The 54,515-nt window shown below is 37.8% G+C and carries 47 protein-coding genes and 3 tRNA genes; 39 read left to right on the forward strand and 11 right to left on the reverse strand.

Translation table 11 applies throughout. From position 1 onward, the window contains the following. Positions 1 to 373 precede the first annotated feature (373 nt). The 10 genes from LHV68_12410 (at position 374) to LHV68_12455 (ending at position 9,499) form a co-directional block, all read left to right on the forward strand. Positions 374 to 446 (forward strand) — tRNA-Ala (locus tag LHV68_12410). A gap of 130 nt (positions 447 to 576) precedes the next feature. Beyond that, complete coding sequence (locus LHV68_12415) at positions 577 to 1,017, forward strand: secondary thiamine-phosphate synthase enzyme YjbQ (protein MCB4792672.1); 441 nt, start codon at positions 577 to 579, stop codon at positions 1,015 to 1,017. Next, positions 1,014 to 1,589: a 16S rRNA (guanine(966)-N(2))-methyltransferase RsmD gene (gene rsmD / locus LHV68_12420; GenBank protein MCB4792673.1), complete on the forward strand. Its 576-nt coding sequence runs from the start codon at positions 1,014 to 1,016 to the stop codon at positions 1,587 to 1,589. The genes LHV68_12415 and rsmD overlap by 4 nt, the downstream gene beginning before the upstream one ends. A 4-nt stretch (positions 1,590 to 1,593) precedes the next feature. Further along, positions 1,594 to 2,346 (forward strand): acetylglutamate kinase, encoded by a 753-nt coding sequence (gene argB / locus LHV68_12425; GenBank protein ID MCB4792674.1) that lies wholly within the window; start codon positions 1,594 to 1,596, stop codon positions 2,344 to 2,346. Positions 2,347 to 2,357: 11 nt separating this feature from the next. Next, complete coding sequence (locus LHV68_12430) at positions 2,358 to 3,536, forward strand: aspartate aminotransferase family protein (protein ID MCB4792675.1); 1,179 nt, start codon at positions 2,358 to 2,360, stop codon at positions 3,534 to 3,536. 11 nt (positions 3,537 to 3,547) lie between these two features. Then, positions 3,548 to 4,756: an argininosuccinate synthase gene (locus LHV68_12435; protein MCB4792676.1), complete on the forward strand. Its 1,209-nt coding sequence runs from the start codon at positions 3,548 to 3,550 to the stop codon at positions 4,754 to 4,756. Beyond that, a complete protein-coding gene (argH, locus tag LHV68_12440; protein ID MCB4792677.1) occupies positions 4,756 to 6,102 on the forward strand; it encodes an argininosuccinate lyase in 1,347 nt (448 codons plus the stop codon). The genes LHV68_12435 and argH overlap by 1 nt, the downstream gene beginning before the upstream one ends. Further along, positions 6,099 to 7,316 (forward strand): TolC family protein, encoded by a 1,218-nt coding sequence (locus LHV68_12445; GenBank protein MCB4792678.1) that lies wholly within the window; start codon positions 6,099 to 6,101, stop codon positions 7,314 to 7,316. The genes argH and LHV68_12445 overlap by 4 nt, the downstream gene beginning before the upstream one ends. A 229-nt stretch (positions 7,317 to 7,545) precedes the next feature. Then, positions 7,546 to 8,496, forward strand: coding sequence for a patatin-like phospholipase family protein (locus tag LHV68_12450; protein ID MCB4792679.1), 951 nt, complete (start codon positions 7,546 to 7,548; stop codon positions 8,494 to 8,496). Positions 8,497 to 8,500: 4 nt separating this feature from the next. Further along, positions 8,501 to 9,499 carry a tetratricopeptide repeat protein gene (locus tag LHV68_12455; GenBank protein MCB4792680.1) on the forward strand — a complete coding sequence of 333 codons (999 nt, stop codon included), beginning with the start codon at positions 8,501 to 8,503 and terminating at the stop codon, positions 9,497 to 9,499. 39 nt (positions 9,500 to 9,538) lie between these two features. Here the strand turns inward: LHV68_12455 and LHV68_12460 are convergent, their stop codons facing one another. From LHV68_12460 to LHV68_12495, 8 genes are all read right to left on the reverse strand, one after another. Continuing rightward, positions 9,539 to 10,255 carry an OmpA family protein gene (locus tag LHV68_12460; protein MCB4792681.1) on the reverse strand — a complete coding sequence of 239 codons (717 nt, stop codon included), beginning with the start codon at positions 10,253 to 10,255 and terminating at the stop codon, positions 9,539 to 9,541. Between the two features lie 24 nt (positions 10,256 to 10,279). Then, positions 10,280 to 11,089: a MotA/TolQ/ExbB proton channel family protein gene (locus LHV68_12465; protein MCB4792682.1), complete on the reverse strand. Its 810-nt coding sequence runs from the start codon at positions 11,087 to 11,089 to the stop codon at positions 10,280 to 10,282. 27 nt (positions 11,090 to 11,116) lie between these two features. Next, a complete protein-coding gene (locus LHV68_12470) occupies positions 11,117 to 12,508 on the reverse strand; it encodes a hypothetical protein (protein ID MCB4792683.1) in 1,392 nt (463 codons plus the stop codon). Beyond that, the gene (locus LHV68_12475) at positions 12,471 to 13,556 is read right to left on the reverse strand and encodes a hypothetical protein (protein ID MCB4792684.1); all 1,086 of its coding nucleotides are present in this window, start codon (positions 13,554 to 13,556) and stop codon (positions 12,471 to 12,473) included. Before LHV68_12475 ends, LHV68_12470 begins: the two co-directional genes overlap by 38 nt. A gap of 8 nt (positions 13,557 to 13,564) precedes the next feature. Beyond that, complete coding sequence (locus tag LHV68_12480; protein MCB4792685.1) at positions 13,565 to 15,457, reverse strand: hypothetical protein; 1,893 nt, start codon at positions 15,455 to 15,457, stop codon at positions 13,565 to 13,567. Between the two features lie 227 nt (positions 15,458 to 15,684). Continuing rightward, entirely contained in the window at positions 15,685 to 16,440 is a 756-nt protein-coding gene (locus tag LHV68_12485; GenBank protein ID MCB4792686.1) for an FHA domain-containing protein, read from the reverse strand. A 14-nt stretch (positions 16,441 to 16,454) separates the two neighbouring features. After that, a complete protein-coding gene (locus LHV68_12490; protein MCB4792687.1) occupies positions 16,455 to 17,234 on the reverse strand; it encodes a Stp1/IreP family PP2C-type Ser/Thr phosphatase in 780 nt (259 codons plus the stop codon). 12 nt (positions 17,235 to 17,246) lie between these two features. Continuing rightward, positions 17,247 to 19,817, reverse strand: coding sequence for a serine/threonine-protein kinase (locus LHV68_12495; GenBank protein ID MCB4792688.1), 2,571 nt, complete (start codon positions 19,815 to 19,817; stop codon positions 17,247 to 17,249). A gap of 337 nt (positions 19,818 to 20,154) precedes the next feature. On the opposite strand from LHV68_12495, the gene LHV68_12500 reads away from it, so the two are divergent. The 4 genes from LHV68_12500 to LHV68_12515 all read left to right on the forward strand — a co-directional run bounded on the left by LHV68_12500 (position 20,155) and on the right by LHV68_12515 (position 24,416). Beyond that, entirely contained in the window at positions 20,155 to 22,896 is a 2,742-nt protein-coding gene (locus LHV68_12500; protein ID MCB4792689.1) for a valine--tRNA ligase, read from the forward strand. 111 nt (positions 22,897 to 23,007) lie between these two features. Then, positions 23,008 to 23,706, forward strand: coding sequence for a ribonuclease PH (gene rph / locus LHV68_12505; protein MCB4792690.1), 699 nt, complete (start codon positions 23,008 to 23,010; stop codon positions 23,704 to 23,706). A 1-nt stretch (position 23,707) separates the two neighbouring features. Next, positions 23,708 to 24,307, forward strand: coding sequence for an XTP/dITP diphosphatase (locus LHV68_12510; GenBank protein MCB4792691.1), 600 nt, complete (start codon positions 23,708 to 23,710; stop codon positions 24,305 to 24,307). 36 nt (positions 24,308 to 24,343) lie between these two features. After that, positions 24,344 to 24,416 (forward strand) — tRNA-Pro (locus LHV68_12515). 40 nt (positions 24,417 to 24,456) lie between these two features. Here the strand turns inward: LHV68_12515 and rfaD are convergent. Both rfaD and LHV68_12525 read right to left on the reverse strand, forming a co-directional pair. After that, the gene (rfaD, locus tag LHV68_12520; GenBank protein ID MCB4792692.1) at positions 24,457 to 25,422 is read right to left on the reverse strand and encodes an ADP-glyceromanno-heptose 6-epimerase; all 966 of its coding nucleotides are present in this window, start codon (positions 25,420 to 25,422) and stop codon (positions 24,457 to 24,459) included. A gap of 38 nt (positions 25,423 to 25,460) precedes the next feature. Beyond that, positions 25,461 to 26,564, reverse strand: coding sequence for a glycosyltransferase (locus LHV68_12525; GenBank protein MCB4792693.1), 1,104 nt, complete (start codon positions 26,562 to 26,564; stop codon positions 25,461 to 25,463). Positions 26,565 to 26,567: 3 nt separating this feature from the next. Between LHV68_12525 and LHV68_12530 the strand changes: the two genes are divergently transcribed. Further along, complete coding sequence (locus LHV68_12530) at positions 26,568 to 27,623, forward strand: radical SAM protein (protein MCB4792694.1); 1,056 nt, start codon at positions 26,568 to 26,570, stop codon at positions 27,621 to 27,623. On the opposite strand, the gene LHV68_12535 is transcribed toward LHV68_12530, so the two are convergent. Next, positions 27,546 to 28,382 (reverse strand): class I SAM-dependent methyltransferase, encoded by an 837-nt coding sequence (locus LHV68_12535; GenBank protein ID MCB4792695.1) that lies wholly within the window; start codon positions 28,380 to 28,382, stop codon positions 27,546 to 27,548. The two genes, LHV68_12530 and LHV68_12535, sit on opposite strands and share 78 nt — an antisense overlap. A 180-nt stretch (positions 28,383 to 28,562) precedes the next feature. Between LHV68_12535 and LHV68_12540 the strand changes: the two genes are divergently transcribed. From LHV68_12540 to LHV68_12655, 24 genes are all read left to right on the forward strand, one after another. Beyond that, complete coding sequence (locus LHV68_12540) at positions 28,563 to 28,706, forward strand: hypothetical protein (GenBank protein ID MCB4792696.1); 144 nt, start codon at positions 28,563 to 28,565, stop codon at positions 28,704 to 28,706. 56 nt (positions 28,707 to 28,762) lie between these two features. Beyond that, positions 28,763 to 28,987, forward strand: coding sequence for a hypothetical protein (locus LHV68_12545; protein MCB4792697.1), 225 nt, complete (start codon positions 28,763 to 28,765; stop codon positions 28,985 to 28,987). Positions 28,988 to 29,312: 325 nt separating this feature from the next. Continuing rightward, positions 29,313 to 31,025 (forward strand): toll/interleukin-1 receptor domain-containing protein, encoded by a 1,713-nt coding sequence (locus LHV68_12550; GenBank protein ID MCB4792698.1) that lies wholly within the window; start codon positions 29,313 to 29,315, stop codon positions 31,023 to 31,025. Positions 31,026 to 31,368: 343 nt separating this feature from the next. Further along, a complete protein-coding gene (locus LHV68_12555) occupies positions 31,369 to 31,653 on the forward strand; it encodes a hypothetical protein (GenBank protein MCB4792699.1) in 285 nt (94 codons plus the stop codon). Positions 31,654 to 31,863: 210 nt separating this feature from the next. Next, entirely contained in the window at positions 31,864 to 32,553 is a 690-nt protein-coding gene (locus LHV68_12560; protein ID MCB4792700.1) for a glycerophosphodiester phosphodiesterase, read from the forward strand. A gap of 269 nt (positions 32,554 to 32,822) precedes the next feature. After that, positions 32,823 to 32,894: transfer RNA gene (locus LHV68_12565), tRNA-Thr, on the forward strand. Positions 32,895 to 32,919: 25 nt separating this feature from the next. Continuing rightward, entirely contained in the window at positions 32,920 to 34,296 is a 1,377-nt protein-coding gene (locus LHV68_12570; GenBank protein ID MCB4792701.1) for a DUF2380 domain-containing protein, read from the forward strand. 16 nt (positions 34,297 to 34,312) lie between these two features. Next, a complete protein-coding gene (locus tag LHV68_12575) occupies positions 34,313 to 36,559 on the forward strand; it encodes an O-antigen ligase family protein (GenBank protein ID MCB4792702.1) in 2,247 nt (748 codons plus the stop codon). A gap of 11 nt (positions 36,560 to 36,570) precedes the next feature. After that, positions 36,571 to 38,949: a tetratricopeptide repeat protein gene (locus LHV68_12580; protein ID MCB4792703.1), complete on the forward strand. Its 2,379-nt coding sequence runs from the start codon at positions 36,571 to 36,573 to the stop codon at positions 38,947 to 38,949. Between the two features lie 774 nt (positions 38,950 to 39,723). Further along, positions 39,724 to 39,942, forward strand: coding sequence for an excisionase family DNA-binding protein (locus LHV68_12585; GenBank protein ID MCB4792704.1), 219 nt, complete (start codon positions 39,724 to 39,726; stop codon positions 39,940 to 39,942). A 193-nt stretch (positions 39,943 to 40,135) separates the two neighbouring features. Next, the gene (locus LHV68_12590) at positions 40,136 to 42,649 is read left to right on the forward strand and encodes a tetratricopeptide repeat protein (protein ID MCB4792705.1); all 2,514 of its coding nucleotides are present in this window, start codon (positions 40,136 to 40,138) and stop codon (positions 42,647 to 42,649) included. Positions 42,650 to 42,896: 247 nt separating this feature from the next. Continuing rightward, positions 42,897 to 43,655: a YebC/PmpR family DNA-binding transcriptional regulator gene (locus LHV68_12595; protein MCB4792706.1), complete on the forward strand. Its 759-nt coding sequence runs from the start codon at positions 42,897 to 42,899 to the stop codon at positions 43,653 to 43,655. Between the two features lie 78 nt (positions 43,656 to 43,733). Continuing rightward, the gene (gene ruvC, locus LHV68_12600) at positions 43,734 to 44,255 is read left to right on the forward strand and encodes a crossover junction endodeoxyribonuclease RuvC (GenBank protein MCB4792707.1); all 522 of its coding nucleotides are present in this window, start codon (positions 43,734 to 43,736) and stop codon (positions 44,253 to 44,255) included. Positions 44,256 to 44,387: 132 nt separating this feature from the next. After that, the gene (locus tag LHV68_12605) at positions 44,388 to 44,996 is read left to right on the forward strand and encodes a Holliday junction branch migration protein RuvA (GenBank protein MCB4792708.1); all 609 of its coding nucleotides are present in this window, start codon (positions 44,388 to 44,390) and stop codon (positions 44,994 to 44,996) included. Positions 44,997 to 45,135: 139 nt separating this feature from the next. Further along, positions 45,136 to 46,167: a Holliday junction branch migration DNA helicase RuvB gene (gene ruvB, locus LHV68_12610; GenBank protein ID MCB4792709.1), complete on the forward strand. Its 1,032-nt coding sequence runs from the start codon at positions 45,136 to 45,138 to the stop codon at positions 46,165 to 46,167. A gap of 64 nt (positions 46,168 to 46,231) precedes the next feature. After that, on the forward strand, positions 46,232 to 47,098 hold the full coding sequence (locus LHV68_12615) for a hypothetical protein (protein ID MCB4792710.1): 867 nt from the start codon (positions 46,232 to 46,234) through the stop codon (positions 47,096 to 47,098). Beyond that, on the forward strand, positions 47,095 to 47,682 hold the full coding sequence (locus tag LHV68_12620) for an epoxyqueuosine reductase QueH (GenBank protein MCB4792711.1): 588 nt from the start codon (positions 47,095 to 47,097) through the stop codon (positions 47,680 to 47,682). The genes LHV68_12615 and LHV68_12620 overlap by 4 nt, the downstream gene beginning before the upstream one ends. A gap of 94 nt (positions 47,683 to 47,776) precedes the next feature. After that, the gene (locus tag LHV68_12625; GenBank protein MCB4792712.1) at positions 47,777 to 47,995 is read left to right on the forward strand and encodes a DUF2905 domain-containing protein; all 219 of its coding nucleotides are present in this window, start codon (positions 47,777 to 47,779) and stop codon (positions 47,993 to 47,995) included. Between the two features lie 362 nt (positions 47,996 to 48,357). Further along, positions 48,358 to 49,500: a SpoIID/LytB domain-containing protein gene (locus LHV68_12630; protein ID MCB4792713.1), complete on the forward strand. Its 1,143-nt coding sequence runs from the start codon at positions 48,358 to 48,360 to the stop codon at positions 49,498 to 49,500. A 119-nt stretch (positions 49,501 to 49,619) separates the two neighbouring features. Further along, positions 49,620 to 50,678, forward strand: a complete 1,059-nt coding sequence (gene queA / locus LHV68_12635) for a tRNA preQ1(34) S-adenosylmethionine ribosyltransferase-isomerase QueA (protein ID MCB4792714.1) — start codon at positions 49,620 to 49,622, stop codon at positions 50,676 to 50,678. A gap of 53 nt (positions 50,679 to 50,731) precedes the next feature. Beyond that, positions 50,732 to 51,853: a tRNA guanosine(34) transglycosylase Tgt gene (tgt, locus tag LHV68_12640; GenBank protein MCB4792715.1), complete on the forward strand. Its 1,122-nt coding sequence runs from the start codon at positions 50,732 to 50,734 to the stop codon at positions 51,851 to 51,853. Beyond that, positions 51,843 to 52,928, forward strand: a complete 1,086-nt coding sequence (locus LHV68_12645) for a HEAT repeat domain-containing protein (GenBank protein MCB4792716.1) — start codon at positions 51,843 to 51,845, stop codon at positions 52,926 to 52,928. The genes tgt and LHV68_12645 overlap by 11 nt, the downstream gene beginning before the upstream one ends. A gap of 97 nt (positions 52,929 to 53,025) precedes the next feature. After that, positions 53,026 to 53,400 (forward strand): preprotein translocase subunit YajC, encoded by a 375-nt coding sequence (yajC, locus tag LHV68_12650; GenBank protein ID MCB4792717.1) that lies wholly within the window; start codon positions 53,026 to 53,028, stop codon positions 53,398 to 53,400. Between the two features lie 36 nt (positions 53,401 to 53,436). Continuing rightward, on the forward strand, positions 53,437 to 54,480 hold the full coding sequence (locus tag LHV68_12655; GenBank protein ID MCB4792718.1) for a glycosyltransferase family 39 protein: 1,044 nt from the start codon (positions 53,437 to 53,439) through the stop codon (positions 54,478 to 54,480). Positions 54,481 to 54,515 lie beyond the last annotated feature (35 nt).

The raw sequence follows: 54,515 nt of genomic DNA on the forward strand, positions 1-54,515 counted from the left end.
AACACCTTGTCAGCATTTGACTAACTGAGTGTCCATACGTAAGGGTACACCCCAAGTTCCGGAATACAAATTGGGACAAAAGGTAACTTTTTAATAAATAAATTGTACCACCAAAGAGTTAAAATTTGTTTTTTAAAGGTATTTTTGATATAATTCTTTAAATAAACGTGAAATAAACTTGAGCTTTTGGCATAGCTCTAAGGATAAAGTCATAAAAAGCCATCTGTAAAAAAATCTGATAAAAATCTGACATTAGGGCAAAAACGGGCCGTTTTTTAAGGTTTCAGGAGTTTGCAGGAATTGTCATGTATTTTGGTTTTGAAGTGAAATTGCCGTCGATAAATGTTAAACGAACATTATTGAGTCGTAACATGGGGCTGTAGCTCAGCTGGGAGAGCGCTTCCTCGGCAAGGAAGAGGCCGACGGTTCAAGCCCGTTCAGCTCCACTTTTTATAGAGAGATAAAGATAGAGAAAGAACTAAGAACAGAGTTAAAATAAAAGAGTAGAAAGTAAATAGAAAGTGTATATGGTTTGGTAATTTACTTTCTATTTTACTGGCTGCTCTTGAATTTTTTATGCGTGCTGGAGGAGTTCCGCTGGATATATTTACTGATGAAATAACGCTTTCTACCAAGGGAAACGGGGATGTATTGAACATAACTGAAGCGGTGGAAAGCGTTATAAAAGACAGCAAAATTGCAGAAGGGCTTGTAAATGTGTCCGTGGTGGGCTCTACGGCTGCTATCACGACTATAGAGTTTGAGCCGGCGCTTGTAAAGGACTTGCAGGAAGTTTTAGAGAAACTCGTTCCTTCAGGTAAAGAATATCACCACGACAAGACATGGGGCGATGCGAACGGATTTTCTCATATTAGATCGGCTTTAATAGGTACAAGTAGAGCATTTTCCTTAAAAGGCGGGGAACTGATGCTTGGCACATGGCAGCAGATTATATTGGCTGATTTTGATAACAGAAAGCGTACGAGAAAAGTTATAGTCCAGGTAGTGGGAAAATGAGCGAACTAAGGATAATAGCAGGTACGGCAAGAGGAAGAAAAATAAAGACTTTCAAAGATGACTTGTCAGTAAGACCCATCCTTGCCAGGATGAAAAAGTCTGTTTTCGATATTTTAAAAACCAGGATATGCGATTCATCTTTTTTAGATCTGTATGCAGGAACAGGCGCAGTAGGCATTGAGGCCATTTCGAGAGGTGCCAGGCACGCTGTTTTTGTCGATGCAGATAACAAGTGTGTTAATCTCATTAAGGAAAATTTAAAAAATTTGAAGTTTGACGCAGTCTCGGATGTGTATCAATCTGATGTGTTAAAAGGGCTTGAATGGCTAAGGGCTAAATTCGACCTTGTCTATATGGGGCCGCCTTACAAAGATAAAGATAAAGTGCCTCTTTCGCTTGTAAACCCGACGCTTGAAGCTATTGAAAAAGCAGGTATTTTAATGCCGGGCGGGATAATCATAGCACAGCATCATAAGAAAGAGATGGTGTCTAATATTGGAGCACTTGTAGAAGTAAGGAATGAAAAATACGGAGATACAATAATATCATTTTACGAAAAAGCAGCAGGGTAATAAAATGGCAAAAAAAATAAACGTAATAAAATTCGGCGGAAGCCTGAGCAAAAATAGGAAAGCCTGGAACAGGTTCCTTGATGACATTGCAGTTTTGTCAAAAAAAAGTAAATATGTTATTATTCATGGCGGTGGGCCTGAAATAAACGCCTGGCTTGATAAACTTAATATAAAAACGAAGTTTATAAATGGTTTAAGGTACACGGATGAAAAGACCCTGGAAGTAGTTGAAATGGTTTTAAGCGGCAAGGTCAATAAAACAATAGTTTCAGAGCTTCTTAAAAGAAAAGTCAATGCCGTTGGTATATCATGCAAAGACGGTTTTACCTGCATAGCAAAAAAAAATAAAAAACTTGGGCTGGTAGGCGAGCCGTTGAAGGTAAATACAGGGCTTTTAAATATACTTCTTAAAAACGGATATTTACCTGTGATTTCATCATTGGCTATATCTGAAGAAGGTGAGACTTTAAATGTCAATGCTGATTCCATAGCGATGGCTGTTTCAAAGGCGCTGAAAGCGGAAAAACTGATCCTTCTTACTGATGTAGAGGGTATTCTAGATAGGAACAATGAAACTATCCGGTCTATCCGCTCAAAAGATATTAAAGGCCTTATAAAAAGTAACGTTGTTACAGGCGGGATGATACCCAAAGTCCAAGCTTGTTTTGATTCTATAAGGTGCGGGATAAAACAAGTATGGATCGTTTCGGGTGTTTTAGGGATAAAAAAACTTAAAGGTACATTGATAACAAAATGAGGAAAAATAAAATGAAACATATAATAAAACTTGAAAAAGAATTCGTTTTTCAAACATACAAAAGGCACGAGCTTTATCTGATAAAAGGCAAAGATAAGTATGTTTGGGATTACAACGGAAAAAAATACCTTGATTTCTTTGCAGGGATAAGCGTGTGCAATGTCGGGCATTGCCATCCAAGGGTGGTTAATGCCATAAAAAAACAGGCTGAAAAACTGATACACGTATCTAACCATTATTATGCGCAGCCGTATGTAGAACTCGCCAGGGAACTTGCAAAAAAAACATTCCCGGGCAAAGTTTTCTTTTCTAATTCAGGAGCTGAGGCTAACGAGTGTGCTATTAAACTTGCAAGAAAGTGGGGAAATCCTAGAGGGAAAAATGAGATAATAGTTTTTAGCGGGTCTTTTCATGGAAGGACGATAGCCACCCTTACGGCAACAGGCCAGGTAAAGTTCCATAAAGGTTTTGAACCGCTTGTACCCGGGTTCAAATATGCGAAATTCAATGATCTGAGTTCTGTAAGAAAGCTTATTAACTCAAAAACCGCTGCGATACTGATTGAACCTGTCCAGGGAGAAGGCGGAGTATACCCGGCTTCAAAGGAATTCCTTAAAGGGCTCAAGAAACTTTGCAAAAAGCACGGTCTTATGCTTATCTTTGACGAGATACAAACAGGAATCGGAAGAACAGGTGAATTATTTGCTTATAAACACTACGGTGTAGTCCCTGATGTTATAACTTTGGCTAAGAGCCTTGCAGGCGGGCTTCCAATCGCTGCTACTGTAGTGAACAAAAAGTATGAATCTGTATTTTCATACGGTGACCACGGTTCTACTTTCGGCGGGAACCTTGTTCCGTGCAGTGCTGCCCTTGAAGTCCTTGATATAATTACGCCAAGACTATTGTCTAATACAAGGAATATCGGAAAGTATTTCATTGAAAAGTTAATTAAATTGAAGCAGAAGTATGATTTTGTTAAAGAAATCAGGGGACTGGGGCTGATGATAGGGCTTGAACTTGCTTTTAACGGAAGAGATATAGTAAAATCTTGCCAGGATAAGGGATTAATAATAAATTGTACCAACGATAATGTTCTAAGGTTCTTGCCGCCGCTGACAATAAATAAAACTGATGTGGATAAGGCGGTTAGCATTTTAGACGATATTTTTGGTAAACTAAATGTATGAGAGGATAATATATGTCTAATGTTAAAAAGATAGTTGTAGCCTATTCCGGAGGCCTTGATACTTCGGTAATATTAAAATGGCTTCAAGAAACTTATAAGGCGGAAGTAATTGCCTGTGCCGTTGATGTAGGCCAGGGTAAGGAAATAAAGCCGTTAAAAGAAAAAGCACTGAAAACCGGTGCTTCCAAAGCTTATATAATAGATGCGAAGAAAGAGTTTGTTACTGACTATATTTACCCGGCATTAAAGGCAAATGCTGTTTATGAAGGTAAATATTTGCTCGGGACTTCGCTTGCAAGGCCTATTATTGCAGAAAAAGTAGTTGAAGTAGCAAAAAAGGAAAAAGCAGATGCGGTGTGCCACGGTGCAACCGGTAAAGGAAATGACCAGGTAAGGTTTGAACTTGCATTTAAAGCCTTGATGCCGCACGTAAAAATAATAGCTCCCTGGAGAGAGTGGAGCATAAGGTCAAGAAATGATGCTATGGATTACGCAAAAAAACACGGAATACAGGTTCCTGTCACTAAAGCAAAACCTTATTCATCAGACGCCAACCTTTGGCATATTTCTTATGAAGGCGGGATACTTGAAGACCCGAACAAGGAATATGATGAAACAATGTTCCAATTGACCGTATCTCCGCAAAAAGCGCCGAATAAACCGGCATATATTACAGTTGATTTTATAAAAGGCATACCTGTTGCGGTTAACGGCAGGAAACTCGGCGCAGTTGAACTTATCCAAACTTTAAATAGAATAGCAGGCGCCAACGGCGTTGGAAGAGTGGATATTGTCGAGAACAGGTTGGTCGGCATGAAGTCAAGAGGTGTTTATGAAGCACCTGCAGCTACAGTGCTTCTTGAAGCGCACAGGTATTTGGAATCGATCTGCCTTGACAAGGAAACATCTCATTATAAGTCTTTGATTTCAGAAAAATATGCAGAGTTAGTCTATAACGGGCAGTGGTTTACCCCTTTAAGAGAAGCTTTTGATGCATTTATCGAAAGGACGCAAAAAAAGGTTTCAGGTACGGTTAAATTAAAGCTTTACAAAGGGAATCTAACGGTTGCCGGAAGAAAATCTCAAAATTCACTTTATTGGGAAAAACTTGCAACTTTTAATAAAGATGATATTTACAATCAAAAAGATGCCGAAGGGTTCATAAACCTGTTCGGCCTGCCTATAAAAGTTGAAGCTTTACTAAACAGGGGAAACAGATAATGGATAACAAAGCCAAGACAGTGCAGGATTTTGTCTCTTCTTTTTCTTATGATCAAAGGCTCGCAGTGTTTGATGTCATAGGATCTATAGCGCACGTGAGGATGTTGGTAAAGTCAAAAATAATACCTGCCGGAGAGGGAAAAAAGATCATAAAAGGCCTAAATTCTATTCTAATTGATATAAATAAGGGTAAAAAATTACTTAAAGAAGAAGATGTCCATTATGCGGTTGAAAAAGAACTTATAAAGAGAATAGGTGTTCTCGGCGGGAAGATGCATACTGCAAGAAGCAGAAATGACCAGGTGGCCCTTGATATAAGGATGTATATAAGAAATGAAATAAGGGTTTTAATCGATATATTGTCTGACCTGGAAAAATCGATAGCCGCACAGGCAGCCAAGAATATAAAAGCTGTAATGCCTGGTTATACACATATGCAGCATGCACAACCAGTCCTTTTTTCTCATCATATATTGTCGTATGCCTGGATGTTTGAAAGGGATAAAGAAAGGCTCAAGGACTGTCTAAAAAGGGTGAACATCCTTCCTTTAGGAAGCGCTGCTTTGGCAGGGACATCTTTTAATATTGACAGGAATTATGTTGCAAGGATGCTTAGTTTCGACGGAATAAGCCTAAATTCAATAGATGCGGTAAGCGATAGGGATTTTATTATCGAGTTTATATCCGATTTAAGCATTATAGCCACTCATTTATCAAGGTTATCTGAAGAACTGATAATCTGGTCAAGTTCTGAATTCGATTTTATTAAATTACCGGACGCTTTTACTACAGGTTCATCAATTATGCCCCAGAAAAGAAATCCTGATGTAGCCGAATTAATCAGAGCAAAAACAGGAAAGGTATACGGCGACCTGATGGCGATACTGACAATTATGAAAGCCTTGCCGCTTGCATATAACAGGGATATGCAGGAAGATAAACCAATTTTGTTCAATGCCTTTGACACGGTTATGGATTGCCTTAATGTCATGATTCCTATGGTATCCGGCCTTGAAATAAAACCGGGCAATATGTCAGAGGCAGCAAAAAAAGGTTTCCTGTGTGCGACAGAACTTGCAGATTTTCTGGTAAGAAAAGGCATGCCGTTCAGGACAGCGCACGGGATAATCAAGAATTTAGTTAATTATTGCATTAAAAGAAATAAGGATTTAATAGATTTGTCCGCAAATGAACTCAAGACATTTTCGAAACTGTTTAACAATGATGTCCATTCTTTACTTAAGCCTGAAAATACTATAAACTTAAAAAAATCCATTGGTGGAACCTCCAGTTCATCAGTAAAAAATCAAATAAGCTCCTTAAGAAAAATATTAAAAAAAATATGAAATATTTATTCAAGACCTGTATGTTTTTCATGTTGATAAATACGCCTTCATTTGCACAAAATGCGGAAAGGATCCTGGATTTAAAGGAATGCCTGTCCGTAGGGCTAAACAACAGCCAAAAACTCATTGTGTTAAAAGAGCATATTGAGCTAACCAGGCAGGTAGTAAATGAGGCAAGGGCTCTTAACTTTCCGAAGATTGATTATAACTTCAGCATGTCACGGTTCAATAATACAAATCCTACGGTACTATCTCCGTCGTTTAATTCGCTTTATTTGCCTGTTAATAACAAAGACCAGTATTTTGTAACAGGATTTTCGCTATGGCAGTATCTTTACGCTGGAGGCCGTTATACGACAAGCTTAAGGGTCGCAGAAGCAAACAGGTCTCAGACTGAAAGCAGATACGAAATCGTGAAAAATGAAGTAATCAGGGATATAAAACTGGCATATTACAAAGTTTTGGTCATAAAGGAAAAGATAGGTGTTTTTAATAAAACTTTACAAGAAATCCATACTATTGAAGAAAAGAATCCAAATAAAAAAGAATATTATCAATCTTTAAAGAATAAATTAAAAATGGATATGACCCAGATAAAACATGAATACGAAATGGCAAAACTCAAGTTTTTGGATGCTCTTGGATTGGAGCTTGATACCGAAGCCGAGATTAAAGGTGAAATTATACTGCCTAAAGAAAAATATGACCTAAGCAAATGTTTGGCTTGGGGGCTTGAATATAGGCCGGAACTCAGGCAGACGCAATTCCAAGAAACAATTGACAGCCTGCATGTGAATTTATCTTTATCTGAACGTTATCCAACGATTACTTTGGGCGCAAACTATGAATGGCTGGGGTATCAGTTCCCTCTGGCCGACAAAAACTGGAGTGCGGTAATAAATTTGAATGTCCCTATTTTTGACGGCTGGGCTGCCTGGGCAAGGATAAAGCAGAGAAGGCTACAATTAAGGGAAGGAAAGATAAAACGTTCTGAATTAGAAGACCGGATCCGTTTGCAGGTAAGGCAGTCTTATCTTGACTACAATTATTGGCAGGAAAAAATGCAAAATATAGATACTCAAAAATATACCGGAATTGAACCTGAAAAGAGGCTTGAGAATACTGTATTAAGCTTTGAAACGACAAATAGTCTGATCGAAAGCCATATAAGGCTAGAATGGGCGATCGGAAAATCTTTAAATGAATTGAAATAATAAAATACCTATATCCTAATAGAAAGACCCCCGACTCCTTTCGGGGGAAATGAATATCCCGCCATAGCGGGAAGTCATACAATCAAAGGAGCCTGCGGCTCCTACCGAAGGGACTCCGCTTTCCAAAATGAACCCAGCCCTTACTAAAATGTTTAGAGTTAGAAAATACTTGGGTGTAAATGTAATTAAAAGCTCAGAAAAACTATATTTATTTAGGAGGAAGGGCTGGGTGAAAAATAAAACACTTTCCGCAGTTATTCTTATTTTCCTCCTTATTTCTCTACCTGGTTATTCTTTCGCTCTGGACAATGAAAAAATATTAACGGATCTGTTATGGAGCAGAGTTATAGCCTTAAGGCCGCCCCATAGGCCAAAAGTTGCTTTAGTCTTAGGCGGTGGCGGTGCCAGAGGATTTGCCCATATAGGTGTCTTAAAGGTCTTAGAAGAGGAAAAAGTACCTATAGATATTGTTACTGGTACTAGCGTCGGTGCTCTTATAGGAGCGTTATATGCAAGTGGCTTAGACGTTAACCAATTTGAAAAAATGTCGGAAAATGTTGGATGGAACGACCTTGTGAATGCTTCAGGGCCGGCTCTAGTGAACCTGCTTTTGACTAACCAGCTTCTTTCAAGCGAAAGAATGGAAAAATACCTAAAGAAAAACATTCGTGACCTTCGTTTTGATGAGTTAAAAATTAAATTTGCATGTGTAGCGACAGACATAATAACCGGTGAGCGCATTATCTTTAAGGAGGGGGAAATTGTACCCTGTGTCAGGGCGAGTGCTACGATGCCGGGTGTTTTCGAACCTGTAGAATACAGGCATCGTTACCTTGTGGACGGCGGGCTTGTAGACAATATACCTGTTGATGTGGCAAAGCTATTGGGCGCGGATTTTATTATTGCAGTGGCGGTATCAGGAAATTTTAGCAAAAACAGGATATCGAATGTGTTTATGGTATTAACCCAGTCAATAAACATACAAGGCAAGTTATTGGATAAGGATAATCTGGGAATGTCGGATATTGTGATACAACCGGACGTAGGGGATGTATCTGCCATTGACCTCGGCTGTTCTAACGAATGTATAGATGCAGGTATTACAGCAACACGCAAGTCCGTGGCTGTTCTAAAACAAATGTTGATCAAAAAGACTTCAGCTTATTACCTGTTTAGATGATACCATGAAGAAAACATTGGTTTTGTTAATATTGTTTTTAAGCCCTTCTATTTTAAACGCAGTTGATTCTGATACAGAGTCAAGGTTAATTTCTATCCTGGCCAATGCTAAAAATAAAAATAAAAAAATCGAGATATATTTAAAATTGGCAGATCTATATAAATCAAACAAAGACAGCAAGAAAGCTATCGAAGCTTATAAAAGCATAATTGGACTATATCCCAAAAAAAAGATAAGTTATGAAGTTTTAGTGTTGATAGGCAATACACAGTTGATGGAAAAACAATATGCAGATGCCATAGAATCATATAAGGAAGCGATTGAAATAAAACCTAAGAGAGAAGAAGGGAGGCTTTGTCTGGCAAATGTCTACAAACTAAGCGATCTAAATGATTTAGCACAAATGCAATATATTGAGATATTAAATAAGAATAGAAGGTCTTTTGACGCAAATTTTGGCCTGGCTAACCTTTACCTGGAAATGGATTTTAACACTAAAGCTATCCTATTTTACGATAAAGCGCTGAAAATAAAACCGGATATAGAAGCATTCAGACAGGTAGCTTATTGTTATGAAAAAGCCGGCGATATTGATTCTGCGGTCCTGCTGCTCTTAAGGATTGAAGAAAAGAACAGGAGTTATCAGGATTTTATTGACCTTGGCAGGTTATATGGTTTAAAAAACATGAAAACCGAATCTCATAAAAAATATATACAGGCAATCAATTTAAACCCTGAAAAAGCCGAAGCATATATTTATCTTTGTATCTCAAATTTAAATGACAATGATCTTGATAAAGCCTTGGAATTCATGAGTATTGCAAAAAATAAATATCCTAAAGAAACCTCGGTGCATTTTCTGTCAAGCTATATTTACTATTTAAAGAAAGATGTTAAAATGGCCGAGGAAGAACTTCGGCTTGCAAAAGAATACTGTAATGACAATGTCCCAGAGAAAGAATACTTAAACAAATTTAAGGGCTATATAAGCGGAAAAAAATAAATGATAAGGTTCAGAAAGGTATTTTAGGTATGAAAGGTTCTATTTCGTTTGTTGTACTGCAGCAGGATTTTTCTTCAGGTCACTAACAGAAATCTCTTTTCGCATTTCTTCAACTAAGAATGAATCAGGACTGATAACCACAACTACTCTCCGGTTTTCAGGATGACCCTTAGACTTTTCGGTTTCCTGTATTAACGGTTTGGTGTCGGCATAGCCTACGGATTCAAACCTTCTTGAATCCAGGCTGTGAGCGATGAAAAATTTCACGACTTTTGCTGCCCGGGCACTTGATAGTTCCCAGTTTGAGGGGTATACATCGCTTTTAATAGGAAGGCTGTCGGTATGTCCCTGCACGACTATTTTCCTTCTTGCGATATCCCCTGTGCTTAAAAGCGCGGATATTTTTGAAAGGACATCAAAAGCTTGTGGTTTAACATCGGCTTTCCCAACATCAAAGAGCAGCTTATCCTTGAAATTAACCTCCACCCCGTTTGCCGTAAGTTTTGCATCGATCTGGACCTGCATATTTTCATGCACAATAAAATCTTTTATTTTTAATTCTAACTGCTTTAAAGTCATCCTGTCCTTTTTAGAAAAATACTCGGTCATCATTTCAAATTTATTCTTATCAAGGGTTGACATTGACACCATAACTATAAAAAAAGCCAATAAAAGTGTTACCATGTCGGCATAGGAAATCAGCCATGGCTGGTCATCTTCTTGTTCACTGGTTTTTTTTATTTCAGGTAATTTCATATAGTTTAATTGTTAGGTAGGTGTTTATTTGGTTTCAAGTTTCTTATACAGTTGTTTTCTCTGGCTCGGAGGCATATATACAGATAGTTTATCTTTTATGTAAATCGGGTGTTGTTTCTTTAAGATGTACATCAAACCTTCAATCTGCATTCTTCCTATCCTGAAATTATATTCAGCGTGAAATAAGAGTTTGTTGGCCATCGGGTTAAATATCATATTCGCAAAAACTACACCATAAAGAGTGGCAGTCAATGCTACAGATAAAAATGGGCCCATTTTTTCTGGATTCTCGCTTAATACCCTCATCATAAATATAAGGCCCACCAAAGTCCCTACCATGCCGAATGCCGGAGCTGTTTTGCCCATGGTCCTAAATACATAAAAATCTATCATTTCACGGTCATACTTCCTTTGAATATTTGTTTCAAGGTATTCATAGACTTCTTCCGTCTTGTAGCCGTTCACAAGCATTGTCATCCCGTCTTTTAAAAGGTCGTCATTTTTATAAGTTGTTAATTTTTCTTCAAGCCCTTGAATGCTGTTTTTTGTATACCTAGCGCTGGCATCACATATCTCTTCGATAGCGTCTACAAAATTATATTCTTTCCGGATAAATACTACAAAGAACGCATAAAAACCGCGTACCAGGTGGGAAAGAGGATGTGCTATAAGCGTTGCAGCTACTGTTCCGCCCATAACGATGAGAAAAGCAGGGATGCTCAAATACATCTCCTGTACCCCCATGACTTTGGCAGCATTTTGCTGGGTAACTTCGATTATGGCAATCACCATCACCGAAAATCCTACTACAATTCCTATGAGAGTAGTTGGCATTGCTTCTGTCTCCTGTCGATTTGCAGATTATCTTTTATATTTAAAAAGTGCTTTTCTTACTTCTGACATATTGGGGTTAATTCGTAGAGCTGATTCCCAGGAACTAACTGCAAGGTCAGTATCGCCCATGGTGAAATATATAGACCCTTCAATAGCGTAAGCTAGGGCTGTTTCCTGCTTGGCAAGTGACCTTTGAACTGAATTCAGGGCGGCATTATATTTTTTTTCATAAAAAAACTTTTGTGCTTTAAGGAGATCATCTAAGGTCTGGGTATCAGCAATTATTGGATTGTCCACATTTTTTGCTTGGACATTGTCATTTTGAGTTTGAACTGTTTCAGGAGCCCCGGCATCCGATTGCGGGTTAGCCGTATTATATGTATTCGATGTAGAAGGTGTTTGTGGATTTTGAAAAGCGGATGCTGTTGTTTGCGCTTGTGAAGTAGTAGTGGATTTTTTGTCCATGAATTGAGAAAGGTACTGCATGATTTTATCTATGTTCGTATTATCTTTTTTTGAATCTGTTTGCACCGGTTTTTCGGTTTTTTTGGTTTTTGGCAAAGCAAGGTTCATGTCGACATAAGTAGGGTCCAGATATAATTCTACCTCTTGCCCGTCTTGTAACAATTTCAATTTAACATACTGTTGTCCGGAATATTCTTCAATAGAAGCCTTGGAAGGTACAAGCCCGGGTTTTTTAGTTGAAGTAGAGGCTCCTGTTGAAAAATTTTTAGTTAACTCGAACTTGTCAAAACTTCCTGATAGATCCGCTACTTTATCTCTTAATTGTTCCTGGTTCTCATTTAATTTTATCAGCATTGACATTATGTCTTCCTGTTCTTTTTTCAGGTAAGAGATCTGATTGTCATATGAGGTAGTGCTTTTTAAGTCTTCATATTGGTTTTTTATTGATTGTTTTTTGATCGAGTCAATGTCCATTAAAGCACTGTCTTGTTTTTGTTTAATTTCATTTAATTGACTAGCGAAAGTTGTACTGCTGATACTGAGTTTTATATTAATGGCATTGATCTGTTTTGATAAGTCATCTGTTATTTGTTTTAAATCATTAGGAGTTTGTTTTGAATCACTAGGAATAGGTTGTTTTAAATCGTTAGGAGCAGTTTGTTTTGTGCCGATAGGAGCAGTTTGTTTTGTCCCATTAGCAGCGGGTTGTTTTACGTCGTTATTAGCAGGTTTGCCATTAGGGGTAGTTTGTTTTAAATCATTAATAGGAACCACGGGCTCCTGCTCCGGGCTGGTGCTTTGAACAGGCATCGTATCATCTTGAGCATCTTGTACGGATGAAAAAGGGATAGGTGGAAGCAGGTTTTCATCTGATTTTTCTTGTGTGTATGCGGGGTAAGCAAAAAAAAGAAAAATACTAAGGCTTATAATTAAACCGTAAGAGGGATATTTCATATGATAATCCTCCGACTTTCACGATGCTATTAGTTTTATTAACCGTAACGTCAGTTATTGGGATATAGTTGATGCCTGCACCTACGGTGATATTTTTCGTTATATCGGACTCTATTTTAATGCCGAAAGTATTTACGCCCGAAGCTCCCATACCAAAAAGCCTGCCATAATTTATTTCAGCAGCTATATAATCTCTTCCTTGTACAGACTTCACAGGAATTATTGAAATCCTGGCCCCTATTCGGGTAAAGAATGCAATAGACCCATTTGTTACTATAGTGGGATCTAAATCATTACCCGAGATACCGTCATATAGATATAAGGCTCCGCCTGCTAAAGTATACCTTACTGAATCGCCTGTAATCGTCTTTTGTGAAATCCTTAGGTCTACTGTGTAATAATTGGCATAACTTGGGACTGTAAGGTTGCTGCTTGAACTTGTCTGGCCAACGGGGATACCTGCTGTACCTATACCATAATCTACACCGGTCAATTTTTTTTCAAGCGAAACAGTTTGAGTAACGCTGGTTAATTCCTGGCTCCAGACAATCGCCATATTATCTGTTTCAAATATCCTTAAGTTCAAATAAAGTGTCTTATGTGTAACATATAACTCGCCTTCCAGGTAACCGTCTAGTCTCAATTTAGAAGCTATATCTTTTATTTCTTCTGTGCTTTGAAACCCGGAAACGAGGGTTATACTGTCTTCGCTTGACACAACCTTGATAGGTTTTATTTCAGGAGCATATACCAGGATAGGCCTTTGCACCTTTAAAAGAGCAGCTTCAATATTCCCATACATTTGCCTGAAAAGAGGCAAGGGGATATTGCTCCTGTCGACTTTAAGAGAAAAAAAGACTATCCTTCTGACTTTTGGGTCCAGCTGTGCTATCTTGTCCGGAAGGCTTTTAAGGCATGAATCAAGCATTTCGATGAGTTTATCATCGGAAATATCACGTACACTTTTTTTTTCAGCTGCAAAGATAAAATTCGGTATTAAAAGATTTACAACAAAAATCAAAGCAAAAATGCTTCTAAATTTATTCATTTAATCACCTAAGTTTGTAGTTTTTTTAAGTCCACAAGCCCGCTTTTTGCCATTTCACGTATTTTTTGGGTTATGGCACGCCTTGCTTTCTGGACTTCATCTATAGGTATTTCACCTGATTCTTCAAAAGCCTTCACTTCGTCCGTTATCATCAATTTCATTCTTTGAGGCAGATTATTCAGGAATTTTTCTTTTAAGTCTTCGCTCGAATCTATTAAGGCCCTGGTCATAACTTCTCTTTCGAAGCTTCTTAATATTTCAGCAAGGTTTTTGTCGGGTATCTTTGATATCTCATCAAAAGTAATGTAGACTTTGCGCAATTCTTCGGCAAGTTTTATGTCGTGTAGAGCGATAGATGCCAAGATCTCCTGTTCTTTTTCGGGTGTTGTATTTTCAAGGAAATTCCCGAGAGTATCTACACCATCGGTAGCGACGTATCTTATTCTTTCCACTTCTATCGCTTTTTTGGAAAGTTTATCTGCGATATCTCTGTAGGAGGTTGCCGGTATCTTTTTCAATTTTCCTATTTCGACCGGTATTTTTGACTGGTGTTCTATGGGCAACTCCTTAAAAACAGCGTTAGCTTTTTCAGGGGAGACTTGAGCAAGAGCGATAGCCATTATGCCGACCGGCTCGTCTTTTATTACATGGTATACTTGCTCTGCAGACATATTCTTTAAAAACTCGAACATGTCTTCGCCGGAAGCTTTTTGCGATTGGATCGATTGTTCTTTCTGAAATTCTTCTCTGAATCTTTTTAATGTCTCGATAATAGATTCTTTGTCAACAGAAGTCATTTGATTCATTGCAAATTTTACTTTTGAAGAGATTTCGCTTCCTAAATATTCCTGTAATATATCAATTAGGCTCGGATCGGTCGCTTTCAAGAAACCCGTGATCTGAAATATGCCATTGTCCTGTTCGGTAGCGGCCCATTTTTTAAATATCTCACTTGCAAGTTTCGGGTTCCCGACAAGAGTGGTTACCATTAATTGCCTGAGTTCATAAAATATGTCTTTGTTCTCATCCTGCAATTGTATTGACTGTCCTTTTTGGTCAGGGGTGGATGATTCTAAAACTGGTTTGGCTGCCGGCTGTGTTATTCCAGGCGGTATTGGTTGGTTCTGCCCCAGGCCGGACATCCCGGGAACGGGTGGAAGATATCCGTACGGATACCTTTCATGCTGGCCTCTAGCGCGTATAATGCTTAACCCCAATAAAATTATTATTACGAAAACCAACACAGCTATAAAAATTCCGCCAATATATAGATAAGGGTAAACTTCTTTTGGAAAGATCTTATTTTGCTGGTCCTGTTGTGCTTGCTGCTGAGCTTTATCCTTTTCTTTTTCTTTAAAAACATCAAAAGCATTTGAAGGAGGCGGGAACGGTATTGCTTTTACATTGATCATATCGCCCCGAGATTCATCCAAGCCAATCCGTGTTTCGGTTACGGTTCTTACGAAATTTACATCATTATTAGAAAATATTTTTTCGTCTAATAGTATTGAAATTTCCATATATTTTATCTTAAATTTATCGGAGAATGTCCATTTTTCCATTGCAAGGTTATCTGTTTCCTGGTTGTTTACTGAAGAAGGGGGTATCGGAAGACCGGGTAACTCCAGTTCTTCCTTTTCGCTCTTGTTCTGGGCAGGTGCAGAAGTATCCTGAACAGGTATTCTTTCTAAAAAAGCTTTTATTCCAACAACAAAAGAGTCCTTTTTATAATAACTGCTTAATACTTGCTCAAGCTGTGTTTGCAATCTTTCAGAAATGGCTGATTCTCTGCGAGTTAATTCTAGATCACGCTCTTGGACTGGTGCAGATAGCTGAGCGTTAGAGGTTGGTGTTAAAGTTATTAATATTAGAGATAATAGAGAAATTAGATATGTTCGCATTCTTAAAATTCCGGTTATCAAAACCTCCTTGGTTCTACAAATAACTATTATATTTTAAACTATTTTATATGATTTGTCAATAAGAATTTGAAAAAATTGAGCCCCGCCCCTTCATCCATCCCGCATTAATAGGGTGGTCTTAAAAACTGCGGGATAAATCGTGCAGCAAGAAGCTTGATTGTTTATCCCGTGAATTAAAGGCAAGAGTATACGTTGGGTTCAATATACTATTTTACGTCTTTTAATTGAAACAAAAATTTGATTCCGCCCACTTCAATTAAATCGCCGTCTTTGAGTTCAGCTTGCCCTGAAAGTGTATTACTGTTTAGTTTTGGATACCCGTCTTTAACTGCGGTTATCAAATAACCTTCAGGCCTTTTGCTTATCAAGGCTGCGATATCAGGTGCAAACATCCCTTTTATTTTAATAGCCGCTGTAGAGGATTTTCCAATATAGGTCAAAAGATTTGTCAGGGAATATTCATTCTGTTCTGCTTTACCCTCAATGACTCTAAGAATGCCGGTCTTTCCGTCGGGCTTGGCAGAGGGCTTTGACGCAGCACTGGAAGCTGGCGGAGCGGCCGGAGCTGCAGGCTGTGCGGCAGCGGCTTTATTGGCTTCCTGCTGTAAGATTTTTTGCTGCAGGTCCGGCGTCATAATAACTGTAGCTTCGGAATCAACTACTCTCGGCTGTTCTTCCGGATTAATAAATACAAGCGTATGCTGCCCTATCAATATCTGGTCATTGTTCTTAAGTGCTGAGTTTAATATTTTTTTGTCATTTAGAAAAGTTCCGTTTGTGCTTTGAGTATCTTCGATAACGTACATGTTTCCCTGCATGGTTATACGCGCATGATGGCCTGAAACAGCCATATTGTCGATGACGACATCGTTGTCCGGTTTCCGGCCGATGGTCATAGGAGTTTTTTCGATCGGTATTTCTTTTATTACCGCTGCATGGAACTTTAGCAGAAATTTTGGCATGGTTATAACCTCATTTAATTGGTCTTAGCAACTGATTTTAATAACCTGTTAAAAAAATTCTCTTGTTTATTATACACAACTACTACGGTACAATTGTCTTTACCTCCATTTTCATTCGCCAGATCAACCAATTTATCGCAAATCGCCTGAGGGTCTTTTATCGTCATCACTACTTCAAGTATTTTTGCATCGCTTACCGCTCTTGTCAAGCCGTCCGTGCAAAGGATTAAATAATCGTCTTTTAATGAAGGTTTTTCTATAACGTCTGCCTCAACTTTTTCAGCTATTCCCAAAGCCCGGGTGAGTATGTTCTTATATTCGGAAAATTCGGCCTGTTCGGGTTTTATCAAACCTTTGCTTATTTGTTCCTGTACCAGAGAATGGTCTGTAGTTAACTGTTGAATGTTCTTATGCCTGACCAGATATATCCTGGAATCTCCGACCCAGCCGAGCGTATACATTTTATCATGCGATAATACCGCTACCACCGTAGTTCCCATTCCCTGATTTTGTTTATAATTTTGGCTTGCTTCATAGATGGCTTGATTGGCAAGCTGTAAACTTGAAAGCAAGTGTTTTGAGTATCCGGTTTGATCGGTTTTTTTGCGCATTAATTGGTTTAAATTATTTTTTATAAGGTCCGTAGCGATCTTGCTTGCGACTTCTCCTGAGTTATGCCCGCCCATACCGTCAGCTACAACAAAAAGGCCTATAGCAGGGTCTACAGTAAAATTATCTTCGTTATTCTTGCGAACTTTTCCAAGGTCTGTTTTGCTTCCGAATTCTAATGTCATTTTTCCTCTTTATTATGATTGTGTGCTCTTAATAGTTATCAAACATTCTCTCAAGTCAGCAGCTATTTCACCGCCTCTTTGATAGCGCACATCCGGGTTTTTTTCAAGCATTTTATCTATAACCTTCACGATACAATCCGGTAGATTGGGGTCCTTTTCTTTTGGGTTCGGATGCTTTTCATTAGCTATCTGGAAAAGCAAAGCCGCGATGCTGTCACCTTCAAAAGGTTTTGAACCGGTCAAGAGTTCATATAGTACAACCCCTAAAGAAAACAGGTCGCTTCTTCCGTCAACCTTTTTGCCTGCCAATTGTTCGGGAGACATATAACTCGGGGTCCCTAGGACCGTGCCTGTCTGGGTTTTAGATGAAGATGTTATTCTTGCTATCCCGAAATCAGCTATCCTTATGGTCCCGTCTTTTAAAAGCATTATATTGCCCGGCTTAATATCTCTGTGAATTATTCCCTGCTGGTGCGCATAATCCAGGGCGTCAGCACATTTTATTACGTAATCTATCACGGTCTGCCTGGGTAAAAGAGTGTTTTTTTCCGTATATTTTTTAAGGTCAACTCCGTCAAGAAGTTCCATTGCGATATAGGAAATCTCGTTGTCTTCGCCCGCATCAAAGATCTTAATAATATTAGGATGGTTCAGGTTTCCTGCCGACTCTGCTTCACGGAAAAATCTTTCTTTTACGGATTTCATCGCTCCTTCTTCGACATCCTCTTCAAAATGCAGTGTTTTTATAGCCACAAGCCTGTTTATCTTTGGGTCTTTGCCGAGATATACGATTCCCATAGCTCCTTTGCCAAGCTCTTTGACTATTTCATATCTTCCAAGCGTAGGGGTTGCATTTGCCGCACCTTCCATTATAACTGTGCCTTCACTGCTGGATTTTTTGCCGCCTACGCTTCCAAATACCGCGCCGTCTGCTGCGGCCTTAAGCTGTTTTATACGTTCATTTATCCCTTTATAATTTTGGTCTACAGTCATTATATGCTCATAAACTGAAGCAGCTTTGTTAAATTGGCGTTTCCGTTCAAAATCAAGAGCCAGGTTGTACAAAAGTTCTTTCATCTGCTCATCCATCGGGCATTTTCTGAATTTCTCAAAAGCCATATCGAGCATCCCCTGCCCCTGGAACGAAAGCCCAAGCATTTTGTTTGTTTCAATTGCACTGGCCTCTACAAGCTCTTTTTTCTTCTCTGTGATAAAAAATCGTTTGGATGTTATTACGATATAGCCGAAGACAAGCAGGAACGTCGGGTAAAAGACTTTGACCCAGTAACCGTATGCGACAAAATAATAGGTCCCTGCGCCTATTAAGCCAAAAAATAATATCAATGAAACAAGAGCACCAAATAATGCTTTTAAACGCGACAATAAAATAGATATGAACAAGCCTATTATTATGATACTTGCAAGCTCAGCTTTTTTTGCCCAATTCGGGCGAATTATAAAATTTTGATGCAGTATATCCTGTATGGAATTAGCTGTTAACTCAATACCCGGGAAGTTGTGGCCGAGAGGCGTAACATTCAAGTCGGCGATACCTGTAGCCATATGCCCTATAAGAACGATTTTGTTCTTAAGAGATTTCGGGTCAACCTTTTCGTTTATAATATCGTAAAAAGAAAAGTATGGGAAAGTCCCTGCGGGCCCGTAATAACTAATAAGCATCCTGCCTTCAGTGTCTATCGGAATGACCGCTTTGCCTATTGTTATTGAATCCCCTAGTTTTATTTTTATGAGTTCAATGGGTATATTTAGGAACTGCCTGACAATCTGAACGGCAAAGGAAGGATAGTATTCGCTCTGGAACTGGATGACAGGGATTTCAGCCCTTACGACCCCGTCAACATCGGGGATAGTGTTTACATGCCCGATACCGGATGATTGTTCAGTAAATATTTTTAACGGTATAACAGGTTTGTTACCTTCACTTAAGCGGTATTTTCCTGCATCGCCGGGGTTCTCTACCTGTTTGATAGTGCTTGAGCTTAGTACTTGTTCTTCTCCGCCCAAAGAAGGCCCAATAGAAAAAAACATGGGAAGTATAACATTTTTATTTGCTTTTAATGTGTCGGAAAGCTTTGAGTCATTGTCTAACCGGATTTCAGCGTCGCTGAGTTCTTTTATTGTCCTATCTTTAAGTTCCTGAAATGCTGGGGCGGTTTTTTTCAGAGTTTTATTGGATAAAATGGGTAAAGACACTTCATCAATGGATTTTGAAAGTATATCTTTGAGGTTTTTGATTTCCAATAACCCCTGGTTTCTTTCGGGTTCTGTAAAAAGAATATTTAGTCCTATGACTTTTGCCTCATCCTTTGAGATCGTTTCTATAGCTTTTGCGATTAAAGTCCTGGGCCACGGCCATCTTCCGATCTTAGCGATGGAGTCATCATCAATTGCAACTATGGCTATTTCATTTATAGGCTGGCTCGGCTGGCGGAGTTTTGACCTGAAGTCGTAAGTTTTAAGTTCTATGGATTCAAAAAAACCAATTTGAAAAAAGAATGAGATTAATACTAATATAGAAAGAATTAACCCTACGGTAATATCAGAAAGAATGATTTTTTTCAAAAAACCTCCAAGAAAACTTCGACGCTCTTAGTGAAAAAATCCCAAAATAACTTCAAGCAGAGTTGCTTAAACGAATCATTTTAGGCACAATTAGAAATCAACTTCAAAAATTATACAAAAATTATAATTTTTAAGTCAAGTTAGCTCACCACCTTTGATTACATGGATTAAAATAAAAATTACAGAAATTACATATAAGAGGTTTTGCTTTTTATCTGTGTAATCGCCGTTAAAAACAGCTGTAATCAGTTTAGAATTTTAAATTTTAAACGTTAAGTTGTTTGAAATTTATTTTTTGATTTGCTATGATAACCACGAATTAAAAAAAGGAAAAACAATGGTATCTGAAATATCAAAGGTATACGAACCCAAACAAATCGAAGACAAGTGGTATAAATACTGGATCGAGCACAGGCTGTTCAACGCCAAAAAGGAAGAAGGGAAAAAACCTTTCACTATAGTAATCCCTCCGCCAAATGTTACCGGATCGCTTCATATGGGGCATGCGCTAAATAATACTCTACAGGATATTGCAATTCGTTTTAAAAGTATGCAAGGTTTTAATACGTTGTGGGTGCCCGGGACTGACCACGGAGGGATAGCTACACAGAATGTCGTTGAAAAACAGCTTATTTCAAACGGGAAAACACGTCATGATCTGGGCAGAGAAAAATTTATTGAGAGGATGTGGCAGTGGAGAAAAGAAACGGGCGATAATATACTAAAACAGCTTGAAAAGCTGGGCTGTTCGCTTGACCTGGAACGGACCCGTTTTACTCTGGATGAGGTTTGTTCCCGGTCTGTTATGATAGCGTTCGTAGGGCTTTACAAGCGGGGCCTTATATATAGAGGAAAAAGGCTTGTTAACTGGTGCCCGAGGTGCAACACTGCTTTGGCAGACATAGAAGTCGAGCATGAAGAAGAACTCGGGAAGCTCTGGCACATACAGTATCCGTTGATAGAAGAAAAAGAAGTTAAATATATAGTTGTAGCGACCACCCGGCCGGAAACTATGCTCGGGGACACAGCCGTAGCTGTACACCCTGAAGATAAAAGGTACAAAAAACTTATCGGAAAAAAGATTAAACTGCCTTTGATAGGCCGTGAAATACCGATAATTTCCGATGAAGCTGTTGACCCGACTTTTGGAACAGGAGCGGTCAAGGTCACTCCTGCACATGACCCTACGGATTTTGATATAGGAGCAAGGCACAAACTGTCTCAGATAGTTGTAATAGACTACAAAGGAAAAATGACTGTTGATGCAGGTCCTTATGCAGGGCTTGACAGATACGCCGCAAGAAAAAAGGTTCTTGAGGACCTTGAAACAAAAAAACTTCTCCTTGAAACTACGAACCATCCTCATTCTATCGGGCATTGCTACAGGTGCAACACGGTAATCGAACCCCTTGTTTCGGAACAATGGTTTTTAAAAGTCGAAGATATTTCAAAGCGCGCTATGGAGGTTGTGGAAGAGGGGAAAATAAAATTTTATCCGAAGTCCTGGGAAAAACCTTATTTATCGTGGCTTGAAAACCTCAGGGATTGGTGTATCAGCAGGCAAATATGGTGGGGGCACAGAATACCGGTTTATTATTGCAAGAGTAATGAGCAAGAGGCAGGAGATAAAATTGAAGGTAAGGAAAACAAAAAGGCGGAGTCTTGTCCGCCGATAGTTTCTTATGAAGTACCTACCGCGTGCCCGAAATGCGGCGGGACAAAGATCGAGCAGGACCCTGACGTGCTGGATACCTGGTTTTCTTCAGCTCTCTGGCCGTTCAGCGTTTTCGGATGGCCTAAAACCGAAAATGAATTTTTTACTTCAGACCTGCATTATTTTTATCCGACATCTGTGCTTGTCACGGGCCACGAGATACTTTATCTGTGGGTGGCAAGAATGGTGCAGATGGGGCTTGAATTTATGGGAGACGTCCCTTTCAGGGAAGTTTTCATCCACGGAATAGTAAGGGACAAATTCGGTAAGAAGATGTCAAAATCCCTGGGAAATGTGATAGACCCCCTTGTCGTTATAGATAAATACGGGGCCGATGCCTTAAGGTTTTCTTTGACGCAGTCGGCTGCTCCGGGAAAGGACATGCAGTTGTCGGATGATTCGTTTGTCGGGGCGCGTAATTTTACCAACAAACTTTGGAATGCAAGCCGTTTTGTTTTTATGAACATGAAAAATATGTCCTGGGAACGTGAATTCATCATGGCGGTATGGCCGTTGGAACTCGCTGACCAGTGGATATTGTCTGAATACAGGATATTGGTAAAACAGGCGACAGATGCTTATAATGCTTACGATATGGATACTGCAGCCAGGCTTATTTATGATTTTTTCTGGTCAAAGTACTGTGATTGGTATATTGAAATATCTAAGATAAGGTTAAACGGAGAAGATGAAAATAAGAAAAGAGCCGTTTTATCCGTTCTTTCAGAGATACTGTCAGGGGTATTGAAGCTTGCTCATCCGATAATGCCGTTTATTACCGAAGAATTATGGCAAGCGCTTACGGATATTACGGGGAAAGTCGAACAAAACATCCCGAGTATATTGAAGTCCGCATGGCCGGAAGCCAACCAGGATAAAATAGACCAAAATGCTATAAAAAATATAGAGTTGATCCAGGGGATAGTTACATCCGTAAGGACCGTAAGAAGCGAGATGAATGTGCCTCCCGGAAAAGGTATTGAAGTATTAATAAGTGTAAGTTCTTGCAATAATAAGGATGTACTAACTGCGCACATTGATTATTTAAAGATACTGATGAAAGCAGAGAATATTATCATCGGAGAAGGCCTGAGCCGTCCGGAACAGTCAGCAGTTGCAGTTACCGGGGAAACCGAGATATTCATCCCTCTTAAAGACTTGATAGATCCCGAAAAAGAGAAACAAAGACTAACCAAAGAACTCGGCATAGCGGTTGCAGATGAAGAATTCTGCAAAAAAAGGATGGAAAACATGGAATTCGTAGCAAGAGCCCCGCAAAAAGAAATAGAAAAGATACAAAACCGTTTGAACGAAGACAAAGCAAAGATAGAGAAACTGAACGAGAACCTGAAAAAACTGGAATAAGCAATAGCGTTCAGCGTAGAGCGTATAGCGAATAGTAAAGTCAAAATAAATTATGTTTTGGTTTTTCTATGCGCTAAACGCTACCCGCTCTACGCTCATTAAGGAGCTAACATGGGTTTACGGCCAATAAAAGTGGTAAAGAATTATTTATCTCATGCGGAAGGGTCATGCCTGTTTTCCATGGGAGAGACAACAGTGCTGTGTGTAGCCACGATAGAAAACAAGGTTCCTCCGTTCATAGAGAATGAATCTCTAAATTCAGGTTGGGTTACAGCGGAATACTCACTGCTTCCGCGAGCAGGAAAAACCAGGACGCCCAGAAACAGAGGTTCCGGCAGCGGGCGCAGCCATGAGATATCAAGGCTTATAGGGCGCTCTTTAAGAGGAGTTGTAGACCTGGAACAGCTTGGAAAGCGGACTATTATAATCGACTGCGATGTTATTAAAGCAGACGGCGGTACCCGTACTGCTTCAGTAAACGGCGGTTATATAGCTCTGTATCTTGCAGTAAAAACTTTGTACGATAGTACGGACATAAAGAACTGGCCCATAAAAGATTCTGTCGGAGCGGTAAGCATTGGGATCGTAGACGGCAAAATAGTGCTTGACCTATGTGCGAAAGAAGACAATAATGCAGAAGTTGACCTGAACCTTGTGATGACGGGGGCCGGAGAGATCATTGAAATTCAAGGGACCGGTGAGAAAAAGACATTTTCAAGGCCTCAATTGAACAAGATGATAGACCTGGCAAGCGGCGGGATAAAAAAAATAATAGAGATAGAAAAAAAGGTCTTGGGAGATAAACGGTAAAATGAGAGAAATAGTGCTTTCAACCCGGAACAAACACAAGATAAAAGAGATATGTCAGATTTTAGAAGATACAAAAATAAAAATAGTGTCATTAAATAATTTTAAAAGGCTTCCAAGAATAATCGAGGACGGAAAGACATTAAAAGAAAACGCAGTAAAAAAGGCTGTAATTATCGCAAAACGGCTTGAAAAGTGGACCTTAGCGGACGATTCAGGGCTGGAGGTCGATCATCTGGACGGCGAACCAGGCGTTTATTCTGCCCGTTGGGCCGGCAAAGACTGTTCTTATTGTGATAATAATAGAAAACTCCTGAAGTTATTGAGAGATGTACCGAAAAACAAAAGAAAAGCCGATTTTAAATGTGTAATCGCTTTATCAAACCCAAAAGGCAAAACCTGGACGGTTGAAGGCAAGATTAAAGGATATATAGCAAAAAAAACTAAAGGGATCAACGGTTTTGGCTATGACCCTTTATTTGTGGTTCCCAGATATAAAAAAACCTTTGCAGAGCTTAGTTCTGTAATTAAGAACAGAATAAGCCATCGTGCAAAGGCTTTAAAAAAAACTGTCAAATTAGTAAATAAGTTGATAGTTAATTGACTTGTTCTCTGAAAGTTAATATAATTTTTATACGTTCGGGGATTGGCTCAGTTGGTAGAGCGTTCGGTTTGGGACCGAAAGGCCGACGGTTCGAGTCCGTCATCCCCGATATTTTGTTCAAGCCTGGTGTCCTGAAAAATCAATGAAAATTAAAGGTGCGATTTATCTTTAAGGTAAGTTGTATAGTCTTTTATTGCTTCTTTTAACGGGGTGAATTCTTTTTTATACCCTGTTTTCCTCAATTTCGATATCTCTGCTTCAGTTATGTATTGATATTTGTCTTTTAAGACCTCCGGCATTTCGATGTAATCGATTTTAAGGTGGATGTTAAGCGCGGAAAAAAGCGCATCGGCTAATTCGTTCCAAGTATGGGCTTTTCCTGTGCCTACATTAAAGATCCCGGCCTTATTTTTATTTTCTACAAAATAATAAACTGCATCGCATACGTCTTTTACATAGATAAAATCCCTTTTTTGCCCGCCGTCTTCATAATCTTTCCTGTAAGATTTAAATAAACCTATTTTTTTATCTCTTAATACATCGTCAAACCTTTTGCAGATAAGGCTCATCATCTCTTTTTTATGGTATTCATTAGGCCCATAAACATTAAAAAATTTAAACCCTACAAATTTTTTCTGAAGCCCATTTTTTAATACCCATAAATCAAAAAGCTGTTTCGAATAACCGTAAATATTCATGGGCTGAAGGGTGGGTGTTATTTTGTCGTCATCTGAAAACCCGAGGCTGCCATCGCCGTAAGTAGCTCCGGATGAAGCATATATGAACCGGGTTTTATTTTTAATAGAAAATTCAGCCAGTTTTCTGGTATATTCATAGTTATTTTTAAGGTAGTAAGCTGCGTCATCTCCAGTAGTGGACGAACACGCTCCCATGTGGATTATAAGCTTGTATTCTTTGAGTTTGTTTTTTTCAATTAACTTCAACAGTTCATCTTTGTCAATATAATCCGTATATTTTTTGCCTACGAGGTTTTTCCATTTAGGCGACTTGTCAAGCTCGTCAACCAACAGTATGTCTTCATGGGCTTCCTTATTCAATTTCCATAAGAGGCAGCTTCCGATAAATCCAGCTCCGCCGGTCAGTATTATTTTCACAAATCTCCTCCGAATTTTACTCTGATTGTAGTAATTTATCAAAAATCATTATTTTTGTCAAACTCGCGAATAATTGAAAGAAAATCTCTGGCTACATTATCCCAGTAGTAATAGGACAAATCAGTCTCAGGGTTATTCTTTTTACGGCTGGTTTCGTATACGTTGCGTATAACGTCGGACGCATGGTTTATTTCCGGCAGCGGAATCAGAGGTTTCCTTTTAAGGGATTCATACTCTTCTCCGTTTAACGGTTTCATGGAATAATTAATAAAATGCGCATTGTTATCGTTTAAAAAATCGCTTTGCCCGCTGTAGTTTATGCACGCTATTTCAAGCCCACAGGCAAGGGCTTCAAGGAAGCATAACCCGAAACTTTCTGCCTTTACCATCGAAAAATAACAGTTTGCCTTTTGGTATAAATCACTCATCTGTTGTTCACTTAAGATTTTTGAAATAACGGAGATTTTTGGTGCATTCTTTCGTTTCTTGAATGAATTTATCAAATCGTTTATATCGCGGTATTCAAATTCCTTGTAATTGGCGCCTGGTATATAGGTTAATTTCAAAATAAGCTGAACCCTATCGTTTTTAGAGAATGTCTTTGTATAGCTTTCAAGAAGTAATTCAATTCCTTCCCTTTTATGCGGTGCGGAACAGCAAAGAAAGGTAAAAACATCATTCTTTTTGCTCTTTTTTTCCGTAAAATAATAAGCCGGATTAAAACCGAACCTTAAAATTTTGACTTTGGCTGCATCTATACCTGAATTGACAAAAACATCCCTTGTAAAAACCGAAGGTACAATAACCATATCCAGGTATTTGTTTATATTTTCTATCCATATTTTAGGAAGCTCGTTAAACTCATAAACAAGAAACCCTATTTTAAGGCATTCTTCAGGCAAGTAATGATAAACCCTTGGATTTTCAAAAGTAAATACAATGCCGCCTTCAAAGTTATTGTTTATCCTTGATTTTATGGTATAATCTAACGGGAAGGAAGTGTCATACAAAAAACCTTTTCTTTCGTAGATATTTAAATCTACGCCAAGCTTTAGAAGGGATAGAATAAGCTCCCTTGAAACCTTTGACCAGCTTGTAATGCTTTTAAGCACTCCAAAATAGGTAATTTTAAGGTTTTTCATATAATGAATAGATTATTAAGCTATAAACCTGTAAGATGTATTTTAGAACTTAGTTACGCCTGCAACCTGAAATGCAAGACCTGCAATATATGGGAAAAACAGAAGTTTGCAGATAAGAAAAATTGCCGTAAAAAATTGAGTTTAGAAAGAATAAAAGAACTTAATAAAGAACTTTCTCAAGCCGGTATTAAACGGGTCACCTTCTTAGGTGGGGAACCTTTCTTAAACAAGGATCTTTTGGATATATCAGCCCATGCCAAATCGTGCGGCCTGTCAACCGCTGTTGTTACAAACGGGGCACTTATTGACACATCTGCGATACAGGATATAGTTTACGAAGCGCCTTTAGATATTATAATATTTTCACTTGACGGCCCGCAAGCTGTGCACGATGGGATACGGGGCGTTCAGGGCACATATAAAAAACTTGAAGAAACGGTATCTGCCATACAGAAACTAAAGAAAAAGAACAAGAAGAGATACCCGAAGATATACATTTACGCAACGGTTTCCGGTTTTAACTATAATTATCTTACTGATATATTCAATTTTGCCCAAAAAAACGATGTAAATGCGCTCAAATTTATAGCTGTTTCAAAAGTTACTGCAGCTGACATGGAAGAGACAAATAAAAATTTTAAACTACCTGCAATAACTTCTCACTCTTATGCAGTAACTGGCGATATAGCGTTAGATAATAAATCTTTAGCTGCTGCACAAAGTCAGCTGGCAATTATAAGTGAAAAAGCCAAAAAGATAGGTTTAAAGTTCCTGGTTGAAGAATACTTGCTAAACTCCAAAGGCACAAAAGCCTGTGTTTTTGCAGGCAAAGATTTTGTAATATCTGCCTACGGAGAAATATACCCATGTCCCATGCTTCCTGATTACTTGATAGGAAACATCAACGAAACTTCTTTAAAAGATATCCTCGAAAGCCATGTATCTCAGGAGAAATTCAAGGAATTAAACGACTTGTCTATTTCAAGAAGAATGTCCGTCTGCAGAAGCTGCTGTGTTGAAAAACTTTCCTACGACCCCGTAAATATCAGCAAGGAATAAATGCTTTATCGGCAGGATGCTATATATAGTATTTAATTTTTTTATAAATACGTCATCTTTAAAGAAATAGTAAGCGTAGTGAGGGTTTTTCTCAAGCCAGATATTGACAGAATAAAACCCGCTCTTTCTAAAAGTTTTTTTTAAAGAAAATGTTGTCTGTTCATTTACATGGAACTTGTCTTTCAAACCTTCATGCAGGGATTTTACCATATCCCAATCCAGTTTTTTCCCGTAACACCTTCCTAAAAGATAATAGATTTTTAGCCCGTATTTTATGAATATTTTGTTAGGGGAGGAATGTAAGATTATCTTTCCATCAGGTTTTAGAATCTTAGATGTCAGATTAAGCACACTTTCCAAATACCTTTGTTCTAAATGCTCAACAATATCAGATAAAAAAATAACATCAAAACTGCTTTCATTAAAATTGATTTGGTTGCAGTCAGATAAAATAAAACTGGCCTTATTTTCTATATTTGGTTTTTTCTTAAGCCAATGGCTATATAATTCTTCCGATATTTTTATAGCGTCTTGAGAGGAATCTATTCCAATTGCAACTGAACCTTTGTCCGCACAATGTAGTACAAGTTCTCCTCTGCCGCATCCAATATCCAAAACCCGCATACCTTCTTTAATTTGGGCCAGGTCAAAGACTTTTTTCAGCCTTGGTGAAAGGAACATGCTTTTTGAGGAAAGATACTGTTTAAAACCTTCGCAGTCATTAAGGAAATATTCTCTGGTATAAATTTCAGTGTTCATTACACGATTGTTATATCAAAATTGAATATGCCAAAGCAAGGAAAATATAGCTTATAATATACATTAAATATAGCTTATAAGCTATAAGTATTGACCGAACCATATGCCACCTCCGGAGTGGCAGTGGTTTTATCCTTTTTGAGTTTGCTATATTAAAATAAAATATAGCAGGCATACATTATGAAAAGAATGATTGAGAGGTTTTTAAAAATAATATGCTATAATATAAAAAAAGAATGCTATTTTTTTAGACAAAAGATACATTTAATCGCAAAAAATGCTGTCATTCCCGAAATTAGTAATCTGGAATCAATAAATAAGTAAATTAAGTAAATCCTGATCGTATACGCATTTCAATTCTATTTGGAGGTTTTTCGAGTATGAACAGTAAAATGCCGAATTTGCAAATATCTAAAAATGAGGCTAAACAGCGACTTGATGACCAGATAAAAAAAGGTCTAAAACTAAGGGGTAGATCTATTCGTTCTAAAGAAGCATATGATAATGCAATAAATGACCATCGTAAGTGGGATAGTTATAATAAAGAGTTATTAAAATTGTTTTTTGATTCTGATGAAATATTGATTAGATGCCGGATGTGCTGATATTGAAATAAAATATCCTAATAGTAAGACAATCCTTGAAAAGGGCATGAAAATAGGATCAAGGAAAGAATTTGAATATGGTAATAATGTTTACATTTTAGACTTGCTTGATACTGGATATGATGAAAAGGCGCAAAGACGTGCCGCAAAAATCTCTATTATTAAAAAAATATAAACTAAGGAAAAATGAGCCCGGCTTCACTAAGTACATAGAATTCTTGAAATCAAACTAGTGGTACTTATGCCACAGTGGCGCAATAAAGCAAAATCGGTTAGAAAAAACGAATGAGTTTTTTGGTTAAATCAATTTAGGAGGAATTGCATATTGGATATTGAAAATAGTTTAAGCAAAAAATATGTAGAAAGTATAATAAAAGATGCTATACCAAATTGTTCTTTTGATTACTATGAAAATCCAATGGAAAGAAATATTGTTTTTAGAGCTATAGTAGGAGAGCATACTTATCCTATTAGTTTTTCTAGATTAGCAATTGAGGGTTTTGAGAATAGTTTTGATAATAAAACTAGCGAACAACATATTAGGCAGAAAAACTATATAAAATATGCTATTTACTGTATTCTGGGAAAAGAAGGGATATTTAGGTCAGATTTTAGAATCTCAAAAACAATACTTGAAGAAATAGAAATATGGAAATCTAGCACTACAACAAAGAGTGTCTCCTTTGCTCCATCTTTTACAGAAAATATACTTTATGGTTTGAATGTATTAAAAGATTATTTGGATAAGAAATATAATAAAACTCAATCTGATATATTCAAAAAGGATATTAAAGAAATAGAAAATATAATTAACTATGCAGGCGAGCACAATGCTTCACTTGCTGACCCCGATGCTACTTATAACTCTTTAGGATTTTTGAAAACCGGTGCTTTTTTAAAAATAATTGAAATTGAAAAACTAAAAGAGAAAGAAACATCAAAAAGAATGAAGAATCAATATGATATTAAAATATATGAAATTGTTTCTGAGATGCAAAAGTATTTTATGGATGTTAAACTTCCCGAGTGTGCATCGGAATACTATGCTGATTTAGACAAATCTACTAATGACATTGTTGATTTGTCGTCTAGGACACAAAAACCATTAATTTTTATAAGTTATGCTACAGAAGAAATAGAATTAGCCGATTTTTTAAAAACAATCATTCAATATTGGGCAAAAGATAAAGTTAATGTGTTTATTGCTATGAGAGATATTCCAGCAGGTGCCGATCCTTTAAAAACAATGATGTTTGATAATCTTAAATTAGCAGATGCTATAATTCCTATTTGTTCTGAGACATCAAAGGGTTCTTTGTGGTTGTGGTGGGAAACATCTTCAGTATGGGGAAGGAATAAGTCAGTATTTCCTTTGTTTACTAACATCTCTGCAGGAGCTTTTGGACCACCTCTAAACCTTGTAAAGCAAGGGAAATTATATTTTAATGAAACAGAATTTAATGAGACATTATCTATACTCCTTAATGAGTTTGAAATAAAGGTAGGAAGTAACGCGTTAATAGGAGGGAATAAGACTACTTTCAATAAATTAAAAAATAAGTTTAGCAATGTTCAGTCTAAAATAAAAGTTAATTTGTCATATAACAAAATATCTGAAGAAAGCAATGGAAATATTCACAGATATTGGTTAAATTACGATATAACAAATAATAATACAAAGTCATACAATGATATTGTTGCTGAATTGATATTTCCAAAAGATTATTTGGAAAATCAACAACTGGAATATCCACATCATTTGAATAATAGCAAACTAGATAATATGAAAGATTACATTTTAATAACTTTTAATTATAACGGAATGCCAGAAGATGGTAAAAAGGTTCATTCAATAGGGAAACTTCCAGGAAAGACACTAAGAATTTTTGGAGAGCGTGGAATAGTTCCACTAAAGTATAAAATGACTACACCATTATGGGATAAAAGGCAAAATTATCGAGTATTTTGGAAAGTATTCATTGATGGTATAATTAGTGATGAGGGAAATAAATCTCTTGATGAACTTCAAGCATTTTAAATTGATTTGTAAAGAACGGTGCCAGGCTTGCCTAATAACCCTTATAGGTTTTTGTATTTTACGTCATAATCTATCACTACTTCGTTAAGTCGAATATCATACGACACTCTTTCGTCTTCGGTGTCTTTGCGAGGAGCGAAGCGACGTGGCAATCTCCAAAACGTCGAGATTGCTTCGCCTCTGGCTCGCAATGACAAACCTCACTTAACGAAGTAGTGCTATAATATGTCTTGAAAAATAAATATTATAACTCGAAATTGACAAAAGAAAAGCATTTTAGTATATTCGTGTATATTTAGATAAGTATTAACATGTGGAATTTTATAAGAAAGAAGGCACATTTGTGAAAAAGTATTCTGCGATAATCGGCTTGTTTCTGTGTTTTGTTTTTATGATCGGATGTAGCACTTTCAGGAATATGAAACAGAACTTATTCAAAAAGGGCGGCAAGGCGAAAACTGTTGAGGCTGTTAAATCAAAACCTAATGCAGTTAAAGCAAAAACTAATGTCATTGATGAAGACAAAGACGATGACGCATACGATGTAGATAAAGACTCGATGACAAAAGAAAGGCTCGGGATAGGCAATAAGAATGATCTTGAGTTTGACCTTGACGATGAAGAATAGATTATCCAACCGTTTAAATCCTCTAATTGAAAAACCACAAAATATAAATGAGCCCTTTATAAAAAGGTGTCATTCCCATGAAAATGGGAATCCAGTCCTACGAAGAACTGGATTCCTGCTGGAGTTTACCCTCGAATGCCTTTATCGGGGGCAGTAATGACAAAGCCAGGTTTTGTAGAGTGGGCCCATCATTCATAAAAAAGGAGAAACATGCTTTTAAAGATAGGGCACCGCGGCGCGTGCGGGTATGAACCTGAAAATACTCTTTTGTCATTTAAGAAAGCCCTTGCTCTTGGCGCTGATATGGTTGAACTGGACGTCCATCTCTGCAAGTCGGGAGAGCTTGTTGTTATACACGATGACAGTGTCGACAGGACAACGAACGGCAAGGGGAAAGTAATTTTAAAGAATCTTTCTGAACTTAAAACATATGATGCCGGAAAGAGTGAAAAAATACCTTCTTTAACTGAAGTTATTGAACTGATAAACAGAAAGGCAAAGATAAACATAGAGCTTAAAGAAAAAAACTCTGTTGAAAAAACTTTGGCAGTCGTAAAAGAATATGTAACTATAAAAGGTTGGTCGTATAATGATTTCTTGTTTTCATCATTTGACCTGAATATTTTGTATTCTTTAAGAGAACTCTCCGGAGAAAAAGCTCGTGTAGCCTTGTTAATTGACAAAATTGTTCCGGATATACCTAAGATAGCGGTTGACCTGGATTTATTTTCAATAAATATAGAAAAATGTATTGCTACACAAGGTTTTGTTAATGAGATGCATTTAATCAGCCTAAAAGTTATGGTTTGGACTGTCAATGATGTTAATGAAATGAAATTGTACACCGATTATGGGATCGACGGCATCTTCTCTGATTTTCCTGACAGGATACACTCCTAATATTGTATATATGTAAAAATATATATACATCCATTTGCCAAAAAAAATAGAATTTAGTAAAATTAATAAATATTTTTAGTATAGGATAACCTATACTTGATTACGGTGATTATTAAACACGATAACAATGATTAAAAGCTTAACATCCAGTAAAATCACAGTAATCTTTGTTTTAATCACTGTAATCAGTTAGCCCCGAAGGGGCTAAAGTATGCCGAGGCCATCCTTCGCATAAAGCTACGGATGACCCCGGTTAAGTTTGAAAGTATGCCGAGGTAGCTCAGCGGTAGAGCAACGGTTTCGTAAACCGTAGGTCGTGAGTTCAAATCTCATCCTCGGCTAATGCTTATTATTAACGAACATATAATGAAAAAAACTTTATTAGTTTTGATGATCGCTGTTCTCTTTTTTGCTGCTAATTCTTACTGCGCAAGCCCCGGCACAACGATATTCCCGATATTGAAAGTTAATCCGTCAGCATATTCTGCGGCTATGGGCGGTGTTAATGGGATAGTAAGTTCTCAGGTAGCTATAGATAACCCTGCTATTTTACCTTTGGTCCTGGAAGAAAAAATAGACGTAGAACATTTAGTCTATATTAATGACGTAAGTTACAGCATGATGACTTATGTTTATCCTATCAGCGAAAACAAAGCATTTTCGGGCTCTATAGGATATGTCGGGATAACCGGCCTTAATCGAACGGTTTATGACAGCACGAGCCCGGATCAATTTGTTGAAGCGGGTAATTTTAATTTTTCCGATGCTATTTTAAACCTTGGTTACGGCCAAAACCTGACCGATACTTTTTCTTACGGCGTAGGCTTAAAGGGCATAAAAGAAAACCTTGATACTAAAGATACTTATGATGCGATGATTTCCTTAAGCGGTTATTATGCCCCCAAAAACGATGTGCAGGTTAACTTCGGCGTTATCAATATGGGCCCTCAGGCTGCGGGGTTTGACGTGCCGAGAGGCGCTTATTTCGGTCTTGGGAATAAAATAAGTTATGATATGATCTGGGCAGGAGAAATTGTAGGCTACAGCGATCAGATATCTGAATTTCATACTGGTATTGATTATAAGATATCAAAAACATTGTCTTTAAGAGCAGGGTATAAGTACCCGTTCAAAGACCCTGGCCTTGGAGAATTCCCTAATATTAATTTTTCAGGAGGAGTGGGTTTTAGACTCGGAAGTTTTTCGCTTGACTATGCCTGGGTGCCGTACGGGGATTTCGGATCAACGCATAGAGTGGCATTATCTGCCAGGCTGGGAAGAAAATATTTAAAAGAGCAGGATGAACCTATTTTTTCTATAAAGAGATTTGAAAATATTGATGAAGAAAAGAAAATAACGAGCGTTGCCGTAACTAATTTTATAGCAAAAAGAGTTTCTCTGGTCAATGCTTATGCGGCTGCCAGTTACATAAGAATGAGCCTTAATAAAAGCGGAAAATTCAGCGTTATGGATTCACAGGAAATGGAATCAGCTTTAGGCGATCAGAAATATCAAGAATGCCAGGAAATTGAATGTGCATTAAGAATAGGCAGGATGCTGAAAGTCCAGAAAGTAATTATGGGCTCGGTAACAAAAATAGCGGATGTTTATTATGTGGCAGTGAATGTGTTCGACGTAGAATCCGGCAGTGTTTCCCAGTCCTTAGTACAGGATATCAGTGAAATAAGCGACCTTAACAAAGCTTGCGGGATCCTTTCAAGTAAAATAATAGGGCCGCACTAAAGTAAGGAACAGTTAAATGTCAGAATCTTCTAACTTTGTAAACAAGACAATAATTGATGTTACGGATAGAATTATCGCCTACGGGCTTCCTATCCTGTATTTTCTTATTTCCGTTGCATTTTATTTGCGCACGTATGATTCAGCCCAGATAAAGATTACCTTAATTGATATCGGTGGTGCGATAATCTTAGCTACCTGGCTGATCAAAGTAATTGAGGAAGATATTGTTACTTTTATAAAAAACAATATTGTTGTCATGGTTTCTTTGTTTGCTTTCCTGGTTTCCGGTGTAATATCGTATGCACTTTCTCCTTTTAAACTTGCTAGTGCTAATGAACTAACCCGCAGGATAATTTATATAGGGTTTGCAGTTATTGTCATAAAAGAGTTCGATAACAAAGAAAAATTAAGGACGTTATTTAATTGGCTTATTGCTGCAGCTTTTGTGGCAACGATCTATGGATTGATACAGTATTTAGATTCAGCTTTTTTCCCCGGCCCGCCTGAGCCCGGGCTTGATCCGTTTATATGGAGAAGAGCATTTGGGACCAGGGTATTCTCCACATTCGGGAACCCTAATTTTTACGGCGATTTTTTAGTTATTATGAGCCCGATAACGCTTGCTATGTTCATGTACACCAGGAAGCCGCATTTGATGGTCTTATGGTTGTTGATCGTATTGAATGTTTATTGGACCTATTCAAAAGGTGCGTGGCTTGGATTTGGCGCAGGTGTAGTTATTTTCATATTTCTGGCAGTAGGTTATTTCTTAAAAGCGAACAGGAAAAAACTGCAAAAAATATTGTTCGCTATGATGATAGGGACATTAATAGTCGTTTCATTCGGGATAGGAAAGAATTTGAAAGGCCGGACGGACAGCGCATCGTTCAGAATATTTACCTGGCTTTCGACCTGGGAAATGATAAACACCAATCCATGGCTTGGAACAGGGATAGGTACATTTTATATAACCTACCCTTCTTTCAGGCGCCCGCAGATCTTCTATATTGAAGGAAAACATAATACCGAGACCGACCATCCCGAAGATGAATATTTAGAAGTCTGGTATGATGAAGGGTATGTCGGGATAGGAATATTCCTTTGGCTTTTAATGATGTTTATATTAATGGGTTTTAATAATACGAAAACATTCCGGAAAAAAGACGAAGAAACTTCGCAAAATGATGTGCGCTCTTATTACCAGTTGGGTGTTTTAACTGCACTCCTGGCGCAGCTTGTTCACAACCTTGTATGCGTTTCTCTGAGGTTCGTCTCGTCAGGGGTTTTTTTATGGCTCCTGATAGGTATCATCGGCGCCTTGAACACACACAATCCTTTGCCAGAAACTCCTAAACCGTTCGTAAATAATACTAACTCGGTCCCGAGATTTATCAGGCAGTTTTTCCAGATCGCTATTGCCGGCATAGCTGTTTATCTTGTAATAATATTTTATGGATATTTTGATGCTGACATGAATCATAATATGGCTATATACTATTCAAAGCAGGGCGATTGGACAAATGCGCTTAAGCATTATGAAATGGTCGTAAAGGAAAACCCGTCTTTTATAATGGCGCATTATTTTATGGGGAATGTTTATAATGACCGCTGGATGCCGGATGATGTTAACCGCTCTATAGGAAAATATAAGGATGTCTGGAAACTTGCGCCAAATTACGTGCAGTCTCACCATCAGGCAGGCCTGATATACCTTAAATGGGGTGAAGATGTAGAGCGGATGGCCCAGGAAGCCCAAAAAAAAGGAGATAATGCAAAGGCTGCCGAGCTTAATAAACAAAAGGTTGAGATTTGGGACAAGGCTCTGCATGAATTTCATTTATATCAGGAGATCGACCCTGTTTTCCCTTTAAATTATTATAGAATAGCATGGATATATATGCAGCTCGGCCAAAGGGACAAAGCGGAACAGATATACCTGGAACATTTGAATTTCCCTGAAAAATTACAGCATCATCCTCACGATGCATGGGTGGCAGATTGGGGAATAAGGCGCAGGCGCGAATTATCCGAGACCTGTGTCAATTTAGGGAACCTTCATTTTATGATAAATGACGAACCTAATGCCGAGAAATATTATAAAAAAGCATTGGAGCTTTATTCGGATTCTGAGATAGCTATGAAAAACCTTGCTGCGATTTACGGCAGAAAAGGAGATATAAAAAATGCTACTGTCTTGTGGCAGAATCTGAGAAGAATAAATCCTAACGACCCTGATGTGAAAAGGGTATTTCAGCAGCGCTAAATAATGAAATAATGAAAAGAATTTTCTCCTATATACTTTATTTAACCTTATTCATACCCCCGCTGATATTTTTTACAGACCTTACACGCAACCCCTATTATTTTCAGATAGTCTTGGTAAACAGCCTGACTCTTTTATTATGGATAACCTGGCTGGTTAAAGGCATAAAAGACAGGGAGGTAACACTTTACCGGACACCTCTTGACCTTCAGCTGGGCGCTTTTCTATTGATCGCAACAGTTTCCTGGCTTGTGATACTTCTTGAGAATTTTAATACCCCTTATTTAAAATACTCTGTTTACAGCGAGGGTTCCAAACGCTGGTTCTACCTTTTAGTCAATTCCGTCCTTGTCTATTACATTCCGGTATATTTCTTAAACAAAGAAACCCGTAATAAGTTTGTTAATATAATTATTCTTGCAAGTTTTATAGCTTCGGTTTACGGTGTTCTGCAATATTTCGGTATAGAATTTATCTGGTCCAAGGTCCTAAACCCTTTCGGGGGAAGAAGCGTTTCCACATTCGGCAACCCGAATTTCCTGTCATCATACCTGGTCCTGTTATTCCCGGTAATATTTGTTTTTTATATCCAATCAAAGTCTTCTTTGGCAAGACTTTATTACTTTATAGTATTTTCAAGCAATTTTGCCGCCCTTCTGTGTACTATGACGCGTTCTTCCTGGCTCGGCGCTTTTATAGCGATGATAATGACACTGTTTTTTATCTGGGTGTACGAAAAAGAACTCTTTAAGAAAATACAGTCAATGGTAACTGTGATGTCCTTTATTCTGCTCTTTGCGATAATTTTTTGGCCTAAAAGCACTGTTTCTGGTTATAAGCCTTCAGTGATTGAGAGGTTGACAGAAGCCAAACAGATGAAGACAAATTATTACGGGCCTTTCCATCAGCGAAGGCTTATATGGTCATGCGCCTGGATCATGATAGTTGAAAAACCTGTTATCGGAAAAGGATGGGGGTGTTTTGAGTTGTTCTATCCTTTTTATCAGGGCAGGCATTTGTTCTTAAGGGCATATCACGGGCTCCGTACTCATGCCAACAATTGCCATAATGAGATCCTTGAAATATGGTCTCAAACAGGCACTTTGGGTTTCGGGATCTATTTGTGGCTCATATTCAGCGTTTTTAGTTTCGGGTATTTTATGATAAAAAACACTCAAAAGGAAGAGCGTCTTTTATCAATAGCGCTGCTGTCTTCTTTGGCAGGAATGCTTTTTGACAACCTTTTGAACGTATCTTTGCATTTTGCCATTCCCGGATTTTTATACTGGTGGAACGTGGGGCTTCTTGCAAGCCTTGAACAGAACAGGGGAAGAGAAGTTGATCTAAAACCGTTATTTAAACAAATAATGCTTTATTTTATAATAATATTTTTTGTATTTTTTATATTAAGATATGTAGGTAATTTTCTGGGCGAGGTCCATTATTTCGCGGGTTTCAAATTATCCAAGCAGAATGAAATCATGGCATCTATACCCGAGCTTGAAAAAGCCCATAATTACCAGCGTTTTGAAGTAAACAATAATTATGAACTGGCAAATTCATATGCGAGGTCTAACCAGCGGGATAAGGCAATTTATATGTATAAAGAGTCTTTAAGGGCGAATGCAGGTTATGACGAAATATATTTCAACATGGCAACGGTCCTTGTCCAGATGGGAAAGGTGAATGAAGCGCTTCCTGAATATACCCGGGCTCTTTATATAAACCCTGTTTCTATGGAAGCATATTCTGCCCTGGGCAGTATTTTTTTACAGGACCCGGACCGTTACAATGCTTCAGGGATAGCTTTGTTCAAGCAGTGTTCGACGTTATTTCCCGATAACAAAGACGTCTGGAACAACATGGGGTACCTCTATACAAAAACTAACAAATTCGACGAAGCCCTGGAAGCATATAAAAAAGCTATTGCACTCGATCCGGATTTTGACCTTGCAAAAAGAAATGCAAGGATAGTGCTTTTAAGAACGAATAAAAAGGATCCTTTCATAGACGATATAGAGAATTCTTTTAACAATATTGAAATCAACGTAAAATCAAATAACTGGGGAAAAGCGCTGAAGATCTGTCAACACCTGGTAGAGATCGCCCCGAATAGTTTTAAGGCAAGGCTCTACCTGGCAAATATTTATTTCACATTAAAAGATTTCGACAAAGCCGCAAAAGAATATAACGAGAGTTTACGTCTTAGGCCTAGCAACCCGCTTGCCATGACTAATCTAGGGCTGTTATATTTTGAGACCAAGAAGTATGACCTTGCAAAAAGAACCTTTGAAGACATCCTCAGGATAGACCCGAAAAATGATACCGCAAAACAGATCCTTCCAAGGATAAATTCAATCCTCTATACTCCTGTACAGAACAGGCAGTAAAAACCTGAGATTCTTGAAAAACCTCCAACAATCTCTGATTATGACTTCTTTAGCGTTACTTAATGAAATCCCTTTAGGGTACAAATTTTCAAAAAATGATTACACAGATTAAGTCCTGGCAGTTCATCTATGTAATCCGATTTTACAATCTGTACAATCAAGATACTCGATGAGTTTTTCAATGATCTTAAATTTCAAATACCTACTTTTAAAATCTTATCATTAGTATTCTTATTCTTCCAAACCTCTCTTAATTTCTCTAATCAAACCTTAAAAGTTCCCTGTGACTAAGCACGGGGGTGTATCAGGTTCCGCCAAAGGCGGACAGGCTTTAGTCTGCATTCAGATTTCATACTACGGGCGTAAGCCCGTAATGGTTGATTTTTGTGGTTTCTAATCACTACAATCCTATTTTTAATCTGCGTAATACCTTTTCTTAAAAGTATTTAAAAGAATAATAAAATATTATATAATCATCTTGACAAACTAAAAAGAATATATTATATTATTACCAATTATAGCTCGGTATTAAATATATTAAGTCTATTTGCGAAAATATTTATTAAAAGGGAGGTAACATGGGAATGGTAAGCAAGGCTTTATTCAGATTTCAAGTCGGCGAAATCCATCTGAAACATGAGTTTCATTTGTTCCTATTTAAGATCGGGAGAAAGATAAAAAAAGCGATAAGGTTAATAAATTTCCATTATAACATCGTAGTGAAATAATAAAGTCATGGACAATTTAATTTATTGTTAATAATTGGATATAAAAATGGCTATAAAAAAATTTTTTAATGGTGAACTAGAAATAATTGATATTGCCGCATTGGCAAAAGAACTAAATGTACATAAGGTGACGCTCTTGAGGAAAATAAGGGAAAACAAACTTGCAGCCCAAAGGATAGGAAGAAGCTATTGGGTTTCTAAGGATTCTCTTAAGACTTTTCTTGATGACGGGCTTCCAAAAATCTCCGCAAAAACTTCCAAATAAACCAAACACACGGTATAAAACCTATAAATAAAGAAGCAGCAACTTTTGGATAATAATTTGTACGGTGATTTTTGTTTAAGGGTTAAATAAAAATAGCAATATAAGAATATATTTAGTATAATAACAAAAAAACATAAAAATAAATTTAGGTAAAAAAATGTTAAAACGAAAAAAACAGGTCGGGAATTTACCAATGGGTTTTCAAGAAAACATAGAGCTTGGCAAAAGCTTGCTCAATCAAGGCAAATACGAAGAATCTGAAAAATATTTCTTACAAGCAATAAAATTGAACCCCAAAAGCGAACAAGGACATTTTGAGCTTGGGAAAGAATATTATATTCAAAATAAAATGCAGTATGCAGAAAAAGAGTTGAAAAAAGCAATAAGTATTTGTGATGAGAACAAATATGCATACCTGTTGCTGGCAAAAGTATACAAGTCACAGAGGCATAATATTCAGGCATTAAAAATACTCTTAGAGTTAATCAAATCAGGGCATGCAATGCTAGAATCTGAAATAGAGATAGACTCTATTTGTGAAAATGCAGGCCATCATACCTGTGTGATAGACGGGCATAAACAAACGATAAAAGAATGGGTAGACAAAGTAAGAAAACGGCTTTTATCAGCGCGGGTAAGTAAGATAGACAGGGAGATAAAAGGTTACAAAAAAGCGATAAATAAAACTACGAATAATGCAGATTTACACCTGGCATTAGCACAGGCATATGATCTAAAGAAAGAATACAGTAAAGCTATTGAGGAGTATAAAAAAGCTATGCTTATGGGCATGGCTAATACAGATGTACACCTAATGATAGGCGAGGCCTATTATAGAAGCGGACAATACTCTTCTGCTGCAGAAGAGTTCAGGTGTGTTCAGGAAACAGCCCCGTCGCAAGACATGCTTTTTAAACTGAACAGGATATATAAGAAGTTGAAAAAATTTGATCTATGTTTAGAAACAGGTTATAAATTCATCGAGAATGAAAATATTGAGGATAAAGAATATAATAATAAACTTGTTGATTTTTTTAAAAGAACCGGCAAGAAAAAAATAGCAGATGAAGAGTTCAAAGTTAAAATAATAAGGACTCCATATTTTGAAAATGAACTGAAAGATGACACGGATTGTTGTTTTCTTATTCCTATAGGCATGGGCCGGATAGTTTCGTACCTGAGGTCTAACAGTATAACTATCGATCAGGATGACCTATACGTAAAGATTAACCGCGATAACATGTCGGGTTGTGAAAAAGACAAGATAGATAAAAATGTGTTCTTTGATGAGAAAAGAATAATTGCATATTCAAACGGCAATAAGGACCGATATATCGATTCTCTGATGGAAAAGATGGAAGATAAAACTCAATTAAATGGCTATAAAGTCATCCTTCTTTCAATACCTGTTCTCTTCACAAACATAAGCAGTTATATGTTCGCTTTAGCTTTTACTAAATATTTAAAAAATAAACATAATCCAATAATAATAGTCGGTGGCCACAACAGTACAACTGCAAAAATACTGACTTATGACCTCGATAATATAGATTTTGTTATAGAGGGTAAAGGTGAGAAAACGCTTTTAAAGTTGTTAATGGCATTAAAGTATGGGGTATGCATCGATAATGTCCCTGATATTGAAATAAAGAAGAACGGTAAGCTGATATCTTCACATCAGCGCGTTAAACTGGAAATTATCCCTGACTATAATGGCCTTCAATTAAGTTATTACGTATATCAAAATCAGCGAAAACAAAAACTCAGTGATACTCAAAACGGTGTTAAAAGCATATTGGAAGATTTTAATAACAGTGAAATAATAGTGGCACCTTTTATTTTACTGGAAGGTTGTTCAAATGAATGTGCTTTTTGCGTTGATTCAGCCCCGAACATGTTGCTTTCTTTAAACCCTAAAAAGGTTATTGAATACTTAAAAAATTTCAAGGAAAAATATGCCGTAAAATACTTTTTCTTTTTGGACAATACGATAAATGTTTCGAAAAAATATATAAATGAACTTTGTGATGGGATAATAAATTCAGAGCTGGACATTTTGTGGTGCGATTGTGCAAGGGCAGATAATCTTGACAGAGAGACGCTTCTCAAGATGAGGAAAGCCGGGTGCATAAGGCTCGTTTATGGCCTGGAAACGGCAAGCCCCAGGTTGTTAAGATATATCAATAAGGAGATAAATCTTAAGCGGCTGGAAAAAATACTTTCCTGGACAAATGAAGCAGGGATTTGGTCCGGTATAGAGATCATATGCGGTTTCCCGCACGAAACAAGAGATGATTTAAAAATGACAATAGATTTTCTTAACAGGAATAAAAGCCTCATTAATACAACCTACTACAATATATTCCATTTACAGTTCGAGAGCCGGATGTATTCTGACCACAAATGTTACGGTATTAAGAATATTTCAAAGATAGATACTTATAAATATGTACGGAATGAATTGAAAGGGCTGAGTCAGTTTTCTTTTGATGAGACAGAAGGGCTTAAATGGAAATATAAACTGACCGATATGATAGAAGGGTATGATTATGTGCTAAAAGAGATGGGTATGAATGAAATAGAGCGTTCAAATTATGAGCTAGAACATTTTTTATTTTATTTATATTCAAAATATAGTAATAAAATTGACGTTGCTAAAGTGTATGACAAAATTAACAAGGCTTATGCGTCAATTATATATAAATAATCACAAAACACAAGAGGCTATTTAGTATTTTTTAGTCAAATATTACGCTGGTATATTGCATTTAGTAAGTATAGTTTTATTGACAATATATATAGAATTTAGTAAAAATATCTAGTTAACAAATGAAAAGTGTAAAGTGTAAAATAAAAAATGCAGTTTAAAGAACCGAATTACGTAAAAAAAATAATTACGAATGTCCTTTTAAAAGGATTTGCATTTTGCAATAATTTATTATAGGAGTCTTAATATGTCAGGTCATTCAAGGTGGGCAGGTATTAAACATAAGAAGGGCGCAATAGATGCCAAAAGAGGCAAGATATTTACGAAAATAGTGCGTGAAATAGCTGTCGCTGCAAGAGCGGGCGGTGGAAGCATTGAAAACAATGCACGGCTAAGAAAAGCCATAGAATTAGCAAAAGAGGCTAACATGCCGCAGGACAATATTAAAAAAGCAATTCAGCGCGGCACCGGTGAAATACCCGGGGTAGTTTACGAAGAATTGTCCTATGAGGGTTACGGCCCGGGCGGGGTCGCGGTCATGGTAGAAATAACCACCGACAACAAGAACCGCACATCATCGGAAATAAGAAATATTTTTTCAAAGCGCAACGGTAACCTGGGCGAAACAGGGTGCGTCTCTTGGATGTTTAAAACTAAGGGTTATATCGCGGTTGAAAAGAAAAATTACGACGAAGAAAAACTGCTCAACCTTATCCTGGAACTCGGAGCCGAGGATATGAAAACCGACGATGAAGAGGTCTATGAGATCTTTACAAAACCTGAGAATTTCGAAGAAATAAAAAAAGGGCTTGAAGCAAAGGGAGTCCCTGTCTCAGTGGCAGAGGTGGCGCCCCAGCCGCAAACCTATATACAGCTTAACGGAAAAGATGCCGAGAATATGCTTAAAATAATTGACGAGCTGGAAGCTCATGATGATGTTAAGAATGTTTATGCGAATTTTGATATTTCCAAAGAAGAAATGGAAAGGATAGGAAACCTGGAATAGCGTATAGAAAAGTAAAGATCCATCCATATTTTAGTTTTTCTCTACGCTCTACGCTAAACGCTATCCGCTGATAAGTAAATGATAGATGAATCTAAAAATAAAAGCACGATTGTTTTGGGGGTAGACCCTGGTTTGTCAATGACTGGATGGGGAGTAATAATCAGGGGGACGAATGACCGGCTGGTCTTAAAAAATTATGGCTGCATAAAAACAAAACCCTCCTCACCTTTGATCGAAAGGCTTAAAAACATATATTTTACTTTGAATAAAGTTATTGAAGAGTATTCCCCAGAAGTGATGGCGATCGAGGAATTATTTTTTTCAAAAGAAGCACGGACTATAGCTTCTGTAGGTCAGGCACGAGGGGCGATACTTATTACAGCGGGCTTGAAGAACCTGCCGGTTTATGAGTATAACCCAAGGCATGTGAAAATGGCACTTACCGGTTACGGGTCTGCGGATAAAAAACAAATACAGCAGATGGTAAAAATAATCCTGGCCATGAAAGAAATACCTCAGCCGGATGACGCCGCCGACGCCCTGGCGCTTGCGATATGCCATATTAATACAAGCAATTTCAAATTGAAAGCCAATATATGAAAATCAAAAATAAAAAATCAAAAATCAGAAATTCAGGTGTTCTCTTCCAGAGAACGAGTTTAAATTATTCGCCGAAAAGGCGAATACCTTAATTTTACATTTTGATATATAATTTTTAATTTAGGTTTAACTATGATTACGCATCTAAAAGGCAAGCTGGACAAAAAAAGTTTAAATAAAGTTGTTATCGATGCAGGCGGTGTAGGGTATGAAGTTATGACACCTCAATCTGCAGTCGAAAGACTTCCTGATATAGGCCACGAAGTAAAGCTGTATATAGTCGAGTCTTTTTCAATGTATGCAGGGGGAACGACTTTGTACGGTTTCTTATCAGAAGAAGAGCGCGAGATATACCTGCTTTTAAAAGAAGAGATACCCGGAGCAGGTGCAAAGAAAGCCCTTGATTACCTGGACAAAGTATCAAAATCTCTTCCTGATTTCCGGCAGGCAATTGTAAGAAAAGATATATCTATCTTAACAGGTGTTTTTGGTTTTACGAAAAAGACGGCAGAAAAAGTAATATCCAGCCTTAAAGATAAGATAGCAGAGATTCAAATCAGCGGCAAACAAAAATGGCCTTCTTCGATCGATTCAAGCATTGAAACAGAAGCTATTTTTGGGTTGATAGCACTGGGCTACAAAGAAGGCCAGGCAAGAGATGCTGTTGAAAGGTCCTTAGACAAAAATAAAAAAGCTGTTCCCGTAGAGGAAATAATTAAAAGAGCGTTAAAATATTTATGACCCGCCTGCACTGGACGTTCGCCTTTGAATCTTTGGCGGACAGCTTAGGCGGGTCACCTGAGATTTGATAGAATTTAACTTATATTTTGAAGTTACAATATTATTCAGCATCTAAAAGCAATTTAAGAGGTATTTTCAGGTGAAACAAGAAGATAAAAGGATCATTGACGGCGAAGTAACAATAGAAGAAGTTAAAGTTGAAAATACTTTAAGGCCGCAAAGCCTTGATGAGTTTATCGGGCAGGAAAAGCTTAAAAGTAATTTAAAAGTCTTTATAGAGGCGGCAAAGAAACGAAAAGAGCCTCTTGACCATTGTCTTTTTTATTCTCCACCCGGGCTTGGTAAAACCACGCTGTCTCATATAATATCCCGTGAAATGGGGGCAAATTTACGTTCCACATCAGGCCCTGTCTTGGAGCGTGTGGGAGACCTTGCCGCAATCCTTACAAACCTTTCCGAAGGAGATGTCCTGTTCATCGATGAGATACACAGGATGAATCATCTGGTAGAAGAATCATTGTATCCTGTTATGGAAGATTTTGAACTAGATATAATTATCGGACAAGGCCCGTCGGCAAAAACCCTCAAACTTCCTATCCCAAAATTTACATTGGTCGGCGCAACAACCCGTTCAGGCCTTCTTTCAAGCCCATTAAGAGAACGCTTCGGGATAGTCAGCCATCTTACTTTTTATGACCTTGAAGAGTTAACTAAGATAGTGGACCGCTCAAGCAGGATCCTAAATATTGAAATCGAACAAGATGCCAAGACGGAAATAGCTCAAAGGTCAAGGGGTACACCAAGGATAGTCAACAGGCTTTTACGCAGGATCAGGGATTTTGCCGATGTAAAGTCAAATGGCAGGATAGACAAAGATATCGCTTCCAGTTCTCTGAAAGCCCTTGATATTGACGAAGCAGGCCTTGATTATATGGACAGGCGGATACTTGAAACAATAATCAAGAAGTTTTCCGGCGGCCCAGTCGGGCTTGAAACTATAGCGGTGGCGGTCAGTGAAGCGGTTGATACTATAAGCGATGTTTATGAGCCATACTTGATTCAGTCAGGTTTTTTAGCGCGTACCCCCAGAGGCCGTATCGTTACTGAAAATACCTACAACCATTTAGGATTAAAAAATCCTAATGTGCCTAAAGGCGAGTTGTTTACATAGTTACCTTTAAAAAGACAGCTTATATTTTCATGTTTTTGATATAAACTGTCTTTATCATTTTATTATGGAAAAAATTGATTTTATAAAATGCGGTTCATGCCTTAATGTCCTAAAAGACATCCATTCTGTATTTAAGGTATCTGCGACATTAAACCCTTATATAAACTGTATGTATAGTTGTGTTTATTGCCCGTTTGCCAAAACGAACAGGGTGGGAGTAAAGACAGATTATTTGCATTTTCTTGAAAAGAATTTGTCGGAAGGAACGCAAAAATATCCTATAGGATTTGGATCTATGACTGAACCCTATAGTGACCTTGAGAAAAAATATAATCTAACCCACCACAGCCTTGAGATCATAATAAAGCATAAATATCCGGTCCATATTTTTACTAAATCAAATACCATCCTTCGGGATATTGAGCTGTTAAGGAGTTATTCTGGAGAAGGCCTATTGGCTGTCACCGTTTCTATTTCTACCTCTGACAATAAACTTTCTCAATTATTGGAGCCGGATATTAATATCCTTGAATTACGGTTGAACCTTTTGCAGGAATTAAAAAAGCAGGGCATTTTAGCCGGGATTACGCTTGCTCCTATAATTCCTTTTATAAATGATTCAGCATCAGCACTTGAAGAAGTTTTCGACTTTGTAAAAAGTGATGCCCGGTATATTTTACCTGGAGTTTTTAATATTGATTCAAATGTCCATAAAGAAAAAATAACTGAATTTATCAGCAACAAATATCCAAAGCACAAAGATGAATTCCTTGAGCTTTACAACGGGAAAATAATACCCGATAGCTTATACTCAAGCCGGATAAATGAGGTTTTAGACAAGCTTTCAAAGGAATATAATATACCTCTAAACATGCCGTTGGAAAATGAAGTTCCCTGTCATACCGACATAGCTCAGGAGCTTTTGAAATGAAGATACTCCTGCACCACTGCTGTGTACCTTGCTCTCCTGCAATTGTCGAAGATTTAAAAAAAGATTTTGAAATAACCAGCTTTTGGTTCAACCCGAATATCCAGCCTAAAGAAGAATACGATAAAAGAAAAATATCTTTCGAGTTGTATATTAAATCCTTGGATATCCCTGTGTATTTCGGATCCTTGGTGTCATGCGATATCTGGGATCAGGGAAGATGGAAAGACAAAGCCTCCAGATGCAGGGCTTGTTACTTAGTGAGGTTAAACGAAACTGCACTTACGGCAAAAAAAATGAATATTGATTATTTTTCAACAACGCTTCTTTCAAGCCCTTATCAAATGCACGATCTTATCCTTGAGGCAGGTACCGAAGCATCAAAAAAACACGGCTCTAACTTTGTTTACAGAGATTTAAGGAAAAGTTATTATAAAGGCAAAGACCTATCAAGGAATCAAGGTTATTATATACAAAAATATTGCGGTTGCCTCCTGTCAAAGAAGGAAAGAGAAGAACAAAGGCACAGAGATAAAGGTGGAAATCCTTCGGCAAGAGCCGTCCCGTCTCGGCGGGACTTTAAATAATGTGACATCCTGCCTCCGATGCTTCTATACGGAGTCCGACAGAATAATCGGACTTGGCGGGAGAAAGGTATAAAGGAAAAGGGTAATAAAAGTTATGCCACAGGTTATAGGTAAGGTTTTTATAATTATAGGATTAGTTACTGCCGGGATAGGGTTTGTTATAATGTTTTTTGACAAGATCCCGCTTGTTGGCAAGCTGCCCGGTGATATTCTTATAAGAAAAGGTAATTTCACGTTTTATTTTCCGCTGGTTACCTGTGTAGTATTAAGTATAATTTTGACGGTTATTTTACTGGTTTTCAAACATAAATAGCACTACTTCGTTAAGTGAGCTTTTACCATTGCGAGCCAGAGGCGAACAATCTCGACGTTTTGGAGATTGCTACGTCGCTTCGCTCCTCGCAAAGATACCGAAGAAGAAAGAGTTTCGTATGATATTCGATTTAACGAAGTAGTGATAGGGCTTACTGAAAAATGAAATTACTTATTGAATATTCAATTAATAGTTTGATAAAAATGTAGTCATAAGTGCACGGTTTTTGCATAGTTTTTGTTTAAGAGCTTGCACTTTTTCTTATCTTTAATTTTTCATTAAGCCCTGATTACACAGATTTACTGCCAAGTGTAATCAGAGTAATCTGAAGTTCAATCTCCGTAATCAGGGTTTTAAAAAATATGATATATAAATTGGTTGTATTATTTTATTTCTTCAACTTTTTAGCTGTTAATGCATACTCCAAACAATTTCCTGCAACAACAGTTAAAATAGGGATACTGCAAGATCAGAAATCATTTAATGTGAGTTGTGAAGGCGATTATTATGCTTCTGAACTTAAAAGCGGTAAAAGGGAAGATGTAAAGTCATCCGATATTTACCTGGTGCGCGGCCAAGGCGCAAAAATTAGATTTAACGGTTTTAGTTTTGAATCACCAGTAAGGCTGATGGCAAAAAATCCCAAGGACAGGGTAACCATAGACGGCAAGCATTACCGCGACAGCCTTTTGATCTTATGTAAAGACGGCAGGCTTTCTTTAGTCAATGAGCTGGGGCTTGAAGATTATATTTACGGTATACTGCCGAGGGAAGTAAGCCCGGAGTGGCCGCTTGAATCCTTAAAGGCTCAGGCTGTTATAAGCAGGACCTATGCCCTGCAGAACATAGGCAAGCACGAGAAAGATGATTTTGACCTTTGTAACACGGTCCATTGCCAGGTTTACGGCGGAGTTGAATCGGAAGATTCAAGGTCCAACAAGGCCGTTGAAGAAACAAGGGGAGAGGTCATTATTTTTAAAGATAAGCTTGCTCATGTTTTTTTTCACGCTGCCTGCGGAGGGCATACTGAAGACCCGAATGAAGTATGGAATTACGGAGAAGAAGTGCCGAAGTACCTTATGGGACATACATGCAGGTTTTGCAAGAACAGCCCTCACAATAACTGGAAAAATGAGCTTAGCGCGGAATATATAAGGAAAAAATTAAATACAGCAGGTTACGATGTAGGTGAAATAAAAAGAATAAGCGGCGCAGGCAGGACAGGTTCCGGCAGGGTTAGAAATTTAAAGGTAACAGGCGAGAAAAAAAGTGTGGCTATAAATGCTGCAAAGTTCAGGCTTTTCGTAGATACGTACCTTATAAAAAGCACTTATATAGATTCAATAAAGAAAAAGGGCACGAAATTTGTCTTTGCAGGTTCAGGCTGGGGCCATGGGGTAGGTATGTGCCAGTGGGGGACAAAAAAGATGGCTGAAAAAGGATACGATTATAAACAGATATTAAAATATTATTTCCCAAAAACTAGTATCGAGAAGTGGAAATAGGAATTAGTGTTTAGCGGATAGCGTAGAGCGTATAGAAAAACTAAAACTTAAATGGAGTTTGAAGTTTCATATAAGCTATCCGCTCTACGCTCTACGTTAAAATAGAGTATATTAACAAAATGGAAACTGAAACGGATTTATTGCTTGCATCATACGATTACACTCTTCCCAAGGAACTTATAGCTCAAAAACCTTTGGAAAAAAGAGACGAAGCAAAACTGCTGGTGTTAGGCCGTCATACCGGAGAAATAACACACAGGTCATTTAAGGATATAGCAGACTACTTAAATCCCGGAGATCTGTTAGTCATAAATAAAACAAAGGTCGTGCCTGCCCGGATTTTTGGAAAGAGGGAGACGGGCGGCAGGGTAGAGGCCTTATTCCTCAATGTAAATGAAGCCGATATGAATGATAGAAAAGCTTTAGCTCTACTAAAACCCCCGATTCCTCTTAATAAAAAAATAATATTCCCGGATAATTTAGAGGCTGTTGTATCGGGAAAAAATGAGTTAGGTGAATATGTAATAAAACTATCTGGCCCGTTTTTAAAACAGGTCCTTAGTGAATACGGACAAATGCCGTTGCCTCCTTATATAAAGCGCGATAAAGTTAATAACAGCCCTTTAAAAAACTTTGATGCTGAAAATTATCAGACCGTATATTCAAAAGAAGACGGGTCTATCGCTTCGCCTACTGCAGGGCTTCATTTTACCAAAGAACTTTTAAAGGATATCAATGAAAGGGGAATTGAGATAATTGAGGTAATTCTTCATGTAGGCTGGGGAACATTCCGGCCCGTCAAAGCGCAGGATATTACCCGGCATTTTATGCTGCCGGAACATTATTCTATCAATCAAAAAGACATAGACAAAATAAAAGAAGCAAGAAAAAAAGGTAAAAAAGTTTTTGCAACCGGAACTACCGCGGTTAGAGCGCTTGAATCCGCATTTTCAAGGGGCAGCGAAAAAAGTTTCGGTGAAACCGATCTTTTTATCCATCCAGGGTATAAATTTGGTGTTGTGGATGCCCTTATAACAAATTTCCATCTGCCGAGGTCAACACCTTTATTACTTGTTTCTTCGTTTGCGTCAAGAAAAACGATACTTGATGCGTACAAAAAGGCGATACAATTAAGTTACAGATTTTATTCTTATGGCGATGCGATGCTTATTCTTTGATAGCGTACAGCGTTTAGCGTGTAGCGTATAGGAAAGTCAAAGTCCTCTATACGCTGGTAAATATTATGTTTAAAATATCTAAACGATCATTGGAATGTTCTGCGCGTACTGGAGTTCTTAAAACTTCTCATGGTGAGATAAATACTCCTGTATTCATGCCGGTTGGGACTCAGGGCACGGTAAAAACCTTGTCTTCAAGAGAGCTGAATGAATCGGGTGCGGAGATAATACTATCCAATGCGTATCATCTATACCTGAGGCCGGGCGCTGATATTATTCAGGAGTCCGGAGGTATACATAAATTTATCGGCTGGGAAAAACCTGTACTGACCGATTCAGGCGGATTTCAGGTGTTTTCCCTTGCTACTTTACGTAAAATAGATAATGACGGCGTAGAATTTCAGTCTCATATTGACGGCTCAAAACATTATTTAAGCCCGGAAAAATCGATCGAGATCCAGCAGAAGCTGGGTGCAGACATAATCATGTGTTTTGACGAATGCCCTCCTTATCCCTGCTCGTATGAGTATGCAAAACGTTCCATGGATTTAAGCCTTGAATGGGCAAGAAGATGTAAAATCAAAATCGAACAGGATAATAAGAGCCGTCAGCTTCTATTCGGCATAGTTCAGGGTTCCGTATATAAGGATTTGCGCAGGGAAAGCGCTCTTAAGACCGTTGAAATTGATTTTCCCGGCTATGCAATAGGCGGCCTGGCTGTCGGTGAGCCCAAAGAAGAAATACTTGAAGTATTAAAAACAGTCCTTCCTATACTGCCGACACAAAAGCCGCACTATGCAATGGGTATCGGCATGCCGCAGGATCTATGGGATTGTGTAGAGCACGGGGTTGATATGTTCGATTGCGTGCTTCCAACCAGGAACGGCAGGAACGGGCAGGCATTTACTTCAAGCGGAAAAGTAAATATAAAAAACACTGAATATATAAGGGATTTCAGGCCTTTAGACCCTGAATGTGACTGTATGACATGTAAAACTTATAACAGGGCATACTTGAACCATTTATTCAGGGCCCAGGAGCTTTTAGTGCTTAGGCTTTTAACTTTACATAACATTAATTTTATGATAAAATTAACAGCCAAAATTCGAACAGCAATTATTCAGGATAGCTTTTACAAAGAAAAAAAAATATTTTTTCAGCAATATGCTCAATAAATCATCAAAAATCATTGTATTTTCAGTGTTGAATATTCTTCTTGTCTCTAATGTAATGGCAAAGAAGAATATTTATAATGATGCTGCTATAATCCTTCAATCCGGCCTTACCGACCAAAACCGTGAAGTGCGCCTCCTTTCTATAGGCATGCTTCCGAATATTGGAAAGGAATGTATCCCAACTTTAATAAAATTGCTCGATGATGAAAGTGATTTTATTAAAGTAGAAGCAGCGCGGTCTCTTTTTAAATTAGAGAACAGGTCCGGCATCCCCGTCTTAAGGGAAATTTTAGCGAACAAGCCGAAACTCTCCGAAAAAATTGATGTAGCCGCACGTATGAAGGCTATCACTCAAGGGACGGTCCGAGTTAAGGCAGCCATTGCGCTTGGTGAAATAAAAGATATAGGTTCTGTTCCTTTATTAACTAAAACTCTTGATGATGACGACGGCAGAGTAGTAGATGCCTGCCTCCTATCCCTGGCGAAACTTGGTGACCGTAAAGCAAAAGATGATTTTGCTTCAGCGTTAAAAAGCACAAAACCGCAAGTAAGAGAAGTGGCTGCGCAGGCTTTGGGTAATATAGGAGACCCGAGTTATATACCTAAAATACGCGAAAGATTAAAAGACTGGAGCAGGGATGTAAAGGCGGCATCTATAACCGCTCTTGCAAAGTTGAACGATAAAGAGAGCTTTTATGCCATAAAGGGGCTTTTAAAAGACGAGGATATTATCGTAAGGCAAAAAGCCGTGGCTGCTCTTGGAATGCTTGGCAACAAGGGAGCTGTAGATTCCTTAGAAAACATGCTTGAAGACCCGAACGGCCTGGTAAGGATATCGGCTGCTGAAGCTTTGTGTTTACTCGGTGACGGTAACGGAAAAAGTTATTTATTAAAAATCCTAAAAAGTGATAGCAAAGACGGTAAATCAGAGGTACTTGATTCCCTTGAAAAAATAATCACTATAAAAGATGTAAAAATATTGGACACCTTTCTTGATGACAGCGATAGATCTATCGCTGTCAAAGCCGCAAATTTGATAATAATAGCAGAAGAAAAAGAAAAAATAGACCGCTGATAAAATCATCAACAGTTTTGATTACGACAATTGATAACTGTTATTATGGTGATGTGGCGGCCCCGCCTTGGCGGGACAAAACATACGGGAGGAATTAATGAAAACCAGGTTTTTTTTATTGATTAGCACGATATTGAGTTTCAAGGCCAGTCTTTTTGCGCAGGCGGCTCAATCGCCCCAGAGCGCATTGGGAAGTTTCTTCCCTTTGATAGTAATTTTTATAATTTTTTATTTTTTGCTGATAAGGCCGCAGCAGAAAAAAGCTAAAGAACACCAGGCAATGTTAAATGCATTGAAAAAAGACGATAAAGTAATAACGAGCGGCGGGATGTACGGCGTAGTATCAAGCGTTAAAGGAGAGATAGTAGAATTAAAGATAGCAGAAGGCGTAAAAGTCAATATGACAAAATCGTCAATAACCACCATAATCACTCATGACCAGGAAATTGTAACCCCGGAAATAGTAAAATAGATTTATAAAAGGTAGAGGGTAGAAGGTAGACGGTAAATGGTTTTTTGTAAAAATCTTGAGGTGTTTATCAATCCGTTTACCATCTACCGTTTCCCGTCTCCCATTAAGTTGAATATTATGAATATTAATTGGGAAAATGTTGCTGGAAATAAACGGGTATTGTTTGTATTTCTTACGATAGTTTCTTTTTTTGTGATATTTCACAGGTTAAATGAAGCATATTTAGGCGGGGACGATTGCTACTATTCTGAAGTTTCAAAAGAGATGGCAAGAACCGGCGACTATCTTACGCCAAAATATAACTATGTAAAAGATTTTCATACCTCCAAGCCTCCGATGCTGTTTTGGATGAACGCCCTTTCCGGAAAGGTTTTCTCATTTAATAATTTTGCTATGCGGCTCCCGTCTGCGATACTTGGTTTTATCGGCGTAATTTCTTTGATGTTTTTTGTAAGCAAATACCTGAATTTCTATACAGCCTTTGTTTCCGGGTTGATACTTACATTTACACAGCAATATTTATACCATTCAAGGAGTGCGGTAACTGACGGGCCATTCAGCGTATTTTTTGCTCTTTCGCTGATGTCGTTCTGGGTTGCAAAATCCCGGGACAAATGGCAGTCCTATTATCTGATGGGTTTCTTTGCGGGCCTTGCCGTAATGACAAGGCAGATTCCAGGGCTATTTATATTGGCTGTTATCTTTGCATATATCTTTTTATTGAAAGAATTTAGTATTTTAAAGAATATACATTTTTACGGCGGTATAATACTTTCTTTTATAGTTTTTATGCCCTGGCATATAGCCGTGTATTTAAAGTACGGCAATGAGTTTATAAGCCAGTATTTCAATGTCGCTCTCATGACTGCTTTCAAAGGATACCCTGTTGAATATTCAGGGAACCCTTCTCTTAACCCCTGGTATGCATATTTTCAGATACTTATAAACAATTACTGGCCCTGGCTTCCATTTTTAGTTATCGGGCTGTATCAATTTGTTAAAAGATTTAAGGAAAATAAATCGGAAAATAACAACTTCATATTTTTCGTTGTTTTATGGGCACCAAGTTCAAGTTGCTAGTGCAAAATTGACATGGTTTGTAGTGGGTTTGTTAG

The organism is Candidatus Liberimonas magnetica (assembly GCA_020523885.1).
GTDB lineage: Bacteria > Elusimicrobiota > Endomicrobiia > Endomicrobiales > JAFGIL01 > Liberimonas > Liberimonas magnetica.

Excerpts from the sequence above, each read along its gene's own strand:
- LHV68_12415 (MCB4792672.1), top strand. The coding sequence starts at position 577 with ATGCGTGCTGGAGGAGTTCCGCTGGATATATTTACTGATGAAATAACG.
- rsmD (MCB4792673.1), top strand. The coding sequence starts at position 1,014 with ATGAGCGAACTAAGGATAATAGCAGGTACGGCAAGAGGAAGAAAAATA.
- argB (MCB4792674.1), top strand. The coding sequence starts at position 1,594 with ATGGCAAAAAAAATAAACGTAATAAAATTCGGCGGAAGCCTGAGCAAA.
- LHV68_12430 (MCB4792675.1), top strand. The coding sequence starts at position 2,358 with ATGAAACATATAATAAAACTTGAAAAAGAATTCGTTTTTCAAACATAC.
- LHV68_12435 (MCB4792676.1), top strand. The coding sequence starts at position 3,548 with ATGTCTAATGTTAAAAAGATAGTTGTAGCCTATTCCGGAGGCCTTGAT.
- argH (MCB4792677.1), top strand. The coding sequence starts at position 4,756 with ATGGATAACAAAGCCAAGACAGTGCAGGATTTTGTCTCTTCTTTTTCT.
- LHV68_12445 (MCB4792678.1), top strand. The coding sequence starts at position 6,099 with ATGAAATATTTATTCAAGACCTGTATGTTTTTCATGTTGATAAATACG.
- LHV68_12455 (MCB4792680.1), top strand. The coding sequence starts at position 8,501 with ATGAAGAAAACATTGGTTTTGTTAATATTGTTTTTAAGCCCTTCTATT.
- LHV68_12460 (MCB4792681.1), bottom strand. The coding sequence starts at position 10,255 with ATGAAATTACCTGAAATAAAAAAAACCAGTGAACAAGAAGATGACCAG.
- LHV68_12465 (MCB4792682.1), bottom strand. The coding sequence starts at position 11,089 with ATGCCAACTACTCTCATAGGAATTGTAGTAGGATTTTCGGTGATGGTG.
- LHV68_12470 (MCB4792683.1), bottom strand. The coding sequence starts at position 12,508 with ATGAAATATCCCTCTTACGGTTTAATTATAAGCCTTAGTATTTTTCTT.
- LHV68_12475 (MCB4792684.1), bottom strand. The coding sequence starts at position 13,556 with ATGAATAAATTTAGAAGCATTTTTGCTTTGATTTTTGTTGTAAATCTT.
- LHV68_12480 (MCB4792685.1), bottom strand. The coding sequence starts at position 15,457 with ATGCGAACATATCTAATTTCTCTATTATCTCTAATATTAATAACTTTA.
- LHV68_12485 (MCB4792686.1), bottom strand. The coding sequence starts at position 16,440 with ATGCCAAAATTTCTGCTAAAGTTCCATGCAGCGGTAATAAAAGAAATA.
- LHV68_12490 (MCB4792687.1), bottom strand. The coding sequence starts at position 17,234 with ATGACATTAGAATTCGGAAGCAAAACAGACCTTGGAAAAGTTCGCAAG.
- LHV68_12500 (MCB4792689.1), top strand. The coding sequence starts at position 20,155 with ATGGTATCTGAAATATCAAAGGTATACGAACCCAAACAAATCGAAGAC.
- rph (MCB4792690.1), top strand. The coding sequence starts at position 23,008 with ATGGGTTTACGGCCAATAAAAGTGGTAAAGAATTATTTATCTCATGCG.
- LHV68_12510 (MCB4792691.1), top strand. The coding sequence starts at position 23,708 with ATGAGAGAAATAGTGCTTTCAACCCGGAACAAACACAAGATAAAAGAG.
- LHV68_12525 (MCB4792693.1), bottom strand. The coding sequence starts at position 26,564 with ATGAAAAACCTTAAAATTACCTATTTTGGAGTGCTTAAAAGCATTACA.
- LHV68_12530 (MCB4792694.1), top strand. The coding sequence starts at position 26,568 with ATGAATAGATTATTAAGCTATAAACCTGTAAGATGTATTTTAGAACTT.
- LHV68_12535 (MCB4792695.1), bottom strand. The coding sequence starts at position 28,382 with ATGAACACTGAAATTTATACCAGAGAATATTTCCTTAATGACTGCGAA.
- LHV68_12540 (MCB4792696.1), top strand. The coding sequence starts at position 28,563 with ATGAAAAGAATGATTGAGAGGTTTTTAAAAATAATATGCTATAATATA.
- LHV68_12545 (MCB4792697.1), top strand. The coding sequence starts at position 28,763 with ATGAACAGTAAAATGCCGAATTTGCAAATATCTAAAAATGAGGCTAAA.
- LHV68_12560 (MCB4792700.1), top strand. The coding sequence starts at position 31,864 with ATGCTTTTAAAGATAGGGCACCGCGGCGCGTGCGGGTATGAACCTGAA.
- LHV68_12570 (MCB4792701.1), top strand. The coding sequence starts at position 32,920 with ATGAAAAAAACTTTATTAGTTTTGATGATCGCTGTTCTCTTTTTTGCT.
- LHV68_12575 (MCB4792702.1), top strand. The coding sequence starts at position 34,313 with ATGTCAGAATCTTCTAACTTTGTAAACAAGACAATAATTGATGTTACG.
- LHV68_12580 (MCB4792703.1), top strand. The coding sequence starts at position 36,571 with ATGAAAAGAATTTTCTCCTATATACTTTATTTAACCTTATTCATACCC.
- LHV68_12585 (MCB4792704.1), top strand. The coding sequence starts at position 39,724 with ATGGCTATAAAAAAATTTTTTAATGGTGAACTAGAAATAATTGATATT.
- LHV68_12590 (MCB4792705.1), top strand. The coding sequence starts at position 40,136 with ATGGGTTTTCAAGAAAACATAGAGCTTGGCAAAAGCTTGCTCAATCAA.
- LHV68_12595 (MCB4792706.1), top strand. The coding sequence starts at position 42,897 with ATGTCAGGTCATTCAAGGTGGGCAGGTATTAAACATAAGAAGGGCGCA.
- ruvC (MCB4792707.1), top strand. The coding sequence starts at position 43,734 with ATGATAGATGAATCTAAAAATAAAAGCACGATTGTTTTGGGGGTAGAC.
- LHV68_12605 (MCB4792708.1), top strand. The coding sequence starts at position 44,388 with ATGATTACGCATCTAAAAGGCAAGCTGGACAAAAAAAGTTTAAATAAA.
- LHV68_12615 (MCB4792710.1), top strand. The coding sequence starts at position 46,232 with ATGGAAAAAATTGATTTTATAAAATGCGGTTCATGCCTTAATGTCCTA.
- LHV68_12620 (MCB4792711.1), top strand. The coding sequence starts at position 47,095 with ATGAAGATACTCCTGCACCACTGCTGTGTACCTTGCTCTCCTGCAATT.
- LHV68_12625 (MCB4792712.1), top strand. The coding sequence starts at position 47,777 with ATGCCACAGGTTATAGGTAAGGTTTTTATAATTATAGGATTAGTTACT.
- LHV68_12630 (MCB4792713.1), top strand. The coding sequence starts at position 48,358 with ATGATATATAAATTGGTTGTATTATTTTATTTCTTCAACTTTTTAGCT.
- queA (MCB4792714.1), top strand. The coding sequence starts at position 49,620 with ATGGAAACTGAAACGGATTTATTGCTTGCATCATACGATTACACTCTT.
- LHV68_12645 (MCB4792716.1), top strand. The coding sequence starts at position 51,843 with ATGCTCAATAAATCATCAAAAATCATTGTATTTTCAGTGTTGAATATT.
- yajC (MCB4792717.1), top strand. The coding sequence starts at position 53,026 with ATGAAAACCAGGTTTTTTTTATTGATTAGCACGATATTGAGTTTCAAG.
- LHV68_12655 (MCB4792718.1), top strand. The coding sequence starts at position 53,437 with ATGGTTTTTTGTAAAAATCTTGAGGTGTTTATCAATCCGTTTACCATC.